This is a genomic window from Acinetobacter sp. (assembly GCF_039596015.1).
Taxonomy (GTDB): domain Bacteria; phylum Pseudomonadota; class Gammaproteobacteria; order Pseudomonadales; family Moraxellaceae; genus Acinetobacter.
The window spans coordinates 1-49,407 of the sequence record NZ_JBCNKN010000016.1 but is presented as its reverse complement, the minus strand read 5'-3'; the positions used below and the strand labels follow the sequence as shown (position 1 = coordinate 49,407).

At 41.2% G+C, this 49,407-nt stretch carries 44 protein-coding genes and 5 tRNA genes; 27 read left to right on the top strand and 22 right to left on the bottom strand.

Features of this window, described 5'->3' with window-relative positions:
* Positions 1-156 precede the first annotated feature (156 nt).
* Both hisH and hisB read right to left on the bottom strand, forming a co-directional pair.
* Entirely contained in the window at positions 157-774 is a 618-nt protein-coding gene (hisH, locus tag ABDV70_RS12270; RefSeq protein WP_343598116.1) for an imidazole glycerol phosphate synthase subunit HisH, read from the bottom strand.
* Entirely contained in the window at positions 774-1,367 is a 594-nt protein-coding gene (gene hisB / locus ABDV70_RS12265) for an imidazoleglycerol-phosphate dehydratase HisB (protein WP_343598114.1), read from the bottom strand. The genes hisH and hisB overlap by 1 nt, the downstream gene beginning before the upstream one ends.
* Positions 1,368-1,452: 85 nt before the next feature.
* Between hisB and ABDV70_RS12260 the strand changes: the two genes are divergently transcribed.
* The 3 genes from ABDV70_RS12260 to ABDV70_RS12250 all read left to right on the top strand — a co-directional run bounded on the left by ABDV70_RS12260 (position 1,453) and on the right by ABDV70_RS12250 (position 2,217).
* Complete coding sequence (locus ABDV70_RS12260) at positions 1,453-1,845, top strand: acetyl-CoA sensor PanZ family protein (RefSeq protein ID WP_343598112.1); 393 nt, start codon at positions 1,453-1,455, stop codon at positions 1,843-1,845.
* Between the two features lie 85 nt (positions 1,846-1,930).
* Positions 1,931-2,006: transfer RNA gene (locus ABDV70_RS12255), tRNA-Phe, on the top strand.
* Between the two features lie 135 nt (positions 2,007-2,141).
* Positions 2,142-2,217, top strand: a tRNA-Phe gene (locus tag ABDV70_RS12250).
* Between the two features lie 74 nt (positions 2,218-2,291).
* Here ABDV70_RS12250 and ABDV70_RS12245 read toward each other — a convergent pair.
* From ABDV70_RS12245 to ompR, 4 genes are all read right to left on the bottom strand, one after another.
* Entirely contained in the window at positions 2,292-2,711 is a 420-nt protein-coding gene (locus tag ABDV70_RS12245; protein ID WP_343598110.1) for a GNAT family acetyltransferase, read from the bottom strand.
* A gap of 128 nt (positions 2,712-2,839) precedes the next feature.
* Complete coding sequence (locus tag ABDV70_RS12240) at positions 2,840-4,330, bottom strand: acetyl-CoA hydrolase/transferase family protein (protein ID WP_343598108.1); 1,491 nt, start codon at positions 4,328-4,330, stop codon at positions 2,840-2,842.
* A gap of 269 nt (positions 4,331-4,599) precedes the next feature.
* Positions 4,600-6,003 (bottom strand): ATP-binding protein, encoded by a 1,404-nt coding sequence (locus ABDV70_RS12235; RefSeq protein ID WP_343598106.1) that lies wholly within the window; start codon positions 6,001-6,003, stop codon positions 4,600-4,602.
* A 36-nt stretch (positions 6,004-6,039) separates the two neighbouring features.
* Positions 6,040-6,804 carry a two-component system response regulator OmpR gene (ompR, locus tag ABDV70_RS12230; protein WP_343598105.1) on the bottom strand — a complete coding sequence of 255 codons (765 nt, stop codon included), beginning with the start codon at positions 6,802-6,804 and terminating at the stop codon, positions 6,040-6,042.
* Between the two features lie 316 nt (positions 6,805-7,120).
* On the opposite strand from ompR, the gene ABDV70_RS12225 reads away from it, so the two are divergent.
* Positions 7,121-9,469, top strand: coding sequence for a Tex family protein (locus ABDV70_RS12225; RefSeq protein ID WP_343598103.1), 2,349 nt, complete (start codon positions 7,121-7,123; stop codon positions 9,467-9,469).
* A 144-nt stretch (positions 9,470-9,613) separates the two neighbouring features.
* A complete protein-coding gene (locus tag ABDV70_RS12220; RefSeq protein WP_343598102.1) occupies positions 9,614-10,129 on the top strand; it encodes a DinB family protein in 516 nt (171 codons plus the stop codon).
* A 133-nt stretch (positions 10,130-10,262) separates the two neighbouring features.
* Here ABDV70_RS12220 and ABDV70_RS12215 read toward each other — a convergent pair whose 3' ends face one another.
* Positions 10,263-11,072 carry an IclR family transcriptional regulator C-terminal domain-containing protein gene (locus tag ABDV70_RS12215; protein ID WP_343598101.1) on the bottom strand — a complete coding sequence of 270 codons (810 nt, stop codon included), beginning with the start codon at positions 11,070-11,072 and terminating at the stop codon, positions 10,263-10,265.
* Positions 11,073-11,218: 146 nt separating this feature from the next.
* On the opposite strand from ABDV70_RS12215, the gene pobA reads away from it, so the two are divergent.
* The 3 genes from pobA (at position 11,219) to ABDV70_RS12200 (ending at position 15,332) form a co-directional block, all read left to right on the top strand.
* Positions 11,219-12,400: a 4-hydroxybenzoate 3-monooxygenase gene (pobA, locus tag ABDV70_RS12210; RefSeq protein WP_343598117.1), complete on the top strand. Its 1,182-nt coding sequence runs from the start codon at positions 11,219-11,221 to the stop codon at positions 12,398-12,400.
* Between the two features lie 123 nt (positions 12,401-12,523).
* A complete protein-coding gene (locus ABDV70_RS12205) occupies positions 12,524-13,969 on the top strand; it encodes an aldehyde dehydrogenase family protein (protein ID WP_343598100.1) in 1,446 nt (481 codons plus the stop codon).
* A 247-nt stretch (positions 13,970-14,216) separates the two neighbouring features.
* Positions 14,217-15,332 carry an NAD(P)-dependent alcohol dehydrogenase gene (locus ABDV70_RS12200; RefSeq protein ID WP_343598098.1) on the top strand — a complete coding sequence of 372 codons (1,116 nt, stop codon included), beginning with the start codon at positions 14,217-14,219 and terminating at the stop codon, positions 15,330-15,332.
* Positions 15,333-15,547: 215 nt separating this feature from the next.
* Here the strand turns inward: ABDV70_RS12200 and ABDV70_RS12195 are convergent, their stop codons facing one another.
* Positions 15,548-16,435, bottom strand: coding sequence for an SDR family NAD(P)-dependent oxidoreductase (locus ABDV70_RS12195; protein WP_343598096.1), 888 nt, complete (start codon positions 16,433-16,435; stop codon positions 15,548-15,550).
* A 617-nt stretch (positions 16,436-17,052) separates the two neighbouring features.
* On the opposite strand from ABDV70_RS12195, the gene ettA reads away from it, so the two are divergent.
* Positions 17,053-18,714 (top strand): energy-dependent translational throttle protein EttA, encoded by a 1,662-nt coding sequence (ettA, locus tag ABDV70_RS12190; protein ID WP_343598094.1) that lies wholly within the window; start codon positions 17,053-17,055, stop codon positions 18,712-18,714.
* A 66-nt stretch (positions 18,715-18,780) separates the two neighbouring features.
* Here the strand turns inward: ettA and ABDV70_RS12185 are convergent, their stop codons facing one another.
* On the bottom strand, positions 18,781-19,398 hold the full coding sequence (locus ABDV70_RS12185; protein ID WP_343598092.1) for a LysE family translocator: 618 nt from the start codon (positions 19,396-19,398) through the stop codon (positions 18,781-18,783).
* A gap of 271 nt (positions 19,399-19,669) precedes the next feature.
* On the opposite strand from ABDV70_RS12185, the gene ABDV70_RS12180 reads away from it, so the two are divergent.
* Complete coding sequence (locus tag ABDV70_RS12180; protein ID WP_343598090.1) at positions 19,670-20,590, top strand: cation diffusion facilitator family transporter; 921 nt, start codon at positions 19,670-19,672, stop codon at positions 20,588-20,590.
* 42 nt (positions 20,591-20,632) lie between these two features.
* On the opposite strand, the gene ABDV70_RS12175 is transcribed toward ABDV70_RS12180, so the two are convergent.
* From ABDV70_RS12175 to ABDV70_RS12155, 5 genes are all read right to left on the bottom strand, one after another.
* On the bottom strand, positions 20,633-20,971 hold the full coding sequence (locus ABDV70_RS12175) for a hypothetical protein (RefSeq protein WP_343598088.1): 339 nt from the start codon (positions 20,969-20,971) through the stop codon (positions 20,633-20,635).
* 105 nt (positions 20,972-21,076) lie between these two features.
* A tRNA-Glu gene (locus ABDV70_RS12170) sits at positions 21,077-21,152 on the bottom strand.
* A 25-nt stretch (positions 21,153-21,177) separates the two neighbouring features.
* Positions 21,178-21,253: transfer RNA gene (locus ABDV70_RS12165), tRNA-Ala, on the bottom strand.
* Between the two features lie 54 nt (positions 21,254-21,307).
* Positions 21,308-22,819: a glutamate--tRNA ligase gene (gene gltX, locus ABDV70_RS12160; protein ID WP_343598086.1), complete on the bottom strand. Its 1,512-nt coding sequence runs from the start codon at positions 22,817-22,819 to the stop codon at positions 21,308-21,310.
* A 170-nt stretch (positions 22,820-22,989) separates the two neighbouring features.
* Positions 22,990-23,304: a hypothetical protein gene (locus tag ABDV70_RS12155; RefSeq protein ID WP_343598085.1), complete on the bottom strand. Its 315-nt coding sequence runs from the start codon at positions 23,302-23,304 to the stop codon at positions 22,990-22,992.
* A 341-nt stretch (positions 23,305-23,645) separates the two neighbouring features.
* On the opposite strand from ABDV70_RS12155, the gene ABDV70_RS12150 reads away from it, so the two are divergent.
* The 8 genes from ABDV70_RS12150 to ABDV70_RS12115 all read left to right on the top strand — a co-directional run bounded on the left by ABDV70_RS12150 (position 23,646) and on the right by ABDV70_RS12115 (position 32,881).
* Positions 23,646-24,644, top strand: a complete 999-nt coding sequence (locus ABDV70_RS12150) for a sulfate ABC transporter substrate-binding protein (RefSeq protein WP_343598083.1) — start codon at positions 23,646-23,648, stop codon at positions 24,642-24,644.
* Positions 24,645-24,834: 190 nt separating this feature from the next.
* A complete protein-coding gene (gene rsmH, locus ABDV70_RS12145) occupies positions 24,835-25,749 on the top strand; it encodes a 16S rRNA (cytosine(1402)-N(4))-methyltransferase RsmH (protein WP_343598081.1) in 915 nt (304 codons plus the stop codon).
* A 9-nt stretch (positions 25,750-25,758) separates the two neighbouring features.
* The gene (locus tag ABDV70_RS12140) at positions 25,759-26,103 is read left to right on the top strand and encodes a cell division protein FtsL (RefSeq protein ID WP_343598079.1); all 345 of its coding nucleotides are present in this window, start codon (positions 25,759-25,761) and stop codon (positions 26,101-26,103) included.
* Positions 26,104-26,112: 9 nt separating this feature from the next.
* The gene (gene ftsI, locus ABDV70_RS12135; RefSeq protein WP_343598078.1) at positions 26,113-27,960 is read left to right on the top strand and encodes a penicillin-binding protein PBP3; all 1,848 of its coding nucleotides are present in this window, start codon (positions 26,113-26,115) and stop codon (positions 27,958-27,960) included.
* Positions 27,961-27,962: 2 nt separating this feature from the next.
* On the top strand, positions 27,963-29,462 hold the full coding sequence (locus ABDV70_RS12130; RefSeq protein WP_343598077.1) for a UDP-N-acetylmuramoyl-L-alanyl-D-glutamate--2,6-diaminopimelate ligase: 1,500 nt from the start codon (positions 27,963-27,965) through the stop codon (positions 29,460-29,462).
* Between the two features lie 3 nt (positions 29,463-29,465).
* Complete coding sequence (gene murF, locus ABDV70_RS12125; RefSeq protein ID WP_343598075.1) at positions 29,466-30,866, top strand: UDP-N-acetylmuramoyl-tripeptide--D-alanyl-D-alanine ligase; 1,401 nt, start codon at positions 29,466-29,468, stop codon at positions 30,864-30,866.
* Positions 30,867-31,985 (top strand): phospho-N-acetylmuramoyl-pentapeptide-transferase, encoded by a 1,119-nt coding sequence (gene mraY, locus ABDV70_RS12120; protein ID WP_343598073.1) that lies wholly within the window; start codon positions 30,867-30,869, stop codon positions 31,983-31,985.
* A 74-nt stretch (positions 31,986-32,059) separates the two neighbouring features.
* A complete protein-coding gene (locus ABDV70_RS12115; RefSeq protein WP_343598072.1) occupies positions 32,060-32,881 on the top strand; it encodes a putative RNA methyltransferase in 822 nt (273 codons plus the stop codon).
* 52 nt (positions 32,882-32,933) lie between these two features.
* On the opposite strand, the gene ABDV70_RS12110 is transcribed toward ABDV70_RS12115, so the two are convergent.
* Positions 32,934-33,749: an IclR family transcriptional regulator C-terminal domain-containing protein gene (locus tag ABDV70_RS12110; protein WP_343598071.1), complete on the bottom strand. Its 816-nt coding sequence runs from the start codon at positions 33,747-33,749 to the stop codon at positions 32,934-32,936.
* A 390-nt stretch (positions 33,750-34,139) separates the two neighbouring features.
* Here ABDV70_RS12110 and ABDV70_RS12105 point away from each other — a divergent pair, with 390 nt between their 5' ends.
* The 3 genes from ABDV70_RS12105 to ABDV70_RS12095 are packed head-to-tail and all read left to right on the top strand — an operon-like array spanning position 34,140 to position 37,493.
* Entirely contained in the window at positions 34,140-36,233 is a 2,094-nt protein-coding gene (locus ABDV70_RS12105; protein WP_343598069.1) for an FUSC family protein, read from the top strand.
* 2 nt (positions 36,234-36,235) lie between these two features.
* Positions 36,236-36,439 carry a DUF1656 domain-containing protein gene (locus ABDV70_RS12100; RefSeq protein WP_343598067.1) on the top strand — a complete coding sequence of 68 codons (204 nt, stop codon included), beginning with the start codon at positions 36,236-36,238 and terminating at the stop codon, positions 36,437-36,439.
* Between the two features lie 34 nt (positions 36,440-36,473).
* Positions 36,474-37,493: an HlyD family secretion protein gene (locus ABDV70_RS12095; RefSeq protein ID WP_343598065.1), complete on the top strand. Its 1,020-nt coding sequence runs from the start codon at positions 36,474-36,476 to the stop codon at positions 37,491-37,493.
* A gap of 23 nt (positions 37,494-37,516) precedes the next feature.
* On the opposite strand, the gene ruvX is transcribed toward ABDV70_RS12095, so the two are convergent.
* The 3 genes from ruvX to recN form a co-directional block, all read right to left on the bottom strand.
* Positions 37,517-37,960 (bottom strand): Holliday junction resolvase RuvX, encoded by a 444-nt coding sequence (gene ruvX / locus ABDV70_RS12090; protein WP_343598063.1) that lies wholly within the window; start codon positions 37,958-37,960, stop codon positions 37,517-37,519.
* The gene (locus ABDV70_RS12085) at positions 37,953-38,507 is read right to left on the bottom strand and encodes a YqgE/AlgH family protein (protein ID WP_343598061.1); all 555 of its coding nucleotides are present in this window, start codon (positions 38,505-38,507) and stop codon (positions 37,953-37,955) included. The genes ruvX and ABDV70_RS12085 overlap by 8 nt, the downstream gene beginning before the upstream one ends.
* A gap of 150 nt (positions 38,508-38,657) precedes the next feature.
* Complete coding sequence (recN, locus tag ABDV70_RS12080) at positions 38,658-40,325, bottom strand: DNA repair protein RecN (protein WP_343598059.1); 1,668 nt, start codon at positions 40,323-40,325, stop codon at positions 38,658-38,660.
* Positions 40,326-40,683: 358 nt separating this feature from the next.
* Between recN and ABDV70_RS12075 the strand changes: the two genes are divergently transcribed.
* The 3 genes from ABDV70_RS12075 (at position 40,684) to ABDV70_RS12065 (ending at position 42,970) form a co-directional block, all read left to right on the top strand.
* Positions 40,684-41,007: a pyrimidine/purine nucleoside phosphorylase gene (locus ABDV70_RS12075; RefSeq protein ID WP_343598057.1), complete on the top strand. Its 324-nt coding sequence runs from the start codon at positions 40,684-40,686 to the stop codon at positions 41,005-41,007.
* Positions 41,008-41,114: 107 nt separating this feature from the next.
* On the top strand, positions 41,115-41,864 hold the full coding sequence (gene rlmB, locus ABDV70_RS12070; protein WP_343598055.1) for a 23S rRNA (guanosine(2251)-2'-O)-methyltransferase RlmB: 750 nt from the start codon (positions 41,115-41,117) through the stop codon (positions 41,862-41,864).
* A gap of 167 nt (positions 41,865-42,031) precedes the next feature.
* Positions 42,032-42,970 (top strand): DMT family transporter, encoded by a 939-nt coding sequence (locus tag ABDV70_RS12065; RefSeq protein ID WP_343598052.1) that lies wholly within the window; start codon positions 42,032-42,034, stop codon positions 42,968-42,970.
* A gap of 147 nt (positions 42,971-43,117) precedes the next feature.
* Here ABDV70_RS12065 and coaE read toward each other — a convergent pair whose 3' ends face one another.
* The 4 genes from coaE to pilB all read right to left on the bottom strand — a co-directional run bounded on the left by coaE (position 43,118) and on the right by pilB (position 47,617).
* Entirely contained in the window at positions 43,118-43,723 is a 606-nt protein-coding gene (gene coaE / locus ABDV70_RS12060; RefSeq protein ID WP_343598051.1) for a dephospho-CoA kinase, read from the bottom strand.
* Complete coding sequence (locus ABDV70_RS12055) at positions 43,724-44,584, bottom strand: A24 family peptidase (RefSeq protein ID WP_343598050.1); 861 nt, start codon at positions 44,582-44,584, stop codon at positions 43,724-43,726. It lies immediately after the preceding gene.
* Positions 44,584-45,810, bottom strand: a complete 1,227-nt coding sequence (locus tag ABDV70_RS12050) for a type II secretion system F family protein (protein ID WP_343598048.1) — start codon at positions 45,808-45,810, stop codon at positions 44,584-44,586. The genes ABDV70_RS12055 and ABDV70_RS12050 overlap by 1 nt, the downstream gene beginning before the upstream one ends.
* A gap of 103 nt (positions 45,811-45,913) precedes the next feature.
* Complete coding sequence (pilB, locus tag ABDV70_RS12045) at positions 45,914-47,617, bottom strand: type IV-A pilus assembly ATPase PilB (protein ID WP_343598047.1); 1,704 nt, start codon at positions 47,615-47,617, stop codon at positions 45,914-45,916.
* 259 nt (positions 47,618-47,876) lie between these two features.
* Here pilB and tpiA point away from each other — a divergent pair, with 259 nt between their 5' ends.
* The 3 genes from tpiA to ABDV70_RS12030 all read left to right on the top strand — a co-directional run bounded on the left by tpiA (position 47,877) and on the right by ABDV70_RS12030 (position 49,181).
* On the top strand, positions 47,877-48,659 hold the full coding sequence (gene tpiA, locus ABDV70_RS12040; protein WP_343598046.1) for a triose-phosphate isomerase: 783 nt from the start codon (positions 47,877-47,879) through the stop codon (positions 48,657-48,659).
* 19 nt (positions 48,660-48,678) lie between these two features.
* The gene (secG, locus tag ABDV70_RS12035) at positions 48,679-49,044 is read left to right on the top strand and encodes a preprotein translocase subunit SecG (protein WP_343598044.1); all 366 of its coding nucleotides are present in this window, start codon (positions 48,679-48,681) and stop codon (positions 49,042-49,044) included.
* Positions 49,045-49,096: 52 nt separating this feature from the next.
* Positions 49,097-49,181 (top strand) — tRNA-Leu (locus tag ABDV70_RS12030).
* The last annotated feature ends 226 nt before the right edge of the window (positions 49,182-49,407 follow it).

Below are 49,407 nucleotides of genomic sequence, written 5' to 3'. Positions count from 1 at the left end.
GATCTTTGGGCACGAGGCTATCGAGTGTCACCATCTCAATTTCTTGTTGGGTCGAGTTAGATTTCAGCATCTTTCCATTATAGAAAAAGGTTGTCCTTGTGGGAACAACCTTTGTCAGCAGTCTGAGCCCACAATGTGTGGGCTAAATTGAATAAATTAAATATCCCATTCCACAAAGTTTTTCAGCAACTGCAAACCTGCAGTGTGACTTTTTTCAGGGTGGAACTGCGTTGCAAATAAATTATCTTTATGAATTGCAGTACAGAACTCTAAACCATAGTTACAGGTGGCTGCCACAATGCTTTGATCTTGAGGCTCGACATAGAAACTATGTACAAAATAAAAACGCGCCTCTTGTGGAATATCTTTCCACATTGGATGACTTGGGTCTTGTTGATGCACTTGATTCCAGCCCATATGCGGTACTTTTAAGCCTTCAATATCAGGGAAGCGTTTAACCAGTCCCTTAAAAATGCCCAGCGCGTCGCTGCCGCCATTTTCTTCAGAGCGTTCGAGTAATGCTTGCATACCGACACAAATCGCCAAAACAGGTTTGTTAAATGCGGCCTGACGTATCACGTCATCAATACCTGCTTCTTGCATGCCTTGTATACAGTCACGCATCGCACCCACACCGGGAAAAACAATTTTATCGGCTTGAGCAATTAGTTTTGGATCATTGGTTACATCAACTTTTGCACCGACATATTCAAGCGCTTTGGCAGCAGAGTGTAAATTCCCCATGCCATAATCTAACAAGGCGATACGTGTCATTATAAGCTCCCCTTGGTAGATGCAATGGTTCCTGCTGCACGAGGGTCTTGTTCACATGCCATGCGTAATGCACGGGCAAAGGCTTTAAATACACTCTCAATTTGGTGATGGCTGTTTTTACCTTTTAAATTATCAATATGCAAAGTCATAAGCGCGTGATTTACAAAGCCCTGAAAAAACTCAGAGAATAGATCTACATCAAAAGTGCCAATACGGGCGCGAGTAAAAGGAATGTCCATAAATAAACCCGGACGACCTGAAATATCAACGACAACACGAGAGAGCGATTCATCAAGCGGTGCATAAAAATGCCCATAACGACGAATGCCTTTTTTATCGCCCAATGCCTGTGCAAAGGCTTGGCCGAGCGTAATGCCACAATCTTCAACAGTATGGTGATCATCAATCTCCAAATCACCATCACAATGAATATCGATATCAAACAAACCATGTCGCTTGATTTGGTCTATCATATGATCTAAAAATGGGACGCCAGTGTTTAATGTGCCTTGACCTGTACCATCGAGGTTCACGCGAACTCGAATTTTGGTTTCGTTGGTATTTCTGACCACTTCACTGATACGTTGCGTCATAGACACATTCCTCAAAAAACGTCGATTTTGATATAAAACAGCTGTTAAACAAACAGCATATTAATTTGCTCAGGAGGGTTAATCAATGCCTATTACCGTACATGCCTATACTTCTATAGATGAAGAAAAGATACGTGACCAACTTGAGCGGTTGTACAGCAGTAGCCCAGAATTTCCAGATGGAGCGACTGCAATAGCACAATTACAACAGGCACTTGCACAGTATACATTACTTTATACCGCAGAATTTAACACACGCATTATTGGTGCAATTTGGTGTACAGGAACAGGAGAAGAAAAAAAGCTGCAATATATTGTTGTGCATCCTGCAAATCGGGGGCGTGGCGTTGCGGAGCGTTTAATAAGTGAAGTCTGTCGGATGGAAGAAGCAAAAAACGTCCAGCATTTTGTTCCGGGATGTATGGCAATTCATCACAATTTACTGCGTTTAGGTAAAATTGGATCAATTTCAGGATAATTTGACCTAAAAGTGATCATGTGTAATTAAAAAGTCGATTTAACGCTTGACCTACTTAATATTAGAGTGTTTAATACGCCCCATTGGCGAGATAGCTCAGTCGGTAGAGCAACGGATTGAAAATCCGTGTGTCCCCAGTTCGATCCTGGGTCTCGCCACCATATTCAAAACCGTATTTGTGTTTTCAATCCCTGATCCCATCAGGGATTTTTTTTGTTTAAACAATAGACAAATGATTTAAAAACAGTATTTTGGGATTGACTCTTTCCTCGAGTTCAGGCTTAATACACCACATCGGCGCGATAGCTCAGTCGGTAGAGCAACGGATTGAAAATCCGTGTGTCCCCAGTTCGATCCTGGGTCCCGCCACCATATTCAAAAAGCCCTAAAGTTTAACTTTGGGGCTTTTTTTATGCGCCAAAGTAGCATGATTGTTTGAATTAGAACTAATCTGCGATTAAGCGCTTACCTAAACAAATCGCTTCTACTTCTTCATAACCGAGCTGGTCATAAAAACCTAAAACAGATAAATTCTCTTGGCGTACCAAAAGTTGTACTTTCGGGCAGCCTAAGGCAATTAAACGCTTCTCTATTTGCTGTATGAGCGCTGTAGCAACGCCTAAACGCTGATGATGAGGATGTACTGCCAAATAATGAATCCAACCACGATGACCATCATACCCACCCATAATGGATGCAATCAGTTTTTCGTCTTTAACCGCAATGAGAAATAAATGGTCATGTTGTTGGGCTTTTCGGAAAATATCAATTTCAGGGTTATTCCACGGGCGTGAAAGACCACAGAGTTCCCATAGGTTGATTAAATCTTCAATGTCAGTTTCTTGAAATGGGCGAATGATAAACATGGCATTTTTGATGATTGTTATTGAGCGTTGTTTGTACAATAAAACAAAAGCAGCAAGTTGATAAGTATTTTTTTAGAAATAAAAAAGGGCATATTTTACGATATGCCCTTTGGAAAATGATGGCTCAATTATGGCAACATTTTTCCTGTTTCTTCAAAGTTGGTGTGCCATTCCACTGCTTCTTTAAGAAGGTGAGGGGTATGACCACCTTTTGCACATGCACGATCAAAGTAGTCGTTTAATGCATCTTTGTAGTCTGGGTGTGCACAGTTGTCGATAATCACGCGCGCACGTTCACGAGGCGCTAAACCACGTAAATCCGCCAAACCTTGTTCAGTCACCAAAATATCAGTGTCGTGTTCAGTATGGTCAACATGGCCAACCATTGGTACAACTGATGAAATGTCGCCACCTTTTGCAATTGATTTGGTTACGAAGATCGCCAAATGCGCATTACGGGCAAAGTCGCCTGAACCACCAATACCATTCATCATTTTAGTGCCGCCAACATGTGTTGAGTTGACGTTGCCGTAGATATCGAATTCAAGCGCAGTGTTGATGCCGATAATACCTAAACGACGAACCACTTCTGGGTGGTTTGAAATTTCTTGAGGACGTAAGATAAATTTATCTTTATATTTTTGAAGATTGCCAAAAACACGGTTACCACATTCTGTTGAAAGTGTCATTGAACAACCAGAGGCAAAATTCATTTTTCCAGCATCAATGAGTTCAAAAGTACAGTCTTGGAGTACTTCAGAATACATCACCAAATCTTCAAAACTTGAATGTTTAAAGCCTGTTAATACCGCATTGGCAATGGTACCGATACCTGCTTGAAGTGGTCCAAGGTTTTTCGGTAAACGACCTGCTGCCACTTCTTTTTCAAAGAAGGCGATAAGGTGGTTCGCAATCGCTTGAGTTTCATCATCTGGGTCTGTGACGTTTGAAGGTGAGTCTGGTAAATCGTTAAACACGATACCAACGACTTTCGCAGGGTCAAATTTAATCCCTTTTTCACCAATACGGTCATCAGCATGAATCAATGGAACTGGTCCACGATTTGGGCGTGATTCTGGTGTATAGATATCGTGTAAGCCTTCAAACTCGGGGCTAACTGCGGTGTTAATTTCAATGATAAGTTTATCTGCAAACTCAACAAAACTTGCAGAGTTACCTACAGAGGTTGTCGGGATAAGTAGGTTATCTTCTGTAATCGCAACTGCTTCAATAACCGCAATATCAGGACGCTTTAACGTCAGGTTACGCATCTGTTCAACAGTTTCAGATAAATGTTGGTCAATGAACATCACCTGACCATTGTTGATGGCTTTACGTAAGGTGTTGTCTACCTGAAACGGCATACGACGCGCGAGTGCTCCAACTTCAGTCAGTTGTTTGTCTAGGTCATTACCCAAACTTGCGCCTGTAATTAAGGCAATTTTTAAAGGATTTGTTTTTGCGCGCTCAACCAAAGCTAAAGGTACTGCTTTTGCTTCACCAGCACGAGTAAAACCACTCATCCCTACTGTCATTCCGTCTTGAATTAGTTCTGCTGCCTGCTCAGCTGAAATGACTTTATCATGTAATGAAGCTAAGCGAATACGATCTAATGACATGTGTTCTACTCTCAAAAAATGGATTTTTAAGTTATACGTTGGCGATTTTACTCGCTGCCAAAGAGAAAATGCATCATTGTTAGGCTAAGGTCTAATTTTTAAAATAAATACTGATATTAAATTGAATGATGTTTTTGTAGTTTAATGAAAAATAAGGTAAAAATATCTTTTTAAAAATGGATTAAACTTTTTTAGGGATCAAAAAAATGTCCTATGTATTGAAAATAGGACATTATAGAAAAAGGTTTAATTTTTAAATGATGAGAATTTTAATCTTTTTTAAGCTGAATTGGCAGGCAGATAATCGCTTCAAAGCCACCTTGTTCGCGGTTGTGCAAGATGAGCTCTCCCTGATGGATATCCACAATTCGTTTGACAATTGCCAATCCCAAACCACTACCTTGAATAGTACGGGCAGCATCGCCACGAACAAAAGGTTGCATTAGTTCTTCGATTTGATCATTTGGAACACCTTGTCCATGATCTGCTACACAGATTTTTAATTTTTTATTCTCAACAGAAGTTGAAATTTCAATCGGTTCAGCACCATAGCGTTTAGCGTTATTGATCAAGTTACCAATCATGCGTTTGAGTGACAGGCTTCTTGCCCAAATGATGGGGAGTTCTTGTGGTTCGAAGCGAATGTCTAATGGCTTAAATTGAATGATTAATTCTTGCAATAAGCTATTGATATTGGTTTCAGACAGTTCTTCGTCTGAGCCATCCCGCATGTAGGAAATAAATTGGTTCAAAATGGCATCCATATCATCGACATCGTAAATTAGCCCTTCACGTAAGAATTCATCAGGGAGCATTTCTGCTGTTAAACGGATGCGGGTCAATGGGGTACGTAAATCGTGTGAAATCCCCGCCAGCATAATTTGGCGGTCTTTTGCAGCCTGATCCAGTGTGTAAACCATATGATTAAAAGCCTGATTTACTTCTCGGATTTCTTGAGGGCCGTGGTTGGTTGTTAAAAAAGGGGCTCTGCCTGTATTACTATAATTATTTGCTGCATTTTGTAGACGTTTGAGTGGGCGGTTGAGTTGGCGAACCAAGGTTAAGATAATAATGGAAGCAATGATAGGCACGCCCAAAAGCCAACCAAAAATCAGTTCTGTACTATAGTTTGCATAGGTGTTAAGTGGTTCACGCATCCAATGCCCGTGCATTTGTGGCGTTTGAATCCAGATGCTTGGTGTTGGCTTAAACTTAAAGAAAACCGTGACATCGTGACGGTCTGCTTGGATTTCTTGCGCTAAGCGTTTTTCAATACGGTCGGTAAAAAAGTCTGCAATGAGTTTTTCTTTGACGGCAGGATAGCGTTCAGGATCTGTAATATATTCGACACCTAAACGATTTTTTAGCCAGTCGCCAATATTGACAGTTTTATTGCCTGAAACAATCTGAATATTTTTGTTTTGAATAAAATCGAGTTCAATCGCTAAATAGCGAGCATGTTGTTGAATTTCTGGTAAATATAGAGTTCGCCAGAAAAACCAAAGTGACATAAATAAGCTGAAACTGACCACAAATCCAACCAGAATGGTGGTACGCATTGCCGCAGAGCGAGGTTTAAGTTTATCTAAAAAGCGCTCGGCTGATGTTCGTGATTTTGCGTAATAACCCGAGGAATCTACCAGTTCTTTCGGATCTATAGGGTCAAGTTCCACACATTATTCCTGTCAGTTTTTTCAATAGACGGAGGCTTATTCTGCACCATCTGGAACAAAAACGTAGCCAACACCCCAAACGGTTTGAATATAACGTGCACGAGCAGGATTATCTTCAATCAAGCGGCGTAAACGTGATACTTGAACATCGATTGAGCGTTCCATTGCACCCCATTCACGACCACGTGCCAAGTTCATGAGTTTGTCACGGGTTAAAGGTTCACGTGGATGCTGTACCAATGCTTTGAGTACTGCAAACTCACCTGTGGTGAGAGTAACGACTTGCCCTTCGCGGGTGAGGGTACGGGTTGAAAGGTCGAGTGACCAAGGCCCAAAACTCACCACTTCCATATGCTGACTTGGTGCACCAGGCACTTCACGTACTTGACGACGTAAAATTGCACGAATACGCGCCAGTAATTCATTTGGATTAAATGGTTTTGGTAAATAGTCATCCGCACCCGCATCTAATCCCGCAATACGGTCAGAGTCGCTACCGCGCGCGGTGAGCATGATGATTGGAGTGTCAATATTCGACTGACGTAAACGACGGCAAATACTTAAGCCATCTTCTACAGGTAACATAAAATCTAAAACGATGAGCGAAAATAGTTCTCGTTGTAGCAAGCGATCCATTTGTGTTGCATCGTGAGCAGTTTTTACAACAAAGCCTTTATCTTCCAAAAAGCGTTGTAACAAGGTCCGAAGACGAACGTCGTCATCTACAACTAAAATACGCTCAACACGATCTGTGTCGTGGAGTGCTACATCTTGCGTATCTGCAGGTACCACTAAACTCATGAAGTGCTCCCTTAATTATCTTTAATATCATTGTTGATAGTTTGAGTATAATGCTTAAAGGTAACTTATGGCTATGTATTAATTTGCTCAAATTAACAAATATATACAGTAGCATAGAGAAAAGTAGTTGCTATTTAAAAATCAGTAACCTAAAACGAATTTATGGCAAAAAATAAAAAATTGTTCATAGAAAAAAACAGGAAATTTGAAAAAGATAATGATAAATTTAATTTTTGAGCATAATTTCTGTAGATTTTACAGGCATGGTCTTTATAATCACTGCTTTTAGTTCTTATTCCTTATGGGATCAAACACGATGACTGACCTCGTTCAGCAGTTGGCAACAGAGCTTGCCGTACGTCCGAACCAAGTAGAAGCTGCAATCCGTTTAATTGATGAAGGCGCAAGTGTTCCGTTTATTGCACGTTACCGTAAAGAAGTAACACAAGGTCTTGATGATACGCAACTTCGTCAATTAGATACACGTTTAAGCTATTTACGTGATTTATATGAACGTCGTGAAAAAGTGATTCAATCATTACAAGAACAACAAAAGTTAAGCGATGACTTGCTCGCACGTGTAAATGCGGCAGAAACAAAAAATGCGCTTGAAGAAATTTACGCACCGTATCGACCAAAACGTACCAGTAAATCGTTTAAGGCGAGAGAAGCGGGCTTAGGACCAATCGCTGACAAAATTATTGCAGAACAGATTGATCCGACTGAAGCACTTGCTGGTTTTAGTCACGAAGAATATCCAGATGTAGACGGCCAATTGGATGCAATCCAGCACATCATTATTGATGACTGGGCACAAAACGTTGCATTAACTGCTGAGTTAAAAACAGTTTTTTCGAAAACAGCCGTTTTAAAAAGCGCCGTTGCTTCTGACGAGAAAAAAGAAGTTGGCAAAAAGTTCCGTGATTACTTTGAATTTTCTGAAAATTTAAATAAATTACCATCGCATCGTTTATTGGCACTTTTACGTGGTCGCCAAGAAAACGTGTTGACGTTGAAAGTTGATGGTGAAGACGACGCACTATTGGCACGTATTGAAACTGAATATGATCTTGAGCAAATTCAGCCACAAACACGTCAGGATTTCTTGAAACAAACTGCAAAATTATTTTGGCTTGGCAAGATCCGTCCACAAATCGAGCATTCTTTGCTGACTGAAAAACGCTTGACTGCTGAAACAGAAGCAATGCAAGTGTTTGCTGAAAACTTACGTCATTTATTGTTGTCTGCTCCTGCGGGTGGTCGTACAACTTTGGGCGTTGACCCAGGGATTCGTACTGGCGTAAAACTGGCCGTTGTTAGCGAATCTGGTGATGTTTTGGCTCACAGCACGATTTATCCTTTTGCACCAAAAGAAGATAAAGAAGGCTCAGTGGCTGAACTGGCACGTTTATGCACCGAGTTTAATGTTGACCTGATTGCTATTGGTAATGGTACAGCAAGCCGTGAAACAGAAGCAGTTGTCGCTGAAATGATGGCAGCACATCCTGATCTTAAATTGACACGTGTAACTGTCAGCGAAGCAGGTGCTTCGGTGTATTCTGCAAGTGAGTTGGCATCTGCTGAATTACCAGATCTAGATGTTTCAATTCGTGGTGCAGTATCAATTGCTCGTCGTTTACAAGATCCATTGGCGGAACTTGTAAAAATTGATCCAAAATCAATTGGTGTGGGTCAATACCAGCACGATGTGAATCAGGCTGGTTTGGCAAAAACACTAGATGCCGTGGTTGAAGACTGTGTAAACGCAGTTGGCGTTGATGTGAATACGGCATCGGCTGCAATTTTGGGTTATATCGCGGGTTTAAACAAATCGATTGCACAACAAATTGTGGAATACCGTAAAGAAAATGGACGTTTTGATAACCGTCAGGCATTGAAAAATGTACCACGTTTAGGCGAACGTACGTTTGAACAGGCAGCAGGTTTCTTGCGTATTCAGGATGGTGCTGAACCATTAGATGCATCTGCGGTTCACCCTGAAAGTTATGGTTTGGTTGAAAAGATTGTGGCAGCGAAAGCAACCACAGTAAAAGACATTATTGGTAATACCGAAATCATCCGCCAAGTGAAAGCAGATGAATTTGTAGATGACCAATTTGGTTTACCAACGGTTCAGGATGTTTTGGCTGAACTTGAAAAACCAGGTCGTGACCCACGTCCAGAGTTTCGCACAGCGAAGTTTCGTGAAGACATTACCGAAGTTGCTCAGCTAACAGAAGGGATGGAGCTTGAAGGTGTGATTACAAACGTCACTAACTTTGGTGCGTTTGTGGATATTGGCGTACATCAGGATGGTTTGGTTCATATCTCTGAACTAGCGAATGAATTTGTTTCTGATCCGCATAAAGTGGTGAAACCGGGTCAAATCGTGAAAGTTCGTGTGATTCAGGTGGATGTAGAACGTCATCGTGTTAACTTGAGCATGCGCGCTGAAGGCGCTGCACCTGTGAAGGCTGCTCGTCCACAACGTCGTGAGCAACATGCTGATCAGCGTAAGCCACAGCAAAAACGTCCTCAAAATGCTGCACGTTCAAATGATCAGGCGAGAAAGCCACAACGTGCAAAATCAGAAAAACCACAAGAGCAAAAAATTGGTGGTTTGGGCGCATTGTTGTTACAAGCTGGGATTAAAGGCTCTAAATAAGATTTAGGCTGTAAAATCAAAACCTTCCTTCGGGAAGGTTTTTTTATGTGTAATCGAAAATAATTGATAATGAATGCCTATTTTTAGCATATTTTATCATCGATAACTGTTAGTTTTAAAAGAGTGATGCAATCAGGAAAAAGCATGGATTTAAGTACTTTTCAGTTAATGGCACGTTACAACATTTGGGCGACTCAAAGATTGAATACCGCATTGAATGAGGTGGCTGATGATGATTTTTCAAAAGATTGTGGGCTGTTTTTTCAAAGTATCGAAGGAACACTGAATCATTTGTTAATAGGTGAACATTATTTATGGTTCGCTCGATTTTCAGAAGGAAAGTCCCCCGTTCTTGCACTAAATACAATCGTGACATCGGATCGAGGTCAACTCACCAAAATGCTTGTAGAAAAGGCACAGAATTGGCCTGTTTTTTTGGAGAATCTTGATGTGGCACAGGTAGGACATTGGTTGAATTATACAACTTCTACAGGTCAAGAAATGTCTCTGCCGTATTGGGCGACATTACAACATGTGTTTAATCATGGCACACATCATCGTGGACAGATAACAGCAGCATTAACCGCTATGGGGTATGCGTGTCCAGAACTGGACTTGGTTTATATGCTTGTCGAAGAAAATCCTTCACACCAAGCATGAATTTTGAAGCGTGTTGATCAGAATATATTTAGCATGATTCATGCTGACGAGGAAAAATAGGGTACTTAGATTTTATCATTTTCAGCTAATGAATATCATTTGAAATAAATCTGATACTCCAACATGGCTGAGCTTAGACCATCCCTCTTAATTCATATGCAGTATTACGCAGTAAAGGCAAAACCTGTTGAATCAGTTGCTCTTCTGTGATGCGATGGGTTTGAGCAATACAGTTTAATGCAGCAACAGCCTTGCCTTGCGCGTTCAAGATGGGTACGGCAATGGCAATCACACCTAATTCATGTTCTTCTTTCGATAAACAATAATCTTGTTGCTGAATGTCATGCAGCACTTGATAAAACTGGGCTTCATCTTGAATGGTATAAGGTGTCAGGCGTTTTAGGCCATGTTTTTTAACCCAATTTTGTTGCTCTTCTAAGGTTAATGTCGCCAGTAAGACTTTACCTGTTGATGTTGCATGTGCAGGCAAGCGATTGCCCAAATGCATGCCATACGGGTTTAAACGTAAATTATCTTGTTGGGGTAAATAGCTTCGGGCAATGGGGACGACTTCGTGTTCATCTAGTACCACAAGTGAAAAGGTCAGGTTGGTTTGCGTACTCAGCAGATTTAAAATTGGTTGGGTCACTTTTGGTAGGTGTGCAGAACTGAGGTATGAACTAGATAAACGTAATACTTTATGCGTTAGCCAAAAATAATGATCATCACTTTCTAAATAACCGATAAATTTGAGCGTGCGTAAATATCGTCGTGCGGCAGTACGGCTTAATCCAGTCCGTTCTGCAATTTGAGTCGAATTGAGTTTTTGACGATCAACACCAAAAGCTTCAAGTAGGCTCAGTCCTTTAACAAGCCCTGCAATATAATCATCTTGTTTGATGGTTTCACCTGAAACCTTATTTTCGATTAAATCATATCTCATCGTTCATCCATTCCCGATTATTTAAAATGATTTTTCTGACCGATATACGGTCATTTTTACCACTATACGGTGATTATCCAGATTTCACTATATAAAAAATAGACTAAAAAAACTAAGTTAAATGTCAGGACGTGGAGAAAAAAATGATGGAAAATTTACAGACACAAGTTGCAATTATTGGATCAGGGCCAGCAGGACTATTGCTTGGACAGCTTTTATATAAAGCGGGCATTTCACATATTATTATTGAACAACGTAGTGCAGACTATGTTGCAGCGCGTATTCGGGCGGGAATCCTTGAACAGGTATCGGTTGATTTATTAAAGCAAGCAGGCGTTGATGCAAATTTAAAAAAATTTGGACTACCGCATGAAGGGATTGAAATTTTAAGCAATGGTGTGAAGCATCGTGTCGATTTGTCTGCATTGACACAGGGTAAGCAAGTCACTGTTTATGGTCAAACAGAAGTCACCAAAGATTTAATGCACGCACGTGAAGCGGAAGGTTTACGCACGTATTATGAAGCGCAAGATGTGCAAATTCATGATTTTGATCAACAACAGCCGTATGTGACATTTCAGCAAAATGGTCAGTCTTATCGTATAAATTGTGACTTTATTGCAGGTTGTGATGGATATCACGGTGTTTGTCGTGCCAGCGTTCCACAAGACAAAATTAAAACTTTTGAAAAGGTCTATCCGTTTGGCTGGCTAGGTGTGTTGGCTGATGTACCGCCTGTTGCCGACGAGTTGATCTATGCACAGTCAGAACGCGGTTTTGCCTTATGTAGTATGCGTTCAAAAACACGCAGTCGTTATTATTTGCAGGTTCCGATCACCGACCATGTCGAAGAATGGTCTGATGAGCGTTTTTGGGATGAACTCAAAAATCGTCTTGATGAAGAAAGTCGGAACAACTTGGTGACAGGCGATTCAATTGAAAAAAGTATTGCGCCTTTACGCAGTTTTGTGACAGAACCAATGCGTTTTGGAAAACTGTTTTTAGCAGGCGACGCAGCGCATATTGTACCGCCGACAGGCGCAAAAGGTTTAAACCTTGCTGCATCTGATATTGCATATTTGTCGAGTGCTTTGATTGAGTTCTATCAAAAAAATTCAACACAAGGGATTGATGAGTATTCTGAAAAATGTTTGAAACGTGTTTGGAAAGCCGAACGCTTTTCGTGGTGGATGACGCATTTACTGCATCGTTTTGAAACTGAAAGTGAGTTTGACCATAAAATTAAGCAGGCGGAGCTGAGCTATATTTTAGACTCAAAGGCAGGGCAGACCACATTGGCTGAAAATTATGTCGGTTTGCCTTACTAAAATCGAAGTTTTTACAGATATACAGCGATGAAAAGATGCATCGAAATATTTAAAAATGAATGGAATACAACACGATATTAAACAATGAAGTAGATGGATTGCTTCTTTATAAAGGATTAGGTCATGAGTTTTGCACAAAGTTTTAACCAGCAATTTATTAATGGACAATGGGTAAAAGGTTCATCGGATAAAATTGTCAAAAATACTAATCCATATACGCATCAGCCTATTGATGATATTCAAGGTGCAAGTCAGCAGGATGTCGATGCCGCCTATCAAGCTGCACAGTTGGCATTTAAATCGTGGCAGAAAACCACGGTGAGCGAACGTCAGGCATTGATTGAACGTATTATTGCGGTGATCTCACAACACCGTGAAGCGCTTGTGGATTGGTTAATTAATGAAGCAGGCAGTTCGCGTCTTAAAGCCAACATTGAGGTTGATGCTGCGCTTGGAATCTCTAAAGCATCTTTAGAATATGCCCATGCGGTCAATGATGTGTTGAACTTAAAACCGCTACATGAAGGTCAAGTTAGTCAGGTTTTTCATAAGGCTCTAGGGGTGATTACAGTCATTAGCCCTTGGAATTTCCCATTTCATTTAAGTATGCGTTCGGTGATTCCAGCGATTGCGTTGGGCAATACCGTGGTGCTGAAACCTGCAAGTGATACGCCTGTCACTGGTGGGTTGATTATTGCCAAAATCTTTGAATTGGCGGATGCCCCTGCGGGATTGTTAAATGTGATTGTTGGTGCGGGCAGTGAAATTGGCGACTACGTGGTTGAACACGATGCCAGTAAATTCATTTCATTTACAGGTTCGACGCAGGTGGGTAAACGTGTTGCTGAAAAAGCCATGTCTGCGAGACTGATTAAACGGGTTGGTTTGGAACTGGGCGGCAATGCGCCGTTAGTGATTTTAGACGATGCCGATTTAGACCTCGCGGTGAATTTGACTGTGATGGGACGCTTCTTACATCAGGGGCAGATTTGTATGAGTACCAATCGTGTCATTATTGATGAAAAGATTTACGATCAATATCTCGAAAAATTAGGTCCTGCTTTGGCGCAAATCAAAGTCGGCAACCCTGCCAATGAAGATACGCTGGTTGGGCCAATTATCAATACTCAACAAACCGACAATTTGCGCCGTATTATTCAGCAAGCACAACATGAAGGCGCTGTGCTGTTCTTTGACGGTGGGATTGAGGGTAACTTGGTTGGGCCACATGTATTTATTAATGTCGAACCCGATTTCGCTGTGGCAAAAGAAGAAAGTTTTGGCCCAGTGTTGCCAATTTTAAAAGCACGTGACGAAGCGCATGCACTTGAACTCGCCAACGACACCGAATTTGGCTTATCGAGTGCGGTATGTACTTCAAACCATGAACGGGGTGTGAAATTTGCACTTGGTATTGAGGCAGGTATGTCTCATATCAATGAAATTTCTGTGGCAGATCATCCAGTTGCGCCATTCGGAGGTGAAAAAAATTCGGGCTTAGGTCGTTTCAATGGTCAATGGATTATTGAAGAATATACGACAACGCATTGGATTACCGCACAAAAATAGAGCCAAACTTTTGATTTGGCTTAGATGAAATTGTTTATCGCTGTTGTTTCACACAGACCTGATGGTTCTCTATTTTTTAGTGGTTCCGTTAGGTCGAAACGAAGGGAAAAGTGAAGACCTTACGCTAGTGATTTAGATTCAATTCTTATACTCAAGTAAAGCTTATAGCGATCTGTCTACAACACATTTTCCTTCATCAGAATGTTCATTTTTATCAAAAATATAATCTGATACAGGACGTTTGGATATGACAAATTTTACCGAAATTACCGCAGCAGTGACGCAAAGCAAGGGTGCAGATTTTGAACTCAAACAACTTCAGATTCGTGAACCGAAAGAAGATGAAGTACTGGTCAAAATTGTAGCAACAGGGATGTGTCATACCGATTTAATTGTGAGAGACCAATATTATCCCGTGCCTTTACCCGCAGTATTGGGGCATGAAGGGTCGGGGATTGTGGCAGCGATTGGCCCAAATGTAAAAAATTTGGCAATCGGTGATCATGTTGTTCTAAGTTATGGTTATTGTGGGATTTGTGAACACTGTCGCAGTGGCAACCCCGCATATTGTCAGGACTTTTTTGGCCGTAACTTTGGTGGCACAGATCCCGAAGGTAACTCGGCAATTTGTACCCACGATCATCATGCCGTACACGATCATTTCTTTGCGCAGTCTTCATTTGCGACCTATGCCATCAGCCGTGAAAATAATACAGTCAAAGTCACCAAAGATGTCCCTTTAGAATTACTTGGGCCTTTGGGCTGTGGCATACAAACAGGTGCGGGTGCAGTCATGAATGCACTTGTGGTTAGACCTGCTGCTAGCTTTGTGACATGGGGTGCAGGAGCCGTTGGTCTTAGTGCCTTACTGGCTGCAAAGGTGTGCGGTGCGACAACGATTATCGCGGTTGATATTGTAGAGTCACGTTTAACCCTTGCAAAAGAGTTAGGGGCAACACATGTAATTAACAGTAAAGTTCAAGACCCTGTTGAAGCCATTAAGGAAATTACGCAGGGTGGTGTGCAATTTGCACTGGAGTCCACAGGTCGCCCTGAAATTGTGAAGCAAGCTATTGATGCATTGGGGATTCTCGGCAAACTTGCTATTGTGGGTGCACCGCCATTAGGAGTAACGGCTGCCTTTGATGTCAATGATTTATTGATTGGTGGTAAGACAATTATGGGCGTTGTTGAAGGAAATAGTGTGGCTAAACGCTTCATTCCAGAACTGGTGACGTTATATCAGCAGGGTAAATTTCCATTTGATAAACTGGTTAAATTTTATGAGTTTAAAGATATTAATCAGGCAGCGATGGATAGCCAAAAAGGCATCACACTTAAACCAATTTTAAAAATTGGTTAATTAATTTTTAAGGTCATGTCAGATAGCGGATGTGACCTTTTCAATAAAAATAATAAATGAAAACAGGCTTAAATGATGCTTTGATTGGAATAATGAAATTTGGTTTTATCGTAGGTAAATTACGGTAGCATTAATTGCTATATGCTGATTGAAGAAGAGAGATCATCCCCAAGCATGAATCTTGGGGTGTGTTGATCAGGAACTTATCTTAGAAATTACCAATGTTCGCCTGGGAACAAACGTGCGTATGCTTTTTGAATCCAGTTCAATTGCTGTTCTTTACCTATTGATGCAGTTGAACTTGGGAATAAGTTAAAACCAATCGACATCAATTTATTGTTTATTTCAGGTGCAATCGCATAGGTGATCGATGCAAGATAACCTAAATGAGTGGCGATCTTTTTCGGACGTTTTACGATTGCATATGCAATTAAATCTGCTGCCTGTTCGGGTGAAAGTGTTGGAACATATTTATAAATTTTGGTTGGTGCAATCATCGGGGTACGAACTAAAGGCATATAGACCGAAGTAATCGCAATTTTATGTGAATGTACTTCGGCAGAAAGACAGCGGCTAAAAGCATCTAAGGCAGCTTTAGAGGCAACATAGGCAGAGAAGCGTGTTGCATTGGCAAGGACACCAATTGAGCTGATATTAATGATATGTCCATCTTTACGCTGAATCATATGCGGCAATAAGTTCAAAACAAGTCGTACAGCGCCAAAGTAATTCAGTTTCATGGTACGTTCAAAGTCATGAAAACGATCTAAGGACTCGTGAACTGCTCGACGGATAGAGCGTCCAGCATTGTTAATTAAAATATCAATATGGTCTACCGTCGCAAGAATTTCTTGAGAAGCAGCATCAATCGCATCCATATCACTTAAGTCACATGGGAAGATGGATGCTTTCCCGCCACTTTGCTCAATTTCTTTTTGTGCTTCCTCTAATTTTTCAATTGTTCGGGCAACAAGTAGAACGTGAGCACCAGCAAGAGCAAGTTTTTTAGAAATAGTCAGTCCTATGCCACTTGATGCACCTGTGACTAAAATAATTTTACCTGCGACCTTCTCTTGAAAGAGGTGTTCAAGTTTTTTGTTCACGTGTTTTTTTCCTGCTCTTGATACTGATGGACAACGTCCAAAACTGAATTTTATTGTACTGCAAATTACGTCATTTCTTGATAGAGAGATAGCGCCATTTTGCTCAAATTTGTGTTAAATAACAGAGATTAATCAATATTGCTAAAGTTGTTGTGATTGGCAAAAAGATTACGATTGGTTGTATAACGAGCCATCTTTGATAAATGCTGAAAATCCTGTCAGTTTATGCTGTGTTTAAAACGGTATAAATGATTGTTCGTCGCATACAATCCACCATAACCCTCAGATTTGTCCCTATTTATTATTTCCAATGTGGTGTGTCTATCCTGTTGTTGAATCGGTGGTATGTCATGATGAATGACTTTTTAAATATATAGCATGGTTTTGACGAACAGTGAAATAGATCGCATTGAGCATGCAAAAAAGCGTGAGAGAGTGCAAAGTTTATCGAAAAAAATGAATTTTGATTGACCAAAAACATCATTTCAACCATTTATCGAAATCGTATCATTGTCAGAAAAACATACCTTCAAGAATAGGGGTATTTCAGCGTATAATAGAAAAAATTTTCTCGCAATTTTGCGATGTTTTGATTTTTCTATTTCGAGGAGTCCTGAGTGGCCCAGTATATTTATACGATGAACCGAGTGTCGAAGATGGTTCCGCCTAAGCGCGAAATCTTAAAAGACATCTCTTTATCATTTTTCCCAGGTGCAAAAATTGGTGTGCTTGGTTTGAACGGTGCAGGTAAATCAACCTTGCTCCGAATTATGGCGGGCGTAGATAAAGATTTCTCAGGTGAGGCTCGTGCGCAACCAGGGATTAAAATTGGTTATCTGGAACAAGAACCACCATTAGACCCAACAAAAGACGTTCGTGGAAACGTAGAAGATGGTTTACGTGAACCATTAGATGCTTTGGCACGTTTAGATGAAGTTTTTGCAGAATATGCAGCAGAAGATGCAGACTTCGATAAACTTGCAAAAGAGCAAGAAAAATTAGAAGCAATTATTCAGGCTTGGGATGCACACAATCTCAATAACCAATTAGAACAAGCTGCAGATGCCTTGAATCTTCCTGCTTGGGATGCGGATGTTACTTTGCTTTCAGGTGGTGAACGTCGCCGTGTTGCATTATGTCGTTTGCTTTTGTCTAAGCCTGACATGTTGTTACTTGACGAACCAACAAACCATTTAGATGCAGAGTCTGTTTCTTGGTTAGAACGTTTCTTGAAAGACTTCCAAGGCACAATCGTTGCAATTACGCATGACCGTTATTTCTTAGATAACGTTGCTGAGTGGATTTTGGAGCTTGACCGTGGACATGGTATTCCTTATCAAGGAAACTATTCTTCTTGGTTAGAGCAAAAAAATGCCCGTTTAGAGCAAGAACAGAAACAAGAAGAGTCTTTTGCGAAAGCATTGAAAAAAGAACTTGAATGGGTTCGTTCAAATGCGAAAGGTCAGCAAAAGAAAAACAAAGCACGTATGGAACGCTTTGAAGAGTTGAACTCTAAAGAATTCCAACAACGTAATGAAACATCTGAAATTTATATTCCACCAGGCCCACGCTTAGGGAATAAAGTTGTTGATGTAGATGGGATCAGCAAATCATTTGATGGTCGCTTGTTGTACGAAAACCTAACGTTCTCTGTACCACCGACTGCTATTGTCGGAATCGTGGGGCCAAACGGTGCAGGTAAAACAACCCTTTTCCGTATGATGACAGGTGAACAACAGCCAGATACGGGGACTGTGACACTGGGCGAATCGGTTAAAGTCGCGTATGTAGGTCAGATTCGTGACACATTAGATGACGCTAAAACCGTTTGGGAAGAAGTTTCTGGTGGTCTAGATATTCTTAAAGTGGGCGATTACGAAATTCCATCTCGTGCTTATATCGGTCGTTTTAACTTTAAAGGTCAAGATCAGCAAAAACGTGTAGGTGAGTTGTCTGGTGGTGAGCGTAACCGTTTACAACTTGCAAAAATTCTACAGCAGGGCGCAAACGTCATCTTACTCGATGAACCGTCAAACGACTTGGATATTGAAACCTTACGTGCGCTTGAAGATGCAATTTTGGTCTTCCCAGGTACTGTAATGGTTGTATCGCATGACCGTTGGTTCTTAGACCGTATTGCGACGCATATCTTGTCATTTGAAAATGAACAGCCAGAATTCTACACAGGTAACTATGCAGAATATGAAGCGTATCGCCAATCTCGTTTAGGCGAAGATGCTGCGAAAAAACGTACCAAATACAAAAAGATTAGTGGTTAATCTGTTGTATTGAAAAAGCCAGCATTGCTGGCTTTTTTTATATTTGAGAAAAAAGTGCTTAAGTTTTTATATAAAAGATAACGCAGAACTTATCATGCCATATAGTGCAATGCTTAGCAGTAATAAGCCACATGTAGCTAAAACTTTGTGGTAAATCGCACTCTTAGACAATTTATTGAAAGATAAATACACCACGGACAAGGTCAGAAAGTCCAGAATAATCCATGCGATGACTAAAATAAGCAAGCTGAGATTGGTGTTGTTATGAATATGAATAAATTGGGGAAAGAACGAGGAAAAGAAAATAATATCTTTCGGATTTGAAATACCGACAAGAAAGCCTTTTTTAAATCCGCCTTCGACAGGTTTTAACGTGGGAGTATCGTTCGTTGCATTATTCCAAGCTTCTTTTAAAATTTCATAACCGAGGTAGGCAATATAAAAACATCCCAATATTTTAATCAGTACAAAGACCGTTTCATTGATAGAAAAAATGCCTTTTAAAATCAGAATTGAAATGGTGATTAAGGCCAAAGATGCGAGATTGGTTCCAACAATGGTTTCTAATGCTTTTTTATAGCCCCCTCTCAATCCAGCACTGGCAACCAAAATCATGACTGGACCAGGTGTAGCAATCATTACGATGACAGTCATGATATAAAAGAGTAGTTCTAAATAGTTCATTGAATTTGGATGAGTCCTTAAGGTTTTGATTTAAGATGAATTTCAAATCCATCTGCTTTGTTATGTATAGATTGAATTTTTATAACATTGTAGCTGATAAATTGCAGTAATATAAAAGGATTAGAATAATGACGATTCAAATCAGGAATTTAGGACAGAGTGCTGAATAGGTATTTTAATTCTAATGTGTTGATTGAATAAAAACTTAAATAAAACAGAGGGTAAACCAGAGCGAATATCATAAAGGCTTATCCCATAGAAGGAGGACGCAATGGGAGACCATCATGATCATCAACATACACATGCAGTTGTGACGGAAAAAAATGCCAGAAAGCTTGGGTTTGCTTTACTGTGTACCTGTTTGTTTTTAGTGATTGAAGTGATCGCCGGCTTTATGACTCAAAGTTTGGCATTGTTATCAGATGCAGCACATATGTTTACCGATGCGGCTGCATTGGCAATTGCATTGTTGGCAATCAAAATTGGTAAATTACCTGAAGATGATAAGCGGACGTTTGGTTATCAGCGTTTTGAGATTTTGGCGGCACTGTTTAATGCATTAATGCTTTTTGTGGTGGCGATTTATATTTTGTATGAGGCATACCTCCGATTTTCAAGACCTCCTGAAATTGAAAGTTTAGGCATGCTGATTGTCGCGATTATAGGTTTAATCATTAATCTGATTTCGATGAAAATCTTGATGTCGAGTGCTGAACAAAGCCTGAATATGAAAGGTGCTTATTTAGAAGTTCTAAGTGATGCGCTGGGATCGGTTGGGGTAATTATTGGGGCAATCATTATTTATTTTACCCAATGGGCTTGGGTCGATACGGTCATTGCTGTGTTGATTGGTTTTTGGGTTTTGCCTAGAACATGGGTGCTATTGAAGCAAACCATTAATATCTTGCTTGAAGGTGCTCCAGAAGAAATTGATGTCGAAGCATTGCGAAATGATCTGTTGGCATTAAAAGGTGTGGAAAGTATTCATCAGTTAAAGGTATGGGCAATTAGCTCCAAAAATATTCATTTAACAGTACATCTTTTTGCGCCACAGGCTGATCGAAAGTACTTATATCGAGATGCTGAACGTATGTTGCATGAGCGTTATGAGATTCGTCAGATTACCTTGCAGATTGAGGAAGATCCTTGTTTAGCTCATGACCATGACCATGACCATGACCATAAGTCATAGAAAGAAAAAAACAGTACGTGAAAGTGCTGTTTTTTTTGAAGCTTAGTTTTGCCATTGATGGTTGCAATCACGGCATTTCCATACTCTTTGTGATTGCATAAAACTTTGCATTGAAATTTTAAAACTTGGTAGATCTCGCCAAAATAAAAGACCTGAAACAAGTGTGACTACAAATACAACGGCCGTTGCAATATGCAATGTTGTGCCTGCACCATGACTAAAAATCCAAAGCACAATATTGGCAATAACGAGCAAGAGTAATAAGAAAATAGAGAAGACCAAAATAATCAGGCTTTTTGGAATTTCAGGGCGAGGAGAGTTGGCACCTTGGTGAACAGGCATGATTTTTGCGCTTTGGCATTGAGGGCAACGGTACTGCATGGAAACTCCAAATCTGTTTTGTGCTTATTTTAACGAATTTCAGGGTAAAGCAAAAATAGTTGGCAAGAAAAAAGCCACTGAATTTTTCAATGGCTTTTTAGAATTTGGCGTCCCTACGGGGATTCGAACCCCGGTTACCGCCGTGAAAGGGCGATGTCCTAGGCCTCTAGACGATAGGGACTTATTGAGGCTACACGATTGAGGTTTGGTGGAGCCAAGCGGGATCGAACCGCTGACCTCTACAATGCCATTGTAGCGCTCTACCAACTGAGCTATGACCCCAGTCTGTGTGAGCGCTATATTATGGGGGTTCGGCTCACACGTCAAGAAAAAAGATTAAGTTGTTGATTCAATTGTATCATTTTTCGGCAATTGGATGCTTTCGTTCAGTTTTTCCCAAACTTTTAGCTCTTTTTTGCTTGGTGCACCGACAATTTCAAGGGCATGGCGTAAACGCGCATACGTTAAGTCAGGCCCAATCGTCACCATTGCTTGCATAACTGGCGTTGAACTGGTCGAACCCGCAATTGCAATAAAGAACGCTGGCATAAAGTCACGGAGCTTAATTTCCATTTGGCTGGCTAAGTCCATCAAGATTTGGCTAACTGTGTCATTGTTCCACGTAAATGTTTTTTCTAAACGCCAAATTGCAAATTGTAGGCTTTGACGAACTTGTTCGGCACTAAGTTTTTTGCTTTCAAACATTTCAGCAGTCAGGTTTGGCATGTGGTTAAAGTAGAAACCTGCCCAGTTCACTGCTTCTGAAAGTAAATGAATACGAGGTTGAATCGCAGCAGCAATATCTTCAAGTTTCTGTTGGTTGCCTTGCCAGCTTAAAATACGTTGTAGTAATTGTACTGGGGTAAGCGATTTAATCCACTGACCGTTTAACCAATTTAATTTTTCAACATCAAAAACTGGCCCACCCAAAGAAACACGATGAATATCAAAATGATCAATCATTTCTTGTAAGGTAAATACTTCACGTTCATCAGGCATTGACCAACCCATACGACCTAAATAGTTGAGTAAGGCTTCAGGCAATACCCCAATATCTTTGTAGTAGTTAATAGAGGTTGGGTTTTTACGTTTTGATAGTTTTGATTTGTCTGGGTTACGCAGCAAAGGCATATGGCAAAGCTGAGGCATTTCCCAACCAAAATATTGGTAAAGTAACTGGTGCTTCGGTGCAGAAGGGAGCCATTCTTCACCACGGAAAACATGCGTAATTTCCATTAAATGGTCATCGACCACGTTTGCCAAATGGTAAGTTGGTAAGCCGTCAGTTTTGAGCAAAACTTGCATATCGACTTGTGCCCATGGAATATCCACTTCCCCACGCAATAAGTCATTGACAATACACGTGCCTTCTTCAGGTACTTTCATACGAATGACATGCGGTTCACCAGCAGCAAGACGACGTTGTACTTCTTCTTGAGACAGTTTTAAACCACGACCGTCATATTTAGGTGTTTCGCCACGTGCCTGTTGTTCGATACGCATTTGGTCGAGTTCTTCTGCTGTCGCAAAACAGTAAAATGCATGACCTTTTTCGACAAGTTCAAGCGCATATTTTTTATAAATATCCATACGCTCAGACTGGCGGTAAGGAGCATGTGGCCCACCGACATCAGGGCCTTCAGACCAGTTTAAACCTAACCAACGTAAAGAATCTAAAATCATTTTTTCAGATTCAGGGGTTGAACGTACCTGATCGGTATCTTCAATACGTAAAATAAACTCTCCACCATGTTGTCGAGCAAAACATAGGTTGAAAAGTGCAATGTAGGCAGTCCCTACATGTGGAAATCCTGTAGGAGAAGGTGCAATACGAGTACGGACTTTCATAATGAATTCAATAATCAATATTTAATGGCGGTATTATAACGAAAAAGCAGGGTACTTGGGGGATTTCAAAAGCATCTGTAACGATGATAAAAGTAAATAATTTAGATTTAAAAAATGAATAAAATGTATTTTATTGCATAGAGATGCTTTGTTTTTCTAAGTCATATCGATTAAGAATTTGGATCTGCAAATAACGCCTGTAAAAAACGAGAAAAGCGTTCGTGCTGGTAAGCGAAAAAGCTTTGCGTTGGTTGCAGGTGAATGGTTGTTAAAAGCTTGATATCGTCAATATCGGTATTTAATGAATTGATATTTTGCTTTTGTTTATCCAGTTCTTTTCCAATATAACTCGAAGAATGGTGTGTAACCTTGTTATTGACTGGTACTGGCTTGTGTGTATGTTTTAGCCCTGTTTCTTGGATTGCATAGGCATTTGCAAAATGCAAAGCACATAAACATCCTAATAAGAATGAACGTAAAGTCATACATGAACCTCCTCATGTTGGCTACACATGATTGATGTAAAATAGAATCCTAGCTCTAATATACCTGAAGTTTAGTCGATCAACAGAAGTTTTGTTTTACAAAATATAAACAACGGTAAAAAAACATGATCAAAACTAAGTCTTTTGAAATAATATCAGACGATTATGAATAAAATATGGCAAAGCTTCTTTTTTATGAATTATTTGAGCATGTAGTCTATTGATTTTGATCTATATGATTTGATTTTATTTGTATAGTTTTAAATATTATAACTATTTGTTTATAAAATAAAAAAATAAGCCTTATAGTGGTTTTTCTCTATAACATTATGAGCATAAAAATGAAAAAAAGAATATTGGTAGTGTTGTTCGGAACATTTGCCTTGTTCGCAACGCAAAGTTTTGCAGAAAAAACTTTTTTAAATGTGTCTTATGATCCGACACGAGAGTTTTATCAAGAATATAATCGGGTGTTTGGTCAGTACTGGTTGAAAAAAACAGGCGAAAAGGTTGAGTTTAAACAATCGCATGGTGGATCCGGGAAGCAGGCGAGAGCTGTTGCCTCTGGGTTACAAGCGGATGTCGTGACTTTGGCATTGGCAAATGATATTGATGAAATTGCACAGGCAGGGTATATCCGTCCAGATTGGCAAAAGCAGTTTCCAAATAACTCGGCTCCTTATACTTCAACCGTGGTTTTTTTGGTGCGTAAAGGCAATCCAAAGCACATTAAAGACTGGAACGATTTAACCAAGTCTGGTGTGGAAATTATTACCCCTAACCCAAAAACTGGCGGTGCACCTCGCTGGATTTATTTATCGGCATGGGGCTACGCATTAAAGCAACCAAATGGTAATGATGCTAAAGCACGAGATTTGGTGTCTAAGTTGTATCACAATGTCAAAGTGTTGGATTCAGGGGCACGTGGCTCATTGACTACATTTGCAGAACGCGGCATTGGCGATGTGTTACTGACTTGGGAAAATGAGGCCTTACTTGCACAGCAAAATTTGGGCAAAGATAAATTTCAGATTGTTTACCCATCGGTGTCTATTTTGGCAGAACCTTCCGTTGCAGTTGTTGACAAAACCGTAGACAAAGATGGAAATCGGTTACTTGCCAAAGGATATTTAAACTTTTTATATTCACCACTCGGACAAAATTTGGCAGCGAAATATAATTTCCGACCACGTAATCCACAAGTGGCGCAAAAATATGCAGCCAAGTTTCCTAAAATTCAGCTCTTCACCATCGACAAAGTATTCGGTGGTTGGGCAAAAGCGCAAAAAATCCATTTCGCCAATGGTGGCGTGTTTGATCAAATTTATACCAAACAATAAGAATCAATATGCGTAGAATAGGGAAAATAGATGCCGAAAGATGACTCTATTCTACAAAATGTTGAAATTTTGGTAAAAAATTGGAAATAACAATCATAAAATAATAATTCCCTACAAAAAGACGTTTGGAAGTTCAGCAAAACAAAGAGATAATATGCAATTACACTTTTAATCGTTACTTTGCTATTTTATGTCCCATATTTCTGTATTGCTTCATGAAACTATAGATGCGTTGCTCGCAAATCGGCATACAGGAATTTATGTCGATGCCACCTTTGGTCGAGGGGGGCACAGTCGCTTATTGTTGTCTAAATTAGATGCAAATAGCCATGTTTATGCTTTTGATAAAGATCCACAAGCTTTAGCTGTTGCAGCAGAATTGGCTGAGCAGGATGCCCGATTCCATATTATTCACTCAAGTTTTGCAGACGTTCAGGCACAGTTAAACGCACGTGGCATTGAAATGGTCGATGGGATTATGGCGGATTTGGGCGTATCTTCACCTCAGCTTGATCAGGCTGAACGCGGGTTCAGCTTTATGAACAATGGCCCACTCGATATGCGGATGGATAATTCTCAAGGGCCGACAGCGAGAGAGTGGCTGCTAGATATCGAAGAAGAACAATTAGCCAATATTATTTTTAAATATGGTGAAGAGCGTTATAGCCGTCGAATTGCCAAGGCGATTAAACAGGCAGGGGAGATGACAACGACTGCACAATTAGCAGAAGTGGTAAAAGTTGCTCATCCGAAATGGGAAAAAAATAAACATGCCGCAACGCGGACATTTCAAGCCATTCGTATTGCGATTAATAAAGAACTCGAAGATATTGAAAACTTTCTGCCTCAAGCAGTAAATCTGCTCAAACCAGAAGGGCGCTTGGCTGTGATTAGTTTCCATTCGTTAGAAGATCGTTTGATTAAACAGTTTATTCAAAAGGAATCTTCATTGGCAGAAGATAACGGTTGGGGAATGCCTCAACAGCAGCAAGATACACGACGTTTAAAGAAAATTTCACGTATTCGGGCCAGTGAACAGGAAGTAAAAGAAAACCCACGTTCACGAAGTGCATGGTTAAGAGTTGCAGAGCGTTTAAGCAATTAAAGGCGAATAATGAAAACAGAAGTTATTGCAGAAGTTGCAGAAAAGACAGCCCCTGACAAAAAGCCCATTAAAAAGGTGGTCATGTATGCTGTTCTCATCACCTTAGTGTTTATTAGTGCCATGATGGTGGTTTTTGAGGTTTTTGAGTATCGTCACGATTATCGGCAGATGAATGGTTATCTTCGGGAACAAGATGATTTGAATGCTGAATGGGGGCGGTTACTGATTGAACAGCAAACCTTTGGTGCAACAGCACAAATTGGGACGCGGGCCGTGACGCAATTGAGAATGTACTCACCTCCTGCATCTGATACCGTGGTAATTTCTCTTCCTACATCCGAGCAAAAAAAGTAAGGTTGCTCAATGGCTGAAAAACGAATGACTCAACAACGTAAAACCAAGCAGCGTCCTGTCACTGCTGTAACAGGCAAAAATGAAATTACGTTTGATCAATGGCGCTTTTACTTATTGTGGGGCATTGTGCTGTTGTGTTTTGTGATTTTGGTAATACGTGCATTTTATGTGCAGGTAATTAATAAAGATTTTTTACAAACCAAAGCCAATGCACTCATTTTGCGTGATGAAAAAATTAAAGCCATGCGCGGGATGATTACCGACCGAAATGGTGTACCACTGGCAATCAGTACCCCAATTATGAAAATAGTCATGGATCCACGTGATTATTTTGAAAATAAGAAACTGTATGATGAAATGACAGCGCCTGTAAAACCGGGCGAACGTCGTAAACCGAAACAAAAATTGCCTGATAAAAACTTTAATTTAGATGAACTGGCGAACATGGTGGGGATGGATGCTGCTGAATTAAAACGGCAGATGCAAGCTCATCCTCGTTCACGTTATTTGGTTCTAAAAACCGAAGTTCCACCGCCACAGGCAGATTTAATTCTAGAACGTAATTTTCAGGGCGTTTATACAGAAAAATCATATAAGCGTTATTACCCACAGCCACAACCGAATGCTCAAATTATTGGTTTAACCAATAATGATGGTAAGGGTGTTGAAGGCTTGGAAATGAAGCTGAATAAACAGCTCAATGGTGTTGATGGGTTACAAACCAATGTTCGGGATAAATCGGGGAACCGTGTTAAAGACCCTGAAGTGATTAAACCTGTTGAGGCTGGAGAGAACTTTACCTTAAGTATCGATTCGCGTTTGCAATATATTATGTATCGTGAATTGACAGCAGCAGGGGTGGCGAATAATGCTCGTTCTGCAACTGCCATTGCGGTTGATGTGAAAACAGGTGAAATTTTGGCCATGAGCAGTTGGCCATCTTATAACCCGAATGATAAAGCCAATTTAACCAATAAAGATGCGATGCGTAACCGTGGTGCGATTGACATGTTTGAACCCGGTTCAACCATGAAACCGTTTACCATCTCTGCGGCATTGGAAAGTGGTAAATACACGGTGAATACTGTAATTAACACTTCACCGGGGTCAATGAAAATTGGCTGGCATACCATTCGTGATACACACAATTATGGTCAGTTAACATTGGCTGGGGTGGTAATTAAGTCATCTAACGTGGGTGCTGCCAAAATTGCACTTTCCTTGCCAACGCCAACCGTTCCAACATTCTTTAAACGTGTTGGGTTTGGTCAGCGTTCAGCCGTTCACTTTCCTGGGGAAAGTCCGGGTCTGATTATGCCATCGAAGTACTGGAATGTGTCAGAAATTGGAACAATGGCATATGGTTATGGTTTGAACGCAACTGTGCTGCAACTGGCGCAGGGTTATGCCATGTTGGCGAACCATGGGATGCAAATGCCTTTGTCCTTATATAAGGTCAATCAGGTGCCTAAAGGTAAACAAGTCTTAGATCCAAAAATTGCGGATCAGGTCTTGTCAATTATGGAACAGGTGACACAACCGGGCGGAACGGCAACGAATGCTCAAATTCCGGGATATCGTGTTGCAGGTAAAACAGGGACAGCGCATAAACTGAATGCAGACCGCCGTGGGTATTCAAAAACTGAATACCGTGCGTTGTTTGCGGGTGTCGCACCTGTGAGTAATCCTCGAATTGCCATGATTGTTGTGGTTGAAAACCCGCGTGGTTCTTACTATGGCGGTACGGTTTCAGCGCCAGTCTTTGCGCGAATCATGCAAGAATCTTTACGCTTGTTAAATGTGCCTTTAGATAAGCCATTGCAAGTGACAAAAACAGCGAGTGTTCGAGAAGAATAGATATGACAATTTCTGTACAGCAGGTATTGGCCTTAACACAGGCTGAAGCGTGGATGACGCAGCCTTTTCAGGGGTTTTGTTTAGATAGCCGTAAAGTTGAGGCAGGTCAGGTCTTTATTGCATTAACGAGCTACACGCAACCTGAAAAAACACGTGCATTTGCTGAGGCGGCTTTAGCAAAAGGTGCTATTGGCATTATTGCTGAAGAACCGCTATCTGTGGATAACTGTTGGGTTTGCCCACAGGTACGCCAAGAGATGGGCGTTTGGCAAAAACGCTATCTGGATTTATCACAACCTGTTGATGCACCCAGAATTTTTGCTGTAACAGGAACCAATGGTAAAACCACCATTTCACGTTTAATTGCGGAACTGGTTAGTCTACAAGGCAATGCCTGTGCAGTAATGGGAACAACGGGGAATGGTATTTTGCCGAATCTTGAGGCTTCAACCCATACCACACTGGACGCAATCCAACTGCAAAATGCTTTACATGGTTATGCGCAACAAGGTGCAAAATTTGCATCTTTAGAGGCAAGTTCGCATGGTCTAGAGCAAGGGCGTTTAAATGGCTGCGATGTTGAAATTGCGGTGTATAGCAATTTAAGCCGCGACCATCTGGATTATCATAAAACACTCGAAGCCTATGCTGAGGCAAAGTCGAAATTATTTGCATTTCCAACTTTAAAAGTTGCCGTGATTAATTTGGATGATGGCCATGCACAAGTGATGTTACAGCAGGCACAGCAAAATCCGTCTAAACCGCAAGTTTTGACCTATTCATTAAAAGACCAAAAAGCAGATGTATATGTCAGCCAGCTCAGTTTTAGTTTGCAAGGTGCAACCTTTAACTTACATACGGCACACGGAGTTTTTGAGGTCAATAGCCCGCTGTTGGGTCATTTTAATGTCGAAAACCTGATTGCCAGTTTGATTGCTGCTTCAGCCGCAGGATTTGACCTTGCTGCACTGGTTCAGTCTGTACCAAAACTCAAAGGTGCACCGGGACGAATGCAGGTGTTGCGTGATGCGCAAAAACTCTTTGTCGTGGATTATGCACATACGCCTGATGCGCTTATTCAGGTATTAACCAGCTTACAACGTCATGTTGAGCATCGTTTGTGGGCGGTTTTTGGTTGCGGTGGAGATCGTGATCGGGGTAAACGTCCATTAATGACGCAAGCGGCTTTGGCACATGCCAATCCGGTGATTTTAACCTCGGATAACCCACGGACAGAAAACCCTGAACAGATTTTTGCCGACATGAAACAGGGTATTGATTTTACGGCCCATGAGGTTCATGAAATTCATGATCGTCGTCAGGCGATCCGCTATGCCGTTGAACATGCACAGGCGGGCGATATTGTGGTGATTGCAGGGAAAGGTCACGAAAATTATCAAGAAATAGAGGGTGTTCGACATTGGTTTGATGATGTGGTGGAAGTGGATGCTGCGATTCATCATTCAGGGGATATCACTGCTCATTCTGCGATGGAAAACTAATCTATGCATACCTCAACAACCAGCACCTCGCCTTTAGTCCCTTGGACTGTGGCAGATTTACAGCAAGCGACACAAGGTTATTGGTATCAAGATCGCCTTCCACAAGGTGAAATCAAACGGATCTTGACCGATTCACGCCATGCAGAACAAGGCGATGCCTTTTTAGCACTGAAGGGCGAGCGTTTCGATGCACATGCTTTTGTGCAGCAAGTACAGGCGCAAGGCTGTCAAATTGCGATTGTCGAACATCCTATTGCCGATGTCGAAATTGCACAATTGGTGGTTGCAGATACGCGTTTAGCACTGGGTCATTTAGGTCATTTTCGTCGTCAGCAATTTTCGAAATTAAACGTGATTGCCTTGACGGGCAGCAGTGGTAAAACCACCACCAAAGAAATGCTCGGCAGTATTTTAGGACGTTTAGCACCAACTTTAATTACCCGTGGTAATTTAAACAATGACTTAGGCGTTCCCATGATGTTACTGGAACTGCGTCCAGAACATCAGTATGCTGTGATGGAACTTGGTGCGAGTCATCTTGGTGAAATCGACTATACCTCGAACTTGGTTGAACCTGCTGTTGCGGGTATTTTAAATATTGGCACAGCACATTTGGGTGAGTTCGGCGGGCGGGCTGCCATTTGTCTGGCAAAATCTGAGATTTATGCACATCTTGCGACTCAAGGTATTGCCATTATCCCTGCCAAAGATGATTTTGCTCCACAAATTCGTCAGGCAGCTGAAGCCTATGCTCAGCTCAGCTTTGGTGAAGGTGGGGATATTTATGCCACAGAGATTCAGTTACATGCTCAATCTGCCCAGTTTACCTTGCATACGCCACAAGGCTCGGCACAGGTCGATTTGCCATTTGCAGGTCAGCACAATGTTGAAAATGCTTTGGCTGCCGTGGCATTTGCTTTGGCGATTGGGATTGGTTTAGACGATATTGTGCTGGGTTTGCGTGACGCAAAAGGCGCAAAAGGGCGTTTAAATTTTATTCAACATCAGCAATACTTATTGATTGATGATACCTACAATGCAAATCCATCATCCATGCGGGCTGCTGCTGAGGTTTTGACCCAGCAACAAGGGGTTAAGGTCATGGTGATGGGTGACATTGGTGAACTGGGTGACAGTAGCCGTGATGAACATGTGGCATTGGGGCGTGACCTTGCCCAATTACCACTGGATTACATTGTGGCGGTTGGTGAATTTGCCAATTCAACGGTTTCAGGTGCAACGGATTCAACGCATGTGCATGCTTTTAATACACAGGCAGATGCACTTATTTTTTTAATTCATTTGATAGAAAAACATCAACCTCAGCCGATGAGTTTTCTGTTTAAGGGATCGCGTTATACCCATATGGAAACTTTGATGGCTGATGTGATGGAGAAGCTCTAAATGCTGTTATGGTTATTTGAACATTTGGCAGGATATGACAGTTCCTTCAAAGTTGTTCGCTATTTAACATTACGTGCCTTACTGAGTGTACTGACTGCTTTGGCAATTGGTCTTGCACTTGGTCCAGTCATGATCCGTAAATTACGTGCGCTTAAATATGGTCAGGCGGTCAGTTCTTTTGCCCCTGAAAACCATGCTAAAAAAATGGGTACACCGACCATGGGCGGAATTTTAGTTCTGCTTTCAATCGGAATCAGTACTTTGCTTTGGGCGGATTTATCTAACCCGTATGTATGGATTGTACTTGGGGTGATGGTGATTTTCGGTGCAGTAGGCTGGGCGGATGACTGGATTAAAATTCGCTATAAAGACAATGCAGGCTTACCAGCACGTAAGAAGTTCTTTTGGACATCGGTGGGTTCTTTAGGCGCAGGGATTGGGTTGTATGTGATTGCAATTCAACAGAATAATCCTGTTTATACCCATAACATGCTGGATTTGCTAATACCTTTCTTTAAAAACCTGAGTATTCCATTTTCGGTTATTCCGTTAGGTTTAGCATTTATTGCCTTTACCTATTTGGTGATTAACGGTGCATCTAATGCCGTTAACTTAACTGATGGTTTAGATGGTTTGGCGATTATGCCTGTGGTTCTTGTGGCAACGGGTTTAGGTGTATTTGCTTATCTTTCTGGTGATATCCGTTTTGCCAACTATCTGCATATTCCATATATCAAATATTCGTCAGAATTGATTGTGATTTGTTCTGCCATGGTTGGAGCAGGTTTGGCCTTTTTATGGTACAACGCACATCCTGCACAAATTTTTATGGGCGATGTTGGCGCACTGTCTTTAGGGGCAATACTCGGAACCATCGCTGTCATGGTACGTCAAGAAATTGTATTTGCGATTATGGGCGGTGTATTTGTGATGGAAGCGATTTCGGTTTTTTTACAAATCGGCTCGTTGCGTATGCGCAATAAGCGTGTGTTCTTAATGGCGCCTTTACACCATCACTATGAAAAACAAGGTTGGAAAGAAACCCAAGTGGTAATTCGTTTCTGGATTATTACGATAATTCTAGTGGTTTTAGGGCTAATGACGTTAAAATTGCGTTAAGTCAGAAAATTCGGTATTGAAGCTGGCAAATTGCCAGCTTTTTTATTGCCATCAAAAAATGAGAGAGTAACAACATGCAATGGTTAATGTGTCCTGTTTGTCGGGAAAACCTGAGTTTGAACGAACGGACATGGCGTTGTCAGCAAGGGCACAGTTTTGATTTGGCTAAACAAGGCTATGTCAATTTGCATGTAGTACAGCACAAACACAGCAAACAACCGGGCGACACACCTGAAGCAGTAGATGCCCGCCGTGCATTTTTATCGGCTGGGTTTTATGCACCTTTACGTACCGCAGTTGAAACAATCTTACAGCAATATCAGCCTAAAACACTGCTCGATATTGGTTGTGGTGAAGGTTATTACACCCAAGCCATGCAAGCCCATGTACAAGATTGTATTGGGGTGGATATTGCAAAAAATGCAGTACAACGTGCTGCAAAGGCCAATCCAAATGTTACGTGGGTCGTGGGAACAGGTGCGGTATTGCCTGTGTTAGATGGCTCTATGGAAATCTGTACCAGTCTGTTTAGCCCTATTCCACAACAGGAAATTTTGCGTGTTCTAAAAGAAGATGGTTTATGTTTGGTTGTCACTCCCGCACCGCAGCATTTATATGCTATGCGAGAGGCATTATTTGATCAGGTGAACCCGCACGAACCAGAAAAATTTGTGAATCAACTGAGTGATGCTTTTGAATTAATCGAGTCGCAAGTGGTTGATGCACCTTTATTGTTAAAGCAACAGGACATTCAAAACTTATTGGCAATGACACCATATGCCTATAAAGCCAAACCTGAAAAACGTCAGGCACTTGAAACTCTGGCAGAATTACATGTGACAGCGAGTTTTCAGATTTACCTGTTTAAAAAGAAAGTAGAGATAACAGCTGCTTAAAAACGAGCAATAAATGCCTGATCTACGCTAGGTCAAGCATTTAGCGTTAAAGTTAATGCTGATATTGATCGTATTTTTCATCGACATTGGGGTGTGAGGATTCGACCAATTCAGCCAGATTAGAATATTTGCGTTCAATTTCCTGTGCATTTTCCTGCATGGTCTGAATCAGTTTATCAAGATTGACATATTCAAAACGGTTTTTTGAACCGACAATGGTCAGTGCCATCGGAGCAATTTTACTAGAATATTTAATCGGCACGGATAGACTTGAATACAGTGGATTCACTTCCCCCTGAGAAAAGTAATAGCCCTGTTTTTTAATTTTTTTCATGCGCTGCATAAAATGAACTTCATCTTCAGAGAAACCCACTTCAGTCAGTTTTTCAGCATTATTTTGATAAAAATTGTGTAAACCCTGCTTGCTCAAATGCGCCACAATGATTTTGGGCGATGAACCCAGATATACCGGGCGTGGGCTACCTCGTCCATAAGAGACCATCAGATTGCCTTTAAAAGATTCATCATGCAGGTCGATGCAATAATCATGGTTTAAGAATGTCAGTAAGCAACTTAATTCGGTACGTTCCACGATTTCTTTCATAAATGGAATACTGACTCGAACCAACGGATCGGTTGTTCGTGAAATATAATCTAAAACGGCAATTTTAGGGCCAAGGGTGTAATCACCAGATGTTCCACTCATCCGTTGTAATAAGTCGGCAGATACCAGTTCTTTTAAGTAGCGGTAGCTGGTCGGTCGAGATAAGCCAAGTTCCTGACTAATGATATCGACATTAATCACGTGGCGGGAAACTGAAAATAGATCCAAAACGGTTAAAATTTTACCAAAACTCGTGACTGCCATAGTTCAATTAAATTCCCAAAATAAAGGCGTCAAACGCAAAATATAAAAAATATTTCCTTTTTTAGCATATTCAGGTTGAGATGGGAAAGAGTATAAAACTATATAAATTATCAAATAGAGATATTTTTATTGACGATGCATGTTTTTTTTGAAAAAATTGACAAATCTAGTATCGAATGAAGAAAGTGAAATCATTTATTTCTTGCTTTCGCGTTCGCTTTCTTGTTTTTCACTGCTGTCGATATTTCAACTTTATTCAGTTGATCTGCCTCTCATTGTTGTTTTGAGTCATGTCACATGATGATATTTGTCATTGTGTTTATAGAGTTTTTTGTGTCGAAAGTAGATAAGATAATTTGATATTGACGCTATCTGATCAGAGAACTGTACATGTTGCTTCATAAACAGCTATTGGCGTTTCGCCCTTCAAAAATGGATTTTATCTTTGCGGTAAAAACCTTTCTGGCAGGAATGCTGGCACTGTATATTGCATTTTCATTAGATCTGACCTATCCCATGTGGGCGATTGGTACAGTTTTTATTATTGCCAATCCTTACTCTGGCATGGTGTCTTCTAAAGCCGTTTATCGTTTATTGGGAACAGCCGTTGGAGCAATTGTTGCAATTCTTCTGACACCAAAACTGATTGATACACCTGTACTTTTTACCTTTGTTATTGCAGCATGGGTTGGTTTTTGTTTGTATATTTCTTTGCTAGACCGAACACCGCGTAGTTATGTGTTTATGCTGGCAGGGTATACCGCCGCAATGATTGTGTGTAATGCCGTAACCAATATCGATACCGCCAGTGTGTTTGATATGGCACTGGGTCGTGTACTCGAAATTTCTGTTGCGGTGGTATGTAGCGCAGTTGTTTCCGCGACCATTATGCCTTTGCATTTGGGGCCTGCAATTCAGCAGCGTGTGAGTAAAGCGTTAGCAGATACCCGTGAAATTTTTAAAGATATTTTGACCAATCCTCAGCACGACAAGAATTATGTGCATTTACTTGGCATTATTACCCGAGATATTGCAGATATTCATGCTTTGGCCGTGCATTTGGCTTATGAAAAAGGTGAGCTAAAAGGGATGACCAAGCCGATACAAGAGTTATTGCATCAGTTTAGTCTGGTGATTTCCAACCTCACGGCGATGTCTGAACGTATTGAACAAATGAATCAGCTTAGTACCCAATATCGCACAGCACTTATTCCATTATATGAACATGTCATTCAGTTTTTGCAAACTCAGACAGATATTCAGGAACAGACACTAAATTTGCTTCCTCCCGAATTTGATCAGGATTTTATCCATCTCAAAGCACAGGCAATTCCTGATCAAGGGGTTATGCTAGATAGCTTGAAAATGGATATTCGTCATTTAATTCAGAATGTGACAACAGTGAAGCTGTTATGGCAACTGATTCAGGCTGGTGAAAAGAATATTCCAGATAGTATCGCACCGCTAACCACGACGTATCCCAGTTTACACCGAGATCATGGCATGGCTGTGCGTAGTTCTATTGCGGCTGTGGTGGCGATTGTCACGTCATTTTCGATCTGGATTTATAGTGGCTGGCATGCGGGTTATATGATGGCGCAATTAACCGCCGTATCTGTGTGTATTTTAACGGCACTGGATAATCCTGTACCTGCCTTGAAGCTGTTCATTCGGGGGAGTTTATATGCCAGTATTTTGGTCATATTGTATGTGTTTGGCATTATGCCCGAAGTGAAAGAGTTCTGGCAATTGGCTTTGGTGCTTGCGCCATGTCTGATCTACTTTGTAATGCTCTATTCACACCCGCCTTTAAATGGTTTGGCACTGCCGATCATGGTGTCTTTTATCATGAGTTTAAATCTGCAAAATCATTATAAAACAGATGCAGTGGCTTTATTGGATGCCTGTTTCGGAAGTGTGCTTGGGCCTATTATTGCAGTTGTGGCACTGTATTTTATTCGGGCGATTTCTCCAGAACAAAGTGCAACACGGCTTTTATCGGCACATTATAAAGCCATGCGCGAAGCACTCTATTTACCCTATGGGCCAAATTTTCGGGTGCATTTACGCAGCATGCTAGATCGTATTGGAGTTTTAAACAGTAAGTTAGTGCAGTCAGATGAATTAAAGCAGTCCATGAATTTGGCACTGATAGAAAGTAGTGCTGTTGTCGATTTGGTGCGTTTAAACGAATTGGCAAAACGTCCAGAAATTTCAGAAACATTAAAACAAGAGATTGGTGTCTTGCTGAACTTACTGGATGATGCTTTTCGAGAGCAAGAGAAGCACTTGATTTTAGAAGAAAATTTAAAGCATCAGGTTTTAAGCCAGATTTATAAAATGACAGACATTGTAAAAACTGAGCCAGAAACAGAGATACAACAACGTGTATTGGTGAGTATGAATAATATCAAAAGTAGTATTTTTCATGTCAATCCCCAAACTTCGAATGTACAGATTGACTCTCAATGGGTTGGAGCATAAGCATGGGTGAATTTAATGTTTATGGTGTTTATGTTCCAAGTTTTTTAGTACAAGCCATTCTTGCCTATATTGTGTTTAGCTTAATCAGTCTATGGACAGGTAAGTTAATTAAAAAAGGTTGGATTGGTTTTCCAGGTATTTTTAACTTGAGCTTGTATTTTGTGTGTTTGTTCGCAACGCACGGGATATTTGTTGCATTGTCATAATTCGGGTCGCTGAAATAGATTAGGATCAAAAGTAATGAGTTCGTTTGATATACGCAAAGCAGTTCGACCTGTGGTCACTTTGCTCACGCTAATACTCGCAGTGTATGCGATTGTTCATTTGTGGAACTACTATAATGCTGAGCCGTGGACACGGGATGGTCGAGTACGTGGCGATGTCATTCAGGTATCGTCCGATGTGTCAGGGCTAGTGTCAGAGGTATTGGTGCAGGATAACCAGACGGTCAAGAAAGGACAGCCTTTATTTACAATTGATATTGCTCGCCAGAAACTTGATGTTGAGCAGGCAAAAGCAGATTTGGTTAAAGCCAAGGCTGCCCAAGCACAAGCAGAGGCAAATCTGGTTGAGGCAAAAGCCAATTTGGTCAAAGGGCAAACCATGACCGATTTGGCTGAAAAAAATGCCAATCGCTATACTAACCTTATGGATGGTGCGATCTCGAAACAAGAGCGAGATCAAATGCTTGCAACCCGAGATCAGTCCCGTGCCGATGACGGACAGTTACAGGCAGCGATTGAACAAGCCAAAGCCAATATTCAGCAGCAAAAGGCAGCCGTTGATGTTGCCCAAAGCAATTTGCATATGGCAGAGTTAAATTTACAGCGTTCTGAGGTCGTTGCCCCAGCAGATGGGACTTTGGTGAACTTTAGTTTGCGTAGCGGTAGCTATATTAAAGTTGGTGATAATGTTGCGGCATTGATTGATCGTAAACAACTTTATGTGGTTGGATATTTTGAAGAAACCAAACTGGAAAAAATCCATTTGGGAGATAAAGCGACCATTCAGTTAATGGGCGATTCGCAAAAAATTAAAGGGCATGTGCAGGGGATTGCATCGGGGATTGATGACCGAGAGCGTTCGACCAGTGGAAGTTTGCTTGCAAACGTTAACCCAACATTTACATGGGTGCGTTTGGCGCAACGTGTACCTGTCAAAATTGTGTTAGATGAAGATCCAAAAAATCAGTTGGCTTTTGTTGCAGGGCGTACTGCAACTGTTCATATTTTGCCAGCTGATCAGACCGCAAAAAAATAGGCAAATAATTTTGCCTATTTGATTTAAGGTTGAATGCCCTGAGGGTCGTAATACCAACTTTCAATCATCAGTTTGGCTGCAAGGCTATCGGCAGCCAAACGCTTTCCCTGACCTTTACGCTGAAATTCCTGTAATTCTTCTCGTGCTTCACGTGTCGTTAAACGCTCATCCACCATCCATGTTTCAATGTTGGTTTGGTGGCGTAGGCGTCGTGCAAATTTGCGCGCACGTAAAGAAAGTTCAGACTCGGAATCATCCATATTTAATGGAAGTCCGACAAGAAACAATTGCGGTTGCCATTGTCCTACAATTTTCAGTAACGCTGTCCAGTCAGGAACCCCATCTTTCATGGGAAATAATGCCAAAGGATTACTGGATTGAATGGCACTTTGTCCAACAGCCATTCCCATTTTCTGCGTGCCAAAGTCAAAGGCCATAATCAGTTTTGCTGTATGTGTATCAGGCATGACCTATCTCTGAAGCTAACCATGAACGATCAATGCCGATTTTTTTATAAGCGGCATCCCAACGGTCATCATAAGGGAGGTTAAAAATCAAATCCATATCAACATCGCAAATCAGCCAATCACCTTTGGCAATTTCTTGCTCAAGCTGGTTTTTCTCCCAACTTGCATAACCTAATGCAATTTGATAACGACCAACGCCTTCGTTGTGTGCAATTGCATCTAAAATATCTTTACTGGTCGTAATGCAAATATTTTCACCAACAGCAATTGAAGAGTGCCAAACTGGTTGTCCTGTATGAAGAACAAAACCAGCTTCGGGGCGAAGAGGGCCGCCTTGTAAAACTGCATGTGGCTGAACGTGGTCAGCATCAATATCAAGGTCGTTGAGCAGTTCTTTGACCTGAATGCCTGTGGGACGATTAATGATAATACCTTGGGCACCATCTGCATCATGTCGAGCTAAGTAAATGACGGTATTGGCAAAAAAATCATCCGACATATCTGGAGGGGCAATAAGACAACGATGCGTGAAATATTGTTTGGTCACCTAGGCAGGTCTCCCTAAATTTAAAATTTTGGATTTAATATTGTGTCTTTTGATCAACATACAAGACCAAAGACCTTTCGCCAATATCTTTCTGTAGGCATCGCTGCAATTTCGGGTGGATGTGCCTACTTTTGCAGCAATTTGGTTTTTTTATTTTGTTTGGTTCTGGAATTTGAGCTGACGCAACTGTTTTGCATGTTGTAAGGTCGTATCGTTGATTTCAACCCCGCCTGTCATGCGTGCCAATTCATCAATACGTTGCGGTTCACTTAAAGCAAAAATGGTACTGCTTGCAGGGTCAGTTTGTTGTTTTTGCACCAAAAGATGTTGGTCAGAATAAGCTGCAACCTGTGCCTGATGAGTGATACAGACAATTTGTACATGTTTTGCCAGACCTGACAAGAGCCGTCCTACAATTTCGGCTGTTCCACCACTAATCCCGACATCGATTTCGTCAAAGACTAAAACTTCGGCTTCGGTTTTTTCCGCGTTCATGACTTGCATCACCAAGGCAATACGCGATAATTCCCCCCCTGAGGCAACACGTGCCAACGGCTGTGCGGGAATCCCTTTGTTGGCAGTAAAGAGCAATTGAATTGCACTTAATCCTTCGGCATTTGGTTGTTCTAAAGGTTCAAATTTGAACTCGAAGAACGCTTCAGGCAAGGCAAGAGGCTTCACTTGTTCAGTTAATTGTTGAGCCAATGGAATTGCGGCTTGTTTGCGTAGTTGATCCAGATGCTGAGCATGTTCTAAAAACAGTTGCTCGGTTTGCTGAACATGTTCCGCCAGTGTTTCAGGATCTTCAAGTTGTTGTAGCTGTTCTAATTCTTGTTGCCATGTTTCGTATTCTTGTTTGAGCTGTTCAGGCTGTGTCCGATATTTACGGGCAAGACGATGAAAAATTTCTAAGTCCCGATTAAGCTGTTCCATACGTTCAGGGTCAAAACTTTGACGGTCAATAAACTGACGTAAGTGTGCGGTGGCATCATCGACTTCACTTTGTGCATTCATGAGTGCCTGATAAATACTCGCCAGTTGATCGCTGCGCCCTGTATGACTTTCGAGGCGACGAATCAGCCCTGAAATTTCTTGGCTAATATTTTGATCTGCTTCATCGAGTACATTTAGACTATGGGCACAGTCTTGCATAATATGTTCATGATGACTTAAGCGATCAAACTCCTGTTCAATTTCAGCATAATTATGCGCCACAATTTCTTCAACTTCTTCAAGTTGCTGCTCAAGCGTTGCAATGCGTTGTAAACGTGTGGTTTGTGCCAAAATTGCCTGTTCATGCTGTCGGATGGCTTTTTGCCATGTTGAATAGGCTTCACGTACCTTGTGTGCAGGCTGTTCAAAATTACTATAACGATCAAGCCATTGTTTTGGATAGGGTGGTTCAAGTAATTGCTGTTGGCTGTGCTGACTATAAAGTTGTACCAGTAAACGCCCCAAGTCCTTGAGTTCTGCAAGACTACTTGGGCGACCATTAATCCATGCCTTACTGCGTCCTGTTGCAAAAATCACCCGACGGAGGTGAATTTCTCCCGAATCATCTTCTAATTCATGATGATTTAACCATTGTGCTTCAGGTGAATCTGGCTGATAAGTGAAGATTGCTGTGACATCGGCCTTGTCTGCACCGTAACGGACAGTATGACTATCGGTACGTTCGCCTAGACAGGCTGACAACGCATCGAGCAAGAGTGATTTCCCTGCACCTGTTTCTCCAGTCAGGACATTAAAGCCTGGCTCGATGTCTATTGCCAAATGATCGGCTAAGGCAAAATTAATCAGCGTTAAATGAGTCAGCATAAATTACGCATCCTGAAAGGCAAAAATACCCAAAAATTTTTAAAAGCGTCACAACAATTTCATGTTTTAGAATGATTATACAAAACAGGGTCATACTGCAATTCCTATTTTGTGCTTCGTCAGATATTTCATGTTTTTAGTCTAAAACAGATTTAGAAAAGTTGTATGACATGATGCCGTCTACTAGACTAAAGCAGGAAAACGAAAACCTGTGTAAAGTGTTGCATGAAAACCGTTGTTTTTTCGGCATAAAAATTGCTGCCTTTGCATATTGAATCTTGTGATTGATTCGTCGCACAAGCCTAATTAAACTACGTTTATCACTTAATATATAAATGCGCATTATCTGGAGATACGCATGTCTGTTCAATTTGATCATGTTTCAGTACTAAAAAAATCTAATGTGTACTTTGGTGGGTTATGTATCAGCCATACTGTACAGTTTGAAGATGGAACGAAAAAAACGTTGGGGGTTATTTTACCAACAGAAGAACCTCTAACCTTTGAAACACATGTGCCAGAGCGCATGGAAATTATTTCGGGCGAATGTCGTGTAAAAATTGCCGATAGCGAAGAAAGCGAATTGTTCCGTGCAGGGCAATCTTTCTTTGTACCGGGCAATAGCAAATTCAAAATCGAAACGGATGAAGTGTTAGATTACGTTTGCCACTTAGAAGGTTAAGCAAACCGATTCAAAATCCGTTAAACTATATCCCTGTTCAATCCTGTAAAGTTGGCTTTGCAGGATTTTTCTTTTTGCTTTTGGTGTACTTTTGAGGTGAATTGTTCATGGCAAAACCAGAATACTACTATGGTGTGCATTCTGTAGAATCCCTATTAGAGCTAGAGCCAGAACGGGTTTTGACTTTATTTACCTTAAAAGGGCGTGATGATCAGCGTTTACAACGTATTTTAGAGTTGGCTGAACCTTTTGGGATTAGTGTGCAAAAAGCCAGTCGTGACAGTCTGGAAAAACTTGCAGGACTTCCTTATCACCAAGGCGTGGTGGCGGCTGTCCGTCCACATCCTGTTTTAAATGAAAAAGATTTGGATCAGTTGCTACAGCAAAATCCAAACAGTTTACTTTTAGCATTAGATCAGGTGACTGACCCGCATAACCTTGGCGCATGTATTCGAACGGCTGCGGCAATGGGTGTACAAGCGGTGATTGTTCCTCGTGATCGTTCTGCAAGCTTAACGCCAACAGCGCGTAAAGTCGCGGCAGGTGGTGCTGAAAAAGTTGCCTTTATTCAGGTGACCAATTTGGCAAGAACACTGGCGCATTTAAAAGAAGAACATTTCTGCCGTGTAATTGGTACGATGTTGGATGAAAAAGCACTTCCTATCCAAAAATGTGACCTTACTGGTGCTGTCGTGGTGGTGATGGGTGCAGAAGACACTGGACTGCGTCCAATTACACAAAGTCAGTGTGACCAAACGGTTTATATTCCAATGTCGGGTAACTTACAAAGTTTAAATGTGAGCGTTGCAGCAGGTATGGCACTGTATGAAGCATGTCGTCAACGCTTACAGGATTAATTCTGACTTTTTTACTTGAAATTCGCTGACGAATCATCTAATAAAGAAAATGCTGCGATGTTCTGACATGGCGGCATTTTTTATGCACTTTAAAATTGGCTTTACAACCAAGCGATCCACTTTTCAATACAGTTTCCATCTTTTGTCAAAAAGAGGCAGGTAAAGACATGAGTTCACGAATGCAAGGTTATTTATTCGTGGTGATTACCATGTGTATTTGGGGGAGTTTTACGATTTTATCTCGCCTCAATGCACAATGGCATATCAGTGCTTGGGACATTGTGGCACTGCGTTTTACCATTGGTTTTTGTATCTTAATGCCGATTTTAATTTTTCGACGTGAAACCGCATTTTTATGGAAAAAAGAGCCTTTTATTTTAGGGTTACTTGGCGGGGTTGCCTACTGTTTGACAGCCTATTCAGCATTTCATTATGTCCCTGCTGCACATGCGGCTATTTTCTTGAATGGCTGTATTCCTTTATGTACCGCCGTTGCAGGTTTTTTTCTGTTTAAGCAGCCGTTTGATAAACATATCTGGCTAAGCCTCGTCATTATGCTGGCGGCTGTGATTGGTATGAGCGTATTGATGTATGAGCAAACACATGTGGCCTTTAGTTTTGGCGATGGTCTGTTCTTTTTAGCTGCAATTTGGTGGGGAACATTTACTGTTCTACTCAAACAATGGAAACTGTCGGCATGGCAGGCAATGAGTGGTGTTGCGATTTGGTCAGCTCTGATTTATTTGCCTCTTTATGTCTGTTTTCTCCCAAAACATTGGCATGATGCAACCGTGATGCACTTTATGATTCAGGGTGTTTTTCATGGCATTTTCGTGGTGATTGTAGCGACATTAACCTATATTGCGGCCATTGAGCGGTTAGGTGCTTTTAAGGCGGGAAGTATTGTAACGCTCGCTCCGTTTATTGCTGCTTTACTTGCGGTTCCTTTACTTAATGAACCTCTAAGCGGTGCGGTTGTGGTGGGATTAGTGGGTATGGCGATTGGTGCATTGCAACCGTGGCGCTGGATTTTCCGTAAAGATGCCTTGGAAACTCAGCTTGAACAGCAAAAGTTGAATCCTTCTGTCTCCAAAGATGAGTCCTGATTTATCGGGGCAATAAATGCTTGAAGATCATCTCTCATGTAATTTGAAATTTCACGTTCAAATTGGGACAGAGAGCCATCTTTTTGTGGGATTTGTTCTCTTTTATGCATTGTTCAGGCTATCTACCTATGCGAGATGAGTAACACTTTATTGGGTTTGGGCAAGCGCTAAATATTGTTGGTGCAATGGGCTAAGTTGCGCATAAAGATCACTTAATGCACCATCATTCACCACAATATCATCAGCTAAAGTCTGTTTCTGATCTCGAGGCATTTGTGCTGCAATAATATTTTGAATGTGACTAGCAGCATGTTGGTCACGCTGAGATGCACGATGTAATTGTAAGGTTTCAGGTGTATCAATCAACAAATTGCGTTGCGTTAGATGCGTTTGTTGGGTTTCAAACAGTAGGGGAGAAACCAAAATAACATAAGGGCTGGTTGCAGTTTGAAGCTGGCGTTGTATTTCAGCACGGATAATTGGATGGGTGATATTTTCTAGTTGCTGCTTTGCCTGAGGGTGCTCAAAAATATATTCACGTAAAGCACGTCGGTTCAGTTCGCCATTTTCGAGAAGTACCCACGCACCAAATACATCATGAATTTGTTGCAGGGCAGGTTGTCCCGCCTGAACAATTTCACGCGCGATAACGTCGGCATCTACAACAGTAATTCCTTGTTGCTCAAACCATTGGCTTGCAACCGTTTTTCCACTTCCAATACCGCCCGTTAAACCCACAATAAAGCGCTGCATCTAACCACCTAAATAAACTTTCATAATGGCATCGCCACATAAAAAGGCGATCCAACCCGCGATTGCCAAATAAGGCCCAAAGGCAAAAGCCTGATTTTCTTTACGGACTTTGAGTAGGATAATACCAACGACAGCACCAACCACAGAGGACAATAAAATAATGAGTGGCAGCATCATTGGCCCAAGCCATGCACCTAAAGCAGCCAGTAATTTAAAGTCACCATAACCCATACCTTCTTTACCTGTCACCAGTTTAAATAAGATATAGACCACCCACAAACATAAAAAGCCGATAAGACTGCCCCAAATGGCGAGTGTCGGTGTGGTAAACAGGTAATAACTATTTACAGCAAGCCCTAAGCCGACCAGACTAAACGTGAAGCGGTCTGGAAGAAGTTGCGTATCAAAATCGATAAATGTCAGGGTGATGAGGATCCATGTAAATACAAGTCCTGCTAGCATTTGCCATGTTGCACCAAATTTCCAGACCATCATCACTGAACAGATACAGGTTAAAACCTCAACCAGTGGGTAACGAATACCAATTGGATTGTCACAGTTTGCACATTTACCTTTTAGGAACAACCAACTGATTACAGGAATGTTTTGGTACCAGCGAATTGGGGTGTGACATTTAGGACAAGCCGAAGCAGGTCGGCTTAAGCTTAATTTTTCTTGATCAATGATGGGTTGTTCTGGATGCAATAACAGTTGGCATTCTTGTTGCCATTCTTGCTGCATCATACGTGGTGTACGGTAGATGACAACATTCAAAAAGCTGCCGACACATAACCCCAATAATGCAATAACAAGATAAAGCGCACTTGGGGTTGTACTTAAAAATAGAATAAGATCAGACATTAAACAACAGAACCCATTTGGAAAATTGGAAGGTACATTGCAATGACCAAACCACCGACCAGAACACCAAGTACCGCCATAATTAAAGGTTCCATCATGGCAGTTAAACCATCAACAGCATTGTCGACTTCGCTTTCATAATAAGTTGCGACTTTATCCAGCATGGTATCTAGCGCACCAGACTCTTCACCAATAGCCACCATTTGAATGGCCATAGAAGGGAAGCGGTCTGTAGCTCGCATGGCAAACTGAAGTTGTTGCCCTGTTGAGACATCCTCGCGGATTTTCATTACAGCACGTTCAAAAATCACATTATTGGTTGCGCCTGCCGTTGATTCGAGTGCATCAATTAATGGAACACCTGCTGCGAAGGTTGTTGCCAAAGTTCGGCTATAACGGGCAATGATGGATTTATAAACCAAGTCTCCGAAAATAGGCAGCTTTAATACCAGCTTATCTAAAAAGTCACGAAACTTAGGACTCCGTTTTTTCGCTTCAATAAAGGCAAAAATTGCAACACCAAATCCAATAATGAGCATGTACCAATATTGCTGCATCCATTTCGACATATTCACTACAAGTTGAGTGAAAGCAGGGAGCTGTGCACCAAAAGAACTAAATAAATCCTGAAACACGGGAACCACTTTCACCATCAAAATAATGGTGACAATGATGGCGACGACGACAACCGTAGCAGGATATTTCATCGCCTTTTTAATTTTTTGCTTTAAAACTTCACTCTTTTCTTTGTAAATCGCCACGCGGTCTAACATGGTTTCCAAAGAACCTGATTGCTCACCAGATTCAACGAGCGAGCAAAATAGGCGGTCAAAATATTGTGGATATTTACGCAGGGCGCCAGTAAAGGTATTTCCGCCTTCAACTTCGCCTTTAATTCCCAGAACGACTTCACGCATTGCAGGATTATCCAGACCCTCAGCGACAATTTCAAAACTCTGTACCAAAGGCACCCCAGCTTTCATCATGGTTGCCAGTTGTCGTGTGAAAATCGTAATATCCTGAGTCCCTACTTTTTTCTTGAGAATCCCCTCTAGAATATTTTTACGTTTTTCTCGTATAGCTTTAACTGTAATGCCTTGTTTCCTAAGCGTTACTTTTGCTAAAGCCATATTGCGAGCAGGTAATTCCCCTGTTACCTTCAAGCCTTTACGGTCTACCCCAGTATAGGCAAATGTCGGCATCAACTGTGCTTTCTTCACTGCCATTGTCTTATCCTTTTTATATTTACATTGTATGGATACATTTAAAAAGCATACCACACCGAAGTGTTCTTAGTGGTATGCCGACCCCCACGTCATTTCAACAACATTATTCGCTTGTCACACGATTAATTTCTTGCAAAGAAGTTAATCCTTGCATGACTTTATTTAAACCTGAGCGACGCAAATTGGCAAAGCCAAGTTCTGAAGACGCTTGAGCAATTTGCAAGGCATTGCCATCTTCCATAATCAGTTTGGAAATTTCAGGTGTAATTTTCATGACTTCATACACCCCGACACGACCTTTATATCCTTCACGGCATTCTGAACAGCCAACAGGTTGATAAATCTGAAAATCGGGGTGGGCAAGATCTTGTTCGGTAAAGCCCATTTCTAGCAGGCTTTTTGATGGAACCTCTATCGGTGCTTTACAATGTGGGCATAAACGACGTGCCAGACGCTGTGCAATGACCAGATTCACCGAAGTTGCAATGTTAAAGGAGGGAACTCCCATATTGCGTAAGCGGGTGAGTGTTTCGGGCGCACTGTTGGTGTGAAGGGTAGATAAAACCAAGTGACCTGTTTGTGCGGCTTTAATGGCAATTTCGGCTGTTTCAAGGTCACGAATCTCCCCCACCATGATAATGTCAGGGTCTTGACGTAAAAATGAGCGCAATGCCATTGCAAAGGTTAAGCCCACTTTAGCGTTCACATTGACCTGATTAATCCCTTCAAGGTTAATTTCAACAGGATCCTCGGCGGTTGAAATATTGGAGTCTTCGGTGTTGAGAATGTTCAAGCCTGTATACAACGATACCGTTTTACCTGAACCTGTTGGACCTGTAATTAGAACCATACCTTGCGGGCGGTTTAATGCTTCAAGGAACAGATTTTTTTGTTCTTCTTCATAGCCTAGCGCATCAATCCCTAACATGGCGCTAGAAGGGTCGAGAATACGCAGTACAATTTTTTCACCAAACAAGGTCGGCAAAGAGTTGACACGAAAGTCGATGGCTTTTGTTTTGGAAATCTTCAGCTTGATACGACCATCCTGAGGAACACGTTTTTCAGAAATATCCATTTGGGACATAACTTTAATACGCGCGGTTAGACGATTGGCCAGTTGTAATGGCGGTGTCGCAATTTGTCGTAAAACACCATCGACACGATAACGTACCCGATACATTTTTTCGTAAGGTTCGAAATGAAGGTCCGATGCCCCCATGCGAATTGCGTCAACAAGTAATTTATTGACATATTTTACAATCGGCGCTTCGTCTTCTTTAACATCCTCATCGTGCATGTCATCAGATGAGGTTTCTTCGACACCAATATCAAGCTCTTCATCATCAAAATTAAATTGCTCTTCTTTACTAAAGTGATCTGCAATAAATTTTTCAAGTTTAGGATGTTCGACAATCACCATCTCAGGATTGAGCTGACTATTGAAGCGAATTGCGTCGATGGCTTCTAAATTGGTTGGGTTACTGGTCGCAAGATATAATGTTTGCCCTCGCTGAGAGAGCGGTACGATTTTGTGTTTGAGAATATGTTTCTCATCTACAATATCTTTTAATAAAAGGTCACTGTTATAAACAGAGATATCAAATAAAGGATAACCAAATTCATTGGCAATAGACTCAGCAATTGCCAATGGTGAAATATTCAGATATTCAACAAGATAAGCCACGATATCTTGTTTGTTTTTTTCTGCTGCTTCCAAAGCTTGTCGCATAGACTCTTCGGAAATCTGCCCCTGATCGACCAAACGTCGAGTAAAACCTGTTAAGCGTACTATCGAAAAATTAGCCATAATAATTTTCGCTTGATTTAGCTATGTCATCTAATTTGTATAGGCTGAATTATACTTTTGTATACAGAAAAAACATCAAGAAAGTCATGTTTTTTTAATTTTTTATTGCACTTTACTGATTTGAAATAAAAACCAGAATTAACTTTTTTGTATCACTGAAAAACCAGCATTGCGACCGATTTGTATAAAAAAGCAAAAAAAAGCTCAAAACTAAAAAAACTGTGTAAAATAAGCCCATTTTATTGAAAGGGTTTATTGTATGTCGGGTTCGACAATTGTGCCTTGGGTGGTTGGTAATTGGAAAATGAACCCAACACGGGCAGCTTCCGAGCAATGGACTAAAGAATTCAAACAACTTTTACAGCAAACTCCTATTTTGGCGGAGCAATGTCATTTGGCGATTGCTCCGATTAGCCTTGCATTGTCCGAGATTAAACATCAGTTAAGTGGAACGCCTGTCAATGTCGTTACACAGGATGTTTCTCGCTTTGCTGGAACTGGTGCTTTTACTGGTGAAATCAGTGCTGATTTACTGGCAGATTATGGCATCCAATATGTACTGATTGGACATTCGGAACGTCGTGAATTATTAGGCGATGAACCACAGGTTTTACGTGAAAAGCTCAAGCTTGCGTTAAAAGCAGGTTTAACCGTGATTTACTGTGTCGGTGAAAGTCTGGAACAAAGAGAGCAAGGTACGGCAGAGGTGGTAGTATTACAACAAATTTGTGATATTGCATCGGTTGTTGCGCCTGAACATTGGGAAAAACAAATCATTGTGGCGTATGAGCCAATTTGGGCGATTGGAACGGGGAAAACCGCTTCTGCACAAGATGCTCAGAGCATGCATGAAAAAATTCGTGCAGGTTTGTTACAATTAACATCATTTGGTGCGCAGATCGCAATTTTATATGGTGGTAGTGTCAAACCTGAAAATGCAAAAGAGCTTGCTGCATGTGCCGATATTAATGGTGCTTTGGTTGGGGGTGCATCACTGAATGCACAATCTTTCTATCAAATTGTAGAAGCCTTCGCGCAATAAAGTTTAAGGAGTTTTCAGCATGCATACTTTTGTGCTGGTTGTTCATATTATTCTGGCTGTACTCATGATTCTTTTGATTTTGATACAGCAAGGTAAAGGTGCCGAAGCGGGTGCATCTTTTGGTGGTGGCGGTGCGGCTACAGTGTTTGGTGCGTCGGGTTCTGCTAACTTTTTAACACGTGTTACTGCAATTTTAACGGCATTGTTTTTTGTGACCAGTATGACACTGGCTGTATTTGCGAAAAAGCAAACGGCAGCAGCGTATAGCTTGGGTGCGACAGCGCCTGTAACAGCTCCAGCGCAGACCACTACGACAGCCCCAATTAAACCTGTACAAACAAATTCGCCTGAAACTTCAACAACTGCACCGAAAAGCGCAAATTAATTTCATTTAAGCCTTTTCTTTTTTGAATGAAGCGAATAAAATGCGTGAAAATGCGGTGGTGGTGGAATTGGTAGACACGCTACCTTGAGGTGGTAGTGCTTTCGGGCGTGGGGGTTCAAGTCCCCCCTTCCGCACCAAACTTGCAAAAACAAGCAGTGTTTGGACATAACATAAAGGCTTAGACCGTAAGGGTTTGAGCCTTTTTTGTTGTTAAAATTTATGTAATAGACAGCCTCTTTATCCTAATATCGTAGGTTTACAAGTTGTGTGTCATATACAGTGAATATATAAAGAAGAATCCTTCTGATGCCATGATGGATTGTCCAATAGTTGAATGGGCGATATAAATTTAATTTATAAAAT

Coding starts and splice junctions, on each gene's coding strand:
- rlmB (WP_343598055.1), top strand. CDS start 41,115: ATGGCAAAACCAGAATACTACTATGGTGTGCATTCTGTAGAATCCCTA.
- ABDV70_RS12220 (WP_343598102.1), top strand. CDS start 9,614: ATGGATTTAAGTACTTTTCAGTTAATGGCACGTTACAACATTTGGGCG.
- ABDV70_RS12260 (WP_343598112.1), top strand. CDS start 1,453: ATGCCTATTACCGTACATGCCTATACTTCTATAGATGAAGAAAAGATA.
- ABDV70_RS12130 (WP_343598077.1), top strand. CDS start 27,963: ATGACAATTTCTGTACAGCAGGTATTGGCCTTAACACAGGCTGAAGCG.
- mraY (WP_343598073.1), top strand. CDS start 30,867: ATGCTGTTATGGTTATTTGAACATTTGGCAGGATATGACAGTTCCTTC.
- rsmH (WP_343598081.1), top strand. CDS start 24,835: ATGTCCCATATTTCTGTATTGCTTCATGAAACTATAGATGCGTTGCTC.
- ompR (WP_343598105.1), bottom strand. CDS start 6,804: ATGAGTTTAGTGGTACCTGCAGATACGCAAGATGTAGCACTCCACGAC.
- ABDV70_RS12180 (WP_343598090.1), top strand. CDS start 19,670: ATGGGAGACCATCATGATCATCAACATACACATGCAGTTGTGACGGAA.
- ABDV70_RS12185 (WP_343598092.1), bottom strand. CDS start 19,398: ATGAACTATTTAGAACTACTCTTTTATATCATGACTGTCATCGTAATG.
- ABDV70_RS12065 (WP_343598052.1), top strand. CDS start 42,032: ATGAGTTCACGAATGCAAGGTTATTTATTCGTGGTGATTACCATGTGT.
- tpiA (WP_343598046.1), top strand. CDS start 47,877: ATGTCGGGTTCGACAATTGTGCCTTGGGTGGTTGGTAATTGGAAAATG.
- secG (WP_343598044.1), top strand. CDS start 48,679: ATGCATACTTTTGTGCTGGTTGTTCATATTATTCTGGCTGTACTCATG.
- ABDV70_RS12105 (WP_343598069.1), top strand. CDS start 34,140: ATGTTGCTTCATAAACAGCTATTGGCGTTTCGCCCTTCAAAAATGGAT.
- ABDV70_RS12240 (WP_343598108.1), bottom strand. CDS start 4,330: ATGTCATTAGATCGTATTCGCTTAGCTTCATTACATGATAAAGTCATT.
- hisH (WP_343598116.1), bottom strand. CDS start 774: ATGACACGTATCGCCTTGTTAGATTATGGCATGGGGAATTTACACTCT.
- pilB (WP_343598047.1), bottom strand. CDS start 47,617: ATGGCTAATTTTTCGATAGTACGCTTAACAGGTTTTACTCGACGTTTG.
- ABDV70_RS12140 (WP_343598079.1), top strand. CDS start 25,759: ATGAAAACAGAAGTTATTGCAGAAGTTGCAGAAAAGACAGCCCCTGAC.
- ABDV70_RS12155 (WP_343598085.1), bottom strand. CDS start 23,304: ATGACTTTACGTTCATTCTTATTAGGATGTTTATGTGCTTTGCATTTT.
- recN (WP_343598059.1), bottom strand. CDS start 40,325: ATGCTGACTCATTTAACGCTGATTAATTTTGCCTTAGCCGATCATTTG.
- ABDV70_RS12050 (WP_343598048.1), bottom strand. CDS start 45,810: ATGGCAGTGAAGAAAGCACAGTTGATGCCGACATTTGCCTATACTGGG.
- ruvX (WP_343598063.1), bottom strand. CDS start 37,960: ATGCCTGATACACATACAGCAAAACTGATTATGGCCTTTGACTTTGGC.
- ABDV70_RS12215 (WP_343598101.1), bottom strand. CDS start 11,072: ATGAGATATGATTTAATCGAAAATAAGGTTTCAGGTGAAACCATCAAA.
- ABDV70_RS12055 (WP_343598050.1), bottom strand. CDS start 44,584: ATGTCTGATCTTATTCTATTTTTAAGTACAACCCCAAGTGCGCTTTAT.
- hisB (WP_343598114.1), bottom strand. CDS start 1,367: ATGACGCAACGTATCAGTGAAGTGGTCAGAAATACCAACGAAACCAAA.
- ABDV70_RS12175 (WP_343598088.1), bottom strand. CDS start 20,971: ATGCAGTACCGTTGCCCTCAATGCCAAAGCGCAAAAATCATGCCTGTT.
- ABDV70_RS12100 (WP_343598067.1), top strand. CDS start 36,236: ATGGGTGAATTTAATGTTTATGGTGTTTATGTTCCAAGTTTTTTAGTA.
- ABDV70_RS12245 (WP_343598110.1), bottom strand. CDS start 2,711: ATGTTTATCATTCGCCCATTTCAAGAAACTGACATTGAAGATTTAATC.
- ABDV70_RS12200 (WP_343598098.1), top strand. CDS start 14,217: ATGACAAATTTTACCGAAATTACCGCAGCAGTGACGCAAAGCAAGGGT.
- coaE (WP_343598051.1), bottom strand. CDS start 43,723: ATGCAGCGCTTTATTGTGGGTTTAACGGGCGGTATTGGAAGTGGAAAA.
- ABDV70_RS12205 (WP_343598100.1), top strand. CDS start 12,524: ATGAGTTTTGCACAAAGTTTTAACCAGCAATTTATTAATGGACAATGG.
- ABDV70_RS12110 (WP_343598071.1), bottom strand. CDS start 33,749: ATGGCAGTCACGAGTTTTGGTAAAATTTTAACCGTTTTGGATCTATTT.
- ABDV70_RS12225 (WP_343598103.1), top strand. CDS start 7,121: ATGACTGACCTCGTTCAGCAGTTGGCAACAGAGCTTGCCGTACGTCCG.
- ftsI (WP_343598078.1), top strand. CDS start 26,113: ATGGCTGAAAAACGAATGACTCAACAACGTAAAACCAAGCAGCGTCCT.
- ABDV70_RS12115 (WP_343598072.1), top strand. CDS start 32,060: ATGCAATGGTTAATGTGTCCTGTTTGTCGGGAAAACCTGAGTTTGAAC.
- gltX (WP_343598086.1), bottom strand. CDS start 22,819: ATGAAAGTCCGTACTCGTATTGCACCTTCTCCTACAGGATTTCCACAT.
- murF (WP_343598075.1), top strand. CDS start 29,466: ATGCATACCTCAACAACCAGCACCTCGCCTTTAGTCCCTTGGACTGTG.
- ABDV70_RS12095 (WP_343598065.1), top strand. CDS start 36,474: ATGAGTTCGTTTGATATACGCAAAGCAGTTCGACCTGTGGTCACTTTG.
- ABDV70_RS12150 (WP_343598083.1), top strand. CDS start 23,646: ATGAAAAAAAGAATATTGGTAGTGTTGTTCGGAACATTTGCCTTGTTC.
- ABDV70_RS12075 (WP_343598057.1), top strand. CDS start 40,684: ATGTCTGTTCAATTTGATCATGTTTCAGTACTAAAAAAATCTAATGTG.
- pobA (WP_343598117.1), top strand. CDS start 11,219: ATGGAAAATTTACAGACACAAGTTGCAATTATTGGATCAGGGCCAGCA.